Consider the following 44007-nt stretch of genomic DNA (forward strand, 5'->3'; position numbering starts at 1 on the left):
ATGGCTGCTTCTTATCTGTCAGATCAAAGTGGACGTAATAAGCGCGTTAACATTGATTTCGTAAACGATAAACGTTATTTATCGTATAAGAACTTGTTTTTAAAAGGTGAGTTATTTGGCATGGATTTCATATTTGATGAAATTCCCAACAATATTGATCCATTAGATATAAGAAGAATCATCGATGGTCCTGAAGAATTCGTTATTGTAACGACGGATTGTCAGACAGGTGAACCTGTATATTTTAACAAAGACGATTATGATGTGGATACTCTAGGGAGTTGTTTAAGAGCCTCCAGTTCAATTCCATTTTTCGCACAGCCAGTAGATGTCGGGGGTAAAATGATGTTCGACGGCGGAATTTCAGATCCAATTCCACTCGTTAAATCAGAGAGTGATGGTAATGAGAAGAATATTGTTGTTTTGACGAAACCTAGAGGTTACTATAAAAAACCGAGTCGAGCAGCGAGTGTAATATCATATAAAAAGTACCCAAAGATTGATGAGCGTATTAGAGTACGATATAAACATTATAATGAACGTTTAGCATATATTTTTGATGAAGAGAAAAAAGGCAATGTTTTAGTCATTGCACCGAGCGTAGATACAGGTGTCGGTCGTACGACGCGTAATAAAGCAAAACTTGAACAGCTCTATAAGCTCGGTTATAAGGATGCTAAAGCAAAATTGAATGATATAAAATCATTTTTGGTGTAAGTCTCAGTAATACTGGGACTTATTTTTTTGTGTGTTAAAATATAAGAATAAAAATTTGAAATTGAGGGGAAGAAATTAATGGAAATAAGAGCATTTCAACCGACTGATGAACAAGGATGGGTCAGATGTAGAGTATTATCTTTTTTAGATACCCCTTACTTTGACGATGTTCACCCATCTAAAGAACAATATGAAAATAAGGCGATTGAATTGGTCGCAATTAAGGATAACCAAGTTGTGGGTTTAATTGATATAGAATGTGATTCTGAAGATGAAAAAATATGTTCACTCGATGAGGGCATAGGTGGAATGATTTGGCATCTTGCAGTACATCCTGATTATCAAAACCAGGGCATTGGTCTAGCTTTAATGGAACAAGCAGACGTAGAAGCTGCAAAAATTGGCTTAAACTACTTAGAGGCATGGACGAGAGAAGAAGGCAATTCACATCTATGGTTTGAAAGAAATGATTATATTAAAGAAAGTGAATATTATCACTTGTACTTAAGCTATGATGATATGGCACATAATGTGAAACCAGAAGATGATACATTAATACCAATGTATATGTTCGCGCATTATACAGGAGAAAATATTGAGCAGTTTTCCGAGATTGAACGACAATATAAGTGTGTATGTTATGTGAAACAACTTTAAAATTGTTTACTTAAACACCAAGAATGGTAATGATAAATAATAATAATACTCTGGAGGTGTAGATATGTTCACTATAGCAGAAGCTCTCATTCTTTTAGGTACAGATGATGAAAAAGGTACAGCAAATATATCATCTTCCATAGATTACGGCTTAAGTGGGGCGGTACTTGCAGAACTCGCTTTAGAAGAAAAAATAGAATTAGTCGATGATAAGGTAACAGTAATAGATGATTCTCTCACAGATGTATCTTATTTTGATACAGTTATTAAAGAGATCAACGATTCTAAAAGAAAGAAAAAGATGGATCATTGGATTAGTCATTTTGCGAATAATAAAGATGCGCTAAAAACGCCTATTTACTTATCTCTAGTTGACAAGGGAATTCTTAAAGAAGAAGAGAAAACTTCATTATTTATATTTACCTCTAATGTCTATCCAACAATCAATGAAAAGCCAGAGAATCAAATTAGAAATCATGTCAATGATGTAGTATTTAAGGATATGAGTCCAGACCCTAAAATAGCAATGTTATTGTCTCTAATTAAAGCATGTGATCTAGTCAATGAAGTCTTCGGTAAGGAAAATAAAAAAGAAGCAAATAAACGTTTAGATGATATTGTTGAGAATAATGAATATGGGAAACTCGTTTCCAAGTCTATCGAAGATATTGAAGCGGCAATTCTAATTGCAGCAACAACGGCAGTCACAACGACAACGATAATTAATAATTAGATGTACTTTTAAAAAGTTAAGAACCCATCAAAGATGTTACTATCTTCTTTGATGGGTTTCTAATTTTTCCATATTAAGACAACTTTACATAATGTTAAAATGCCATAAATGTTATTTCGTTACACTTGTATTGAAGACAAATACAGGAGGGTATCATTTATGAACATTGTTTTTTACGAGATAGGCAATTTAGCTTAAAATTGGCTATTTTATTAGCAACAGTTATGCTCATTTTTTCAGCGTTATTCGCACCGAGTACACAAGCTGCCGGAGGCGGACAACCAAGTGAATCAACAGAAGAATCTGCTGAGTTTACACCTGAATTAACGGAAGGAAAACCTGAAGTTGCAGAAGTACCTGTAAATAATACACCAAACCGTATTATTACAACTTTCAATGGGGATACATCTTCAGAGATGGCATTCAACTGGTATACAACTGATCAATTTGAAGATGCTAAAGTTTGGGTTTCAAAATCAGGGAATTTTGATGACACTTTAGAATTTGAAGCGACACCAAGTGAAGTAACTTCTCACTATGGTGAACGAGATGCAAATGGAAATTACATATTTGCTCAAGTAAAAGAAGATGAAGAAGTAGAACCTGTTGAAGACGAGAACGGTGAACCTATCATCGAAGGATATTATACTGATGCACAAGCTCACGGTGATGAGTGGATGAACGGAGATTATGGTCACATGGAACTGACAGATGTGACTGAATACTCATACAAAGCGACTGCAACAGGTCTTGAGCCAAATACAGACTACTATTACTATGTCGGTAGTGAGTCTGGTGAAATTAGTGAAACTGGAACGTTTAAAACATCTGGACAAGCTGGAGACCCATTCAAGTTTGTTCACTATACAGATACACAAAATGCATTCTGGAATGAAAATGTAAGAAATGAAGCGGCGTTTGGGGCAAATACTTTAATGAATGCACTACAAACTGCTGGTGATGCAGACTTCGTACTTCACACTGGTGATGTTGTAGAAGTCGCTGAAGTAGAAGATGAATGGATAGACCTATTTGAACAATCTCGTCCTTATTTTATGCAAGCTGCGATGTCGGTTGCAGCAGGTAACCATGATGAGTATGCCTTAAATTATGGTGACGATCCACTTACTGAGAAATTTAATGAACATATTAATGTTCCTGTAACGAACGATAAAGTCGACGGCGGTTCATATTATTCAATGGACTATAACGGCGTGCACTTTGTAACTTTAAATACAAATGACAACAAAGAATCAGAAGATAATCCAGAAGGTAAAGCAATCGGTGAAGAACAGATGGCTTGGTTACGTGAAGATGTAGAACAAGCACGTGCCAATGGAGCGGAGTGGATTGTGCTTAATTATCATAAGCCACTTTACTCTAAGTCTTATCACTCACTACAAGATGAAGATGTTCAGAAAGTCAGAGAAGAATTAACAGCTCTAATTGATGAACTGGATATTGATTTAGGACTACAAGGACACGACCATGTTATCTCTAGAACACATTCATTAACACATGTACCAAGTGATGAAAACTTCTCTAATGCTGAAGTTGAGGATGTTAACACTTTTGTAGGGGATAACGGAGTAGAATATATGGAAAATCCTGATGGTACGGTATATGTTCTACCTAACACAGGTGGTACTAAAGAATATGACGATGTTTATTCTAAAGGTGTAGATCACTTACACGAAGTTAGACCAGATCTTGATTGGATGACAGAAGAAGATGTAGACTATTACAATAGCTTATTCGGATTTGGTGGCCAACCTCAAGAAACTGATGCCTTTGAAGATTCACATTCAAACAATCGTGATTCATCAAGTCAGAACTTCGCAATATATGAAGTTGAAGGCAACGAGATGATTGTAAGTATGTATCAGTTAAGTGGAGATTTCTTATTAGGTGAGGAAAGAACTGTAGAACTCGTAGATCAATTCGGAATACAAAATGGTGGAGAATAAAATAACATAATGAATTATTTTGGCTAGCGTGAAAATCTTGAAATTCAGATTTTCACGCTATTTTTGTATTATTTTAGAAGAATACAGGTAGATGAATGATGACACTGTCACGATTAGTGAAAATTTAAAATTAATGTTTTCATTACTAGCACACTAAGGTATGATTAGAAATTATAATATAAATATAGAAGGTGTATATAAGTGGAATATGGGCTATTATCGTTGTTACCACCTTTATTAGCGATTATTATTGCGATTTTAACGAAGCAAACAGTGGTCGCTTTATTTTTAGGTGTATGGTTTGGTGCAACAGTAATTAACAATTGGAATCCTGTTTTAGGTTTTACATATACGATTAATGATGTCATGGTCCCGTCTATTGCGGATTCATGGAATGCTGCGTTAATTCTACTCGTAGTCTTTACAGGAGGTTTCATTAATATTTTGAGGAAAACTGGGGCAGGACAAGCCTTTGCGGAATTTACAACTAAAAAGGTGAATACACGTAAAAAAGGACAGAACTTCGTATTTGGGAGCGCCTTTCTATTTTCCTACACAGAGCCGGTACTAATTTTAGGTACAATTACGCGCCCAGTAACAGATAAGTTAAACATTTCTAGAGTGAAACTAGCTTACATAATTGACTCAATGGGTAGTCCCTTAGCAGCTATGTCACCGATTAGTGTTTACGGTCCATTTATTACTGGAATTATCGGAACGCAGTTAACGGCTTTAGCTTTAACAGATAATCCATGGACCTTATTTGTACAGATGATTCCATTTAATCTATATGGAATATTTGCGATTATCGGAGTCTTGTTCGTTATTAACATGAACTTAGATATCGGTCCAATGTATAAGGCTGAAAAACGTGCCATTGATACAGGGAAATTATATGGTGACAATGACAAACTTATGATTAACGCAGATGAAGACCAAGACGATCAACAACCAGCAGATATCTTCTCATTCGTTATTCCTTTACTCTTACTTTTCACAGGAATATTTGGTGTAATCTTTTGGACAGGTGATATCGCTACGAATGGTTTTGTAGATGCTTTCTTGAATGCAAACATCATATTTGCAATAACGACTGGCTTTTTCTTAGGTAGTGTCGGAGCAATGGTTTATGCAATACTTCGCTATAAAATGTCTTTACAAACATTGTTAAACGACTGGGTAGATGGCTTTATGCAAGTGATGATTGTACCTGTAATTTTAGTGATGGCTTGGTCCATAGGTGGGATTGCGACAACTATGGGCTTAGGTGAAGTCCTTGCACACTATGTTGGAAGTTTCTTACCTGGATTTATTGTACCAGTGGTTATCTTTATTTTAGGTGCCTTAATTTCCTTTGCAACTGGTAGCTCATGGGGTGTATTCTCCATCATGATCCCAATTGCAATTCCAATGGCAAACGAACTTGATATGAGTTTAGCACTCGCTATAGGTGCATCAATATCTGGCGGACTCTTTGGAGATCACTGTTCACCGATTTCTGATACAAGTATCATGTCATCAACAGGTGCAGCAGCTGACCACATGGAGCACATTAGAACGCAGTTACCGTATGCATTAATTATTGCATTATCAGCAGCAAGTGGGTTCCTAATGACAGGTTTCACAGAAAACTCTATTTTAGGTATCATCACGACTGCTGCAGTGCTCGTCGGAATATTATTCACCTTGAATAGACGAGCAAAATCTAAAGATAAAACAGTTGAAATATAAGATAAAAGCCTTGAAATCAATAGATTTCAAGGCATTTTTTATGAAATATACCATGAGGGTATATAAGTATTAAAATTATCGTACCAAGTTAGTATCTGTTTAGCCTGAACTTTCATGACTTCAATTTGCTTATCTCCAAATGGAACTGCCCATGGTAATGAGGATAAAGTATTATTTGAAATATAAAGGATGAGTAAGTCCCAAAATATACTTGGAATATTATTATTAAAATAACCATCTACTCGACCACTGGCAAAATAAGAGCTGACCCCAGCACACCATACGATTCTATTAAATTCTTCATAAGGGTCACCAGTATCGTGACGGTCAAAATCAATAATATATATTTGACCTTTGTCATTTATTAACAGATTACCAACATGAAAGTCTCCGTGATGTTGGACGATAGGTGAATCCTTTAAAAGATAACGACGACTCTCAACAGCTTCTATAAATAAATCGCCATTTTCAAATTTAATATCACATTCTTCATAGGCCTTAATCTTTTTATCAATCTTTTTATTAAACCTATTTTCCCACCTATCTTCACTAAATAAATTCATCTCAAAATCATGAATGTGTCTTAAAATCTCACCAGCTTGAAGACCAATTTCGTATTGTTTTTCTTTTGATAAGGTCGGCAATACTACTTCTAAATCACGACCCTCAATCCAAGTCGTTAACAGATAATATTGTGTTTCTGAAAATTCTCCATGATCAATAACTTGATGTGTACGGATATTATTTGCCTTTGCTTGTTTTAAAAGAGAAATCATTTGAAGCATTCGTGCTTTATTTTTAATTGAAGTCAGTCTTAAAAGAAATTTGTCCCTACTCGTTTTTACTACATATTTACTATCGTCGGAAAAGCCCTTATCCAAAATTTCTACTTCTTGAATTTCTTCTATACTTAACAATACTTGAAGTTGTTTTATATTCAACATGAAAACTGCTCCAATCTGATTAGTGCTATAATTTTACCATAGATTAATCAGACGAAAGAGTAATATTATGAAGTACATCGGTGTGGATCTTGCTTGGACTTATAACAATGAAACAGGTATATGTGTCATCGACCATATAGGAAGAGTAGAATTTCTGGAATCTAAAATTTTTACTGATGAAGAAATAGTAGAAATGATTCAATTAGAGAGTAAATATGAATTAATGATTGGAATAGATGCGCCCTTAATTGTGAACAATGAAGGTGGTTCAAGGGATGCTGAGCGGTCACTATTAAAATCTAGAATCAATGGCTATAGAGTATATGCATTCAATTCTAACCGAACATTTTTAGAAAAGACTTTTAAAAGTATTAGAGGAGAGACGGTGAGTCATTTACTAGTGGATCAAATCCCAAATACATCTATAGGTCAAAAAAATTTTCACACGATTCAGGAGACTTTTCCAACCGGTATCTGTGCAGGCTTATTCCCAAATATCTACCCTGTGAATTATAAAAGAAAGAAAGGTATGACTTTTTCAGAGTCCCTTGACCGTATGGAAACCTTAATCAATGAAATAAAAAAATTTGAGGTACGTAGTATGATAAGTGGCTTCTCTGAAGTTTACCAGTATGATCGAAAAGATATGTCCGTTAAACATTATAAACATCTGGAAGATAAGATGGATGCCTTTTTATGCGCCTTAGCGATGTACTTAATTGATAACAACTATGCTTATGAACATAATTTTGGCAGTCTAGGAGAAGGATGTATTATCATTCCGGAACTAAAAATACAATTATAGTATTATATATTGATATAGTTGAAGTAAGAAGTCGTTTTGACAACTTATATAAGAAAAGGGGCTTAACAAATGGAGCATTTAAGAATAAATAAGGAAAGATTGTTAGATAGAATTAAGACATTGAGTAAAGTTGGAAGAAACGATGAGGGCCAATTAGTCAGGCTTGCTTTAACGGATGAGGACAAAGCGGGTAGAGATTTACTAAAATCTTGGTTTGAGTCATTAGGGTTAATTGTCCAATTGGATCAATTTGGTAATATGTTTGCAACTTGGCAGACTGATGAAAACAAAGATCAAAAACCATTGATGATAGGATCTCATATAGATTCAGTGATTGATGCGGGTATTTATGACGGTGTGCTTGGAGTGCTTTCGGGTCTTGAAGTCGTAGAGACTTTAAAAGAAAATCATTTTAAATCTCCTAGACCCATTACCATTGTTGCATTTACAAATGAAGAAGGTGTTAGATTTCCACCAAGTATGCTCGGTTCTTTAGTTTACTCTGGTGATCTAAACATTGATAAAGCACTCGATACAATCGGCATGGATGGAATGCGTATGGGTGATGAACTAGAGCGCATCGGCTATAAAGGGGACAATGAACCCGGCTTTATTAAACCCGAGTGGTATCTTGAACTTCACATAGAGCAAGGGCCGATTTTAGAGAAAGAGAATGTACAGATTGGTGCAGTATATAATTTACAAGGGAATTCTAGAAGGGAAATCATTTTTACTGGTGAAGCAAACCACGCAGGGTCAACACCGAATTATTTAAGAAAAGATCCAATGCAGGCTTTTGCATATTTTTCATCGAGATTATATAACTACATAAATGATAATAAATTGGCAACAGTTGCAACGATCGGCTCAATTCAATTAGAACCCAATGCTGCAACGATCATTCCATCTAAAGTGACCTTTACTTTAGATATGAGAAGCCCTGAAGATGAAGGGTTTAATGAAGCACAAGAATTTGTTAGAGGGTTATTAAAAGAAATTGAGGCACAGGGTGAAATTGGTGTAAAGGCAACAGAATTTGCCATTTTTGAGCCAGTTGTGTTTGACGAAATGCTAGGGGATACAATTACGGAGTCAGCTAGGGATTTGAATTTAACTGTTAAAAGAATGATTTCAGGTGCTGGTCATGATGCTCAAATGATTAACAGAATTGCACCATCAGCCATGATTTTTGTGCCTAGTAAAGATGGTGTGAGTCATAATCCATTGGAATATACTTCCGATGAGGAAATTGATGATGGTGCGAATGTGCTTTTAAAAACGTCTATGAATCTTTTATCGAAAAAATAATTTAACTGTAATTACATGATATTCACGACACCTTTACAATGTTCAACTTGGCAACAAGTTAAGATATAAGAAAGCGAACTTGTGGAGGGTCAAGATGAATATTTCAGATAAGCAATTGGGTCATGAAGTTACAGTACATGATCACGCTAAGATTACTAACAGTGAGTTTGGAATTTACACTGAAGTTGGTATGTATAATTTTCTAGAGAATAGTACTTTTGGAGATTTTTCTTATACAGGACAATTTTGCTTCGTGCAAAACACAGAGATCGGGAAGTATTCTAACATTGCAGCAATGGTGAGAATCGGGCCGACGGATCACCCCTATGAGAGACCAACCTTACATCACTTTACTTATAGAAGAAAAATGTACGGCTTTAGTGACACGGATGATGAGCAGTTTTTTGAGCATAGAGAAAGTCGTAAAACAGTTATTGGTCATGACACGTGGATTGGGCATGGTGCAATCATTTCCCCAGAAGTGACCATCGGTCACGGTGCTGTGATTGGCGCAGGTGCAGTGGTGACAAAAGATGTAGAACCCTATGCAATTGTTGTCGGTGTTCCGGGTAAACAAATTAAGAAGCGGTTTAGCGATGATATCATTGAAAAATTACTGAAAATAGAATGGTGGCACTGGTCATATGACAAAGTAAAAGAAAATCTTGATGACTTTTACTTACCAATCGAAGAATTTGTGAATAAACACTATGAAGACTAGAAAAAGTGGATGAAGCTTCTTATTATAAGAAGCTTCATTTACTTTCATATTGAGCATATATTTTTTTGATGTTGCTCCTTTAAGAGTATAGGGGTCTAACGTCATTTTGACGTTGAGCTTCAAAGTGCCTTGGAGTCTAACACTATTTTGGCGTTGATTCCCTGACTCCCACAACCAACTAAATCAAACAAACATATTACCCACAATTAAACCAAAAGCAATACCAGCGAGTGTGAAGAAGATGCTGGCTAGGGAGTATTTAAAGAATAGAACGGTTTTCTTTTCTCTCAACAAGTCGAATTGGTCTAAGGCGAACTGGGAATAGGTTGTGAATCCGCCTAAAAATCCTGTTGTGATGACGAAGTAGTACTGTGAATTTGCGAGTAAGATCATAGCGGATAAGCCCATCAAAAATGAGCCTATAACATTGACTGCGAGTGTACTGAATGGTATTTCTTTTTCTTTGAACACGCTTAAATTCGAAATGTATACGCGCAAGCAAGCACCAAGTGCTGCAGCGACGAGCATGGTAATTAAATTAATCATTGACCTTTTTCCCTCCTAGAGTGAATCCTAAAAAGACTGCGATTAGCCCTAGGAAAAGATTAATTGCTAAATAAACCATGAAAACCAAATAATCCCCATAAGACAACAGGAGATATTGTTCATAAGACAACAGTGAAAAAGTCGTAAAGCTACCTAAGAATCCTTTAATCCAAAATGCAGTTTTACCAGCACTCATGTCTTTTGCGATTAGAAAACCAATCAACAAGGCACCAGCGATATTTACGATTAAAGTCCCTGTGAAAAAGGGGAGGGCGAGGTTTAGAGTTCCGATTGACAATAAAAAGCGTAGGAGTGCACCGAGCATTGCACCTACGCCTATTTTTATATAATTATTCATAAAAATCCTATCTTTATTTATTTTTTAAGTAATTTCACGAGACCAGAAACCACAATTAGGGCAGCGACACCGATGGCACCTGCTCTAAAGCGTTTGCTCTTCGTCACTGACTTCACGACTAGGTTTAAGTTTTGAGGTCTCTCAGCTAAACGTCTCATGAAGTATGCATACCAATCCGTACCAAATGGTACATACACACACATGTTATAGCCGCGTTTTACTAACTCTTCTTGATATTCCTTACGGAAACCATATAGCATTTGGAATTCAAATTTATCTTTTGGGATATTCTGAGTTTCAATAAAACGAATCGATTTTTCTATAATGTTATGATCATGTGTTGCAATTGATGTAAAACCTTCACCTTCAACTAAATGTGTTTTAATAATTTCAAAGAACGATTGATCAATGTCATTTTTTGACTGATACGCCAAAGTTGTCGGCTCTTTATAGGCACCTTTAACTAAGCGAATGCGCTGATCTTTATATTTTCTTACATCTTTCTTCGCATCATAAAAATATGCTTGAATGACTGTACCTACATTATCAAATTCTTTAAGTAACTTATCGAGAATTCTCATAGATGGTTCTTTGGATACATAATTCTCCATATCCAAGTTAACGAACATATCCGTTTTCTTAGCAGCTTCAATAATCTCTCTTATATTTTGGTAGCAAAATTCTTCATCTATATGCAATCCAATTTGAGAAAGTTTTACCGAAGGGTAGGCACTTGCACCTTTATCTTGTACTGCTTTAATCATTTTTATTATGTTATTTTTCTCTGTAGTTGCCTCTGACTTATCAGAAATAAACTCACCAAGGTTATCAAATGTAACACTCATACCTTGGTTGTTGATGTCATTTATACATTTAAGTGTATCTTCAACACCAGTTCCGCCAACGACTTTTTGTGCGCCAAAGCGTAACCCCATCTGCTTTGATGCGTCGTTTAAAACCTTATTTTCTGATAAACCAATAAATATGTCTCTTACTACTCCCATACTAATCCTCCTACAAGTAAAGCGTTTTCTTTTTATTGTTTAAAGCTATTATATATCCTTTTATAATATATTTGGTGTAAAAACTTTAAATTTTTAATTTTTATAATTTGGAATGTGACCAACGTATGTCTCGTTGATTCTCTTCATCTCTTCTAGGTCTTCTTCTGTGAGTTCTCGCACAACTTTTGCAGGACGTCCAAAAGCCATGGTATTTGGAGGAATGACTGTACCACCTGTGACTAAGGAGCCAGCACCTATAAAGGCATTTTCTCCAATAACAGCTTCATCAAGTATTGTTGAATCCATACCGACTAGTGCGCCTTTTTTAACTGTACAGCTGTGAAGGGTCACCTTATGACCAATCGTGACATTGTCTTCTAATGTCAGAGGTAGTCCTGGTGTTTGATGTAAGATAGAAAGGTCTTGAACATTAGTGTAATTTCCGATACGAACTGGTGCGATATCACCACGGATAACAGAACCGAAAAATACTGAAGAAAATTCTCCAATTTCAACATCACCGATAACGGTTGCATTTGGCGCAATAAAAGCATTGTCACTAATCTTTGGGCTGTGATTTTTGTAATCATGTATCATTTTAAATTTCCTTTCTTTTATGGAATGTTATAATGATTTCATCATATCAAATTTTAATTTTTTTGTAAGGAGACAGCATATGTGGAAGTGGGAAACTGAAAATGAAGCTAAGGGTGCTGTTGTTATCGTTCATGACTTATTAGAACATCATGAATATTACGATGCACTTACAGTCAAGCTTCGCCGAGATGGTTATCATGTCATCATTGGGGATTTACCAGGACATGGTCAAACGACGCGTGTAAATAAAGGGCATATTAATAATTTTGATCAATATACAGAACGTATCGCTGAATGGCATAACCTTGCCTTAGATTATGAGTTACCAACTTTTGTCATTGGCCAGGGCTTAGGTGGCTTGATTGCGATTGAAGCCACTCGGCAAGGAAGAATTCAGTCAGACGGATTAATCCTTTTAAATCCTCTCTTATCATTTAAACAATCATTCATGAATAGAAAAAATACTATTTTAACGAGTGTGCGTATGACGAGTGATGAAACAAGGTTTAATCCAGGGATTAAATTATCTTATTTTACTGAGGATAAAAACTTCCTAAACCGCTATAAAAAAGATGAACTTATCGTCGATAAGGTGAGTTATCAGTGGTATAAGACTGTCATCAATCAGATGAAGGAAACATCAGAGACTATGGAAGAAGTCGGTGATGTACCAATCCTATGCATCATGACAGATGACAATCAAATTATAAACCCATACTTATCAGCTAAGTATATGAAGCGTAACTTATCAGCTGATTTTAGATTTATAATGATGGAATCCAATGAACATAGTATTTTCCAACGTGAAGATATTGAATATCCATATTATCTCTTAGACCAGTTTATAAATACACAGCTCTTTAGTATCGGTTTAATTCCTAAAAACTAGGCTGATTTTTCTATCAGTAATAAGAACGGTGCATGATTTTTTTGGTTGATATATTTATATTCTAAAACTTGGCATGTATCTTGAGGCCACTTACTCAGTTCATTAATGAGTTGATCACGTTCTATTTTGCCGCTCTCATGTCCATGGTAGACCACAATGGCAATTCTGCCACCAACACTTAACAGGGTGAATAATTTATTAAGAGCGGTAACGGTGGTCTCAGGGATGGTTGTAATTGATTTATTTCCACCTGGGAGATAGCCGAGATTAAAGATTGCAGCTTTGATATTTTCTTGGATATATTGATCGACATTTTCATGACCATCTTGAATGAAGTGTATATTTGGTGCTGGATATTTTTCTTTAGCTTTTAAAATGGCATCTTTTTGTATGTCAAAGCTATAGACGGTGCCCTTAGGTACAAGAGACGATAAGAAATGACTATCATGGCCATTGCCACATGTCGCATCGACGACAAGGTCTGTCGGCTCAATAATTTCTTCTATATATTCTTTAGCAGTTGGTAGAATTTTTTTAAGCATAGTTTCATCCTTTCTCCTATTAATTTTATCACAAGAAATGAGGCACTTAGTATGATCGAAGTCTCTCAGCTTTCAAAAAAATATGGTGACAAGATAGCGGTCAATGATATTGACTTCAACGTCAAAAGTGGGGAGTTGTTTGCCTACCTTGGACCCAATGGATCAGGGAAGTCTACAACAATTAAAATGTTGACCGGCTTAGTTGAACCCACAAGCGGTATGATCGAAATATTTGGTAGTAAGATGGATTTAAATCAAGTAGATATAAAAAGACGGATGAGTTTTGTCCCAGATACACCGGATATTATGGGGAAATTGACAGGTTCTGAATACTTGAACTTTATTGCTAGTGTATATCAGATGGATGAAGTGGTTTATGAGAATAAACGAGACGAACTAACAAAAATGTTTGAAATTGATCAGGCACTTGGTACCTTAGTTGAGGAATATTCTCACGGTATGCGTCAAAAACTTGTCTTAACTGCTGCTCTCATGCATTCTCCTGAACTTTTATTCTTAGATGAACCGACAGTTGGACTCGACCCAAAGAGTAACCGTCTTTTAAAGGATTATTTAAAGGCCTATGTAAAAGCGGGTAACACGGTATTTCTAACCACACATACTTTAAGTTTAGCTGAAGAAATTGCAGATAGAATATGTATTATATATAATGGTGAGATTAAAATTACAGGGACACTAGAAGAGTTAAAAGATGGTAGTCAGGGTAGTCTAGAAGACATCTTCTTAAGTTTAACAGGTGGTGAAAAAGAAGATGCTAAAGCAGATACTGAAGCTTGAAACTAAATCTAAAATTAATTATCTCAAAGCCCTAGATACATCTAAAATACTCGTTTATGTTATTTTAGCTTTCATTATAATGATGGTGCTCTTGCCAATGATGTGGATGCTCATGAGTACATTCTTTATTAATGCAGAAGAAAGCTTGATTCCAAAAGCACTCATACTGCTCAGTTTAGCTGTACTCATCATACATGCTCTGTTCTTAGTCAACGGCATTATTAAAGAGATGTTTATGGACAAAAATATAGAATCCTATTTACTATTACCGATAAAACCAACTCATCTTTTTACGGCGAAGATGATTATACAATACGGCTTTAAAGTTTTCCCAATAAATTTAATTTTAGCAGTCATCGTTGGTGCTGCACTTACGATACGCTATAGTCATCCAGTGATACTCCTCAATAGTTTGATGTACTTTGTTGCACTTGGTGTACTAACCATAGCAGTATCTTATGGTTTGGTCTTTCTAGTGACTAAGATATCTTCTGCAAAAAGAGTAGGTGAGATCTTAACCCTTGTAGGCGGTTTTGCATCAGTACTACCATTTTTTATAATGACAATAGGTGGTCAGTACTTGATTCAAACTATAGAAATGATGCCAGAAATCAATTTTTTATATGCGGGATATCTTTATAAACCGTCACTAATAATGACGATAGTCGTAAACATCGCTCTCGTTTTACTGATTACAGCTTTAGTTCGTTTGACTGTTTCCAGTGTGACCCAAGCCTTCATTAAAGGGAATGTTAATGATAATGTGAATAGATACCATGGCAGTGTGAAAACGACTGTGGATCATCCAATAAAATCTCTAATTAAAAAAGATTTAAAACTGACCTTTCGTGACTTTAAGGAATGGTCTGTCGTCTTACCACAGTATTTATTTCCATTCATATTTCTATATTTAGTCGCCGCTAATCCTGTCATGTTTGGTGGGGTATTGAACCCAGATCAGGTTATAATTGCTATAGGTTTTGCAGGCGCTGTGATGATTTCACTTTTTGTGTCCGCGATGAACACCGCAAGAGACGCGAGTCATTATCAGTTTTTAAAGCTCTTACCAGTAAATGGATTGACTTTAATGCGTGCAAAGTATTTATATAATGTCATCACTATTCTACCGGTTTATGTAGTGCTCAGTGTTGTAATTTACTTCATTATTACACCGACATTGGCAGCCTTAATGTATACGATAATACTCTCAATTTTAACTGTCCTAACGGTTATACCCATAGGCATGGTAATCGGTTTAATGAGTCCGGTAGTCTCTAAAAAGAGCCCTGCCAACCGATTAGATACTGCGAGTAATGTGATTATTACAACAACCATTTTTGTCCTGGTTTTAGCCGTTGGTCGTATTTCGAGTTTAGTGTTTGAAGTTGTTGATGGTAATAATGTCATCAATCATCAAGCGATGTTTACTCTATTGATTTCCCTAACAGTACTATGTCTTGTTCTCGCTTATTTCTGTATTAGGAAAACTGCTAAGAAGCATAATGAGGGTTACAAAATAACTTATAAGGACTGATAATATGCCAGTGTACACTTATTATGAAAGATTCCCGGTTGGTTACTTACAAATCAAAGCGAATGATCAGGCAATCACTCACATTAATTACTGTGACGAAGCATCCGACAGTGATGTAAAAAATGCAGTACTTGATCAATGTGTCAATGAATTAAATGAATACTTTGAAGGTAAAAGAAAGCACTTTGATGTTCCAGTAGATTTTACTGGGTCGGGAACAGACTTTCAAAGAAGCGTATGGAAAGAATTAGCCCAAATACCATTTGGCCAAACAATTAGTTATAAAATGCTCGCCAATAGAATTTCAGGAAGTAATTATTCAAGGGCTGTTGCAAATGCAAATGGAAAAAATCCAATATCTATTATTATCCCATGTCACCGTGTTATTGCGAGTGATGGAGGATATGGGGGCTACACTGGTGGCTTAGATAAGAAGAAACTATTATTAAATATTGAGCAAGCTTGATAATTATGGAAGATTCGGATATATTAATACTATCAGAAGTAGTAACTGAAATTTTTATTTAAGCGAGCTGGTGGTTGGTGTAAACCAGTATGAAAATCAAGTGAACTTGTCTGTGTTAAATGAATAGTAATCAAAGTTGCACATAATTGTGAATGCGGGTGGTACCGCGGTCTTATAGATCGTCCCATATCTTTTTTAGATATGGGATTTTTTAATTTCAGGAGGAGAAAGAAATGACGTTTAAGCATAGAGATATTGAACAAAAGTGGCAAAAGTTTTGGGAAGAGAACAAGACTTTTAAAACGAAAGAAAATAAAGGTAACAAGAAATTTTATGCTCTAGATATGTTCCCATATCCATCTGGAGCGGGGCTTCATGTTGGTCACCCTGAAGGGTATACAGCAACGGATATAGTTAGCCGTATGAAACGTATGCAAGGTTATGATGTTCTACATCCAATGGGTTGGGACGCATTTGGTTTGCCTGCAGAACAATATGCGATTGATACAGGTAATGATATTCATGCCTTTAATGAAAAAAATATCGATAATTTCCGTCGTCAAATTAAAGCACTTGGTTTTTCTTATGACTGGGACCGTGAAATCAATACGACAGACCCAAGCTACTATAAGTGGACACAGTGGATTTTTATCCAGTTATATAACAAAGGTCTCGCTTATGTTGATGAAGTGCCTGTTAACTGGTGTGAAGCATTGGGGACAGTACTTGCTAATGAAGAGGTTATTGATGGTAAGAGTGAACGTGGTGGTCATCCGGTCGTACGTAAGCCGATGAGACAGTGGGTGCTACGCATCACTGAATATGCAGAGCGTTTACTGGCAGATCTAGATGAACTTGATTGGCCTGAGTCATTAAAAGATATGCAGCGTAATTGGATCGGTAAATCTGAGGGTGCGAATATTACATTTGAAATCGATGGCACGGATACATCCTTTAGCGCTTTTACAACACGTCCGGACACAATTTACGGGGCAACATACGCCGTTTTATCTCCAGAACATAAATTAATCGATGAAATTACGACTGATGAACAAAGAGAGGCTATAGAAGCCTATCAAACTGCTGCAGCCCATAAGAGTGAGCTAGAACGTACTGATCTTGCCAAAGAAAAAACTGGTGTTTTCACTGGTGCTTATGCAGTGAATCCATTAAGTGGTGAGAAATTACCGATATGGATAGCAGATTATGTCTTGGCATCATATGGAACAGGTGCGATAATGGCTGTTCCTGCTCATGATGAACGTGACTATGAATTTGCGAAAACTTTTGGTCTGGATATTATTCCTGTTCTGGACGGTGGTAATGTTGAAGAAGAAGCATTCACTGGTGAAGGACCACATATTAATTCAGGTCCTTTAAATGGTCTTGGCTTAAATGATGGTATAAAGAAAGCCATTGAACTCCTTGAAGAAAATGGTAGTGGTGAGGCTAAGATAACTTATCGCTTAAGAGATTGGCTCTTTAGTCGTCAACGTTACTGGGGTGAGCCAATTCCAGTTATACACTGGGAAGATGGTACGATGTCAACTGTACCAGAGGATGAGCTACCACTAGAACTACCTGTTATGACTGAAATTAAGCCATCAGGGACAGGTGAGTCGCCACTTGCTAATAATACGGATTGGGTTAATGTAGTGAGAGAAGATGGCGTTAAAGGGCGTCGTGAAACGAATACCATGCCACAGTGGGCAGGTTCAAGTTGGTATTTCCTACGCTTTATTGATCCGCACAATGATGAAATGATTGCCGATCCAGAGAAATTAAAACACTGGCTACCAGTGGATCTATATATTGGTGGTACAGAACACGCTGTACTTCATTTACTATATGCGAGATTCTGGCATAAAGTACTTTACGATATTGGCGCAGTACCTACTAAAGAACCGTTCCAAAAACTGTATAACCAGGGTATGATCCTTGGTGAAGGCAATGAGAAAATGAGTAAATCTAAGGGTAACGTCGTTAACCCGGATGATATTATATACTCACACGGTGCAGATACACTAAGACTTTACGAGATGTTCATGGGGCCTTTAGACGCGTCCATTGCATGGAGTGAAAATGGATTAGATGGTGCGAGAAGATTCCTAGACCGTGTTTGGCGTTTGATTATTGATGAATCATCAGGAGAAGTCTCTTCAAAAGTAGTTACTAAAGATACGCCAGAGCTCGATAAAGTATACAATGAAACTGTGAAGAAAGTATCGAGTGACTTTGACAACTTGTTATTTAACACAGGTATTTCACAATTGATGGTATTTGTAAATGAAGGTTATAAGGCTGAGGGAATAAATAAATCTTATATAGAAGGTTTTGTTAAACTACTTTCTCCAGTTGCACCGCACTTAGCCGAAGAGTTATGGCAGCGCCTTGGTAATGAAGATACTGTTGCTTACAGCGAATGGCCAACGTTTGACGAAACTAAACTCGTTGAAGATACAGTGGAAGTTGTTGTTCAAATCAACGGTAAAGTTAAAACGAAGTTAAATGTTGCGGTTGATATTTCTAAAGATGAATTAGAAAGTATCGCATTAGATGACGAGACAGTTAAATCACAAGTTGAAGGAAAAACGATTAGAAAAGTGATTGTCGTCCCTGGTAAACTTGTTAACATTGTTGCGAATTAAGAAATAGATAATATATAAGACATTGAAAACTTTAATTAAAGTTTTCAATGTCTTTTTTGTATAGGAGTTAGAACTTTCGTCTTAGATTCGGATTTTTTGGGGTATTTGGATAGGGACGAGGAGTTCACATCACTATTCTAATCGGATTGGATAGGGATGAGGAAATCACATCACTATTCTAAGTATGTTGGATAGGGATGAAGAAATCACATCACTATTCTGAGTATGTTGGATAGGGACGAGGAACTCACATCACCATTCTAGAAATTTTGGCAGGGGATGTGATAGGCTCGTTACATTTCTAACAATGTAGGCTAACACCAATTCACCGTTGACCTTCTATACAAATCTACCCATTATTCCCTGTGTGAACAGTGGTAGCCAGCAGTATAACCGGTGACAAGTGCACTCGTAATATTATAGCCACCAGTATAACCATGGATATCTAAAACTTCGCCGGCAAAGTGAAGACCTTCAACAAGCTTGGATGACATGGTAGAAGGTTGAAGTTCTTTTAGGTTTAACCCACCACCTGTTACAAAGGCTTTTTCAATAGACTGTGTACCATTTACGGTAAATCTAAAACGTTTAAAGAATTCCACAATTTTTTGTCGTTCTTGATTAGAAACATGGTGCCCGCTATTATCCATTTCAATATCCAAGTATTCCAGCATAAAGGTGATTAATCGTTCCTGATGCATATTCTTTAAGATGTTCTTTAGGCTTTTATCGATATTATCTTTAATGAGTTTGTTTATATCCTCAGTTAACTTACCTTCAGAGATATCTGGAAAGAAATCGATTTGCATTGTAATATCCTGACGTTTTTGAGCTTGTTGTTCACGGTAGACAAACTGACTGCAACGAAGGGCCGCTGGACCACTGACTCCAAAATGAGTGAAAATCATATCCATTTGATGGGTAATTCTTGGCTTTCCGTTTTTCTTTAATACAGAAAGGGCAACATCATCTAAGGAGATTCCTTTAAGTGTGCCATCTTTAAAGAATTTTTCATTTGAAGTAATTGGAACTTCAGTTGGAAATAACTCAGTTATAGTATGCCCAAGTGTTTTTGCAAATTTATGGCCATCACCTGTAGATCCAGTTTGAGGTACACTTTTCCCTCCAGTTGTGACTATGACATTTTTTGAGTGAATGGTTTGATTATCCGACGTTTTCACTCCAGTGATTTTACCATCTTCAGATAAAACCGCCTGGACTTCAGTTGAATACTGCACAGTCACCTTATTTTCTTCTAGCTTCTCTAAGAAGACGTTCAATACATCCCGTGCCTTATTTGACACTGGGAACATACGGCCATGGTCTTCTTCCTTTAATTTCACGCCGTTAGATTCTACGAAGCTAATGATAGATTCGTTGTCAAAAACTGAAAAAGGGCCATAGAGAAATTTCCCATTACCTGGAATGTGTTTAATAATTTCCTCATATGGTAGACGGTTTGTTACATTACAACGTCCACCACCTGAAATTAATAATTTTTTCCCAAGTTTTTTGTTCTTTTCAATCAGTAGGACTTGATTATTATTCAAACTTGCAGCATAAGCAGCCATAATACCGCTCACGCCACCACCAATGACTATCGTATCGTACATTTTCTTGCTCCTTTTAGTTTTAAAGTTTAATCTTATACATTATAATAATTTGTATGTTTAATATAGATAAGAAGGGTTAATTATGTCGGATCAGAAGAAGATGTTCCGCGGCACGTTCTTACTCACGGCCGCAACATTCACAACACAAATATTAGGTATGCTCTATCTCATCCCATTTTACAGCATTATGGGCGGAGAGGAAAATTTAGCTTTATATGGCTATGCATACACGCCCTATACAATTATGTTATCAGTCGCAGCAGCAGGTGTACCGGGTGCTGTGTCTAAATTCGTTGCCAAATATAATGCACTTGGTGCCTATGAAACGAGTAGGAAATTATATAAATCAAGTTTAATTGTGATGATGGCCTCAGGGTGTATTGCCTTTTTAGCACTGTTTTTCCTAGCGCCATATATCGCTGAAGCACAGAGTGCTGCGGGTGGTAGTGGAGACCATAGATGGAGTGCTGAAGACATTACAAGTGTCATCAGAGTGGTCAGTTTCGCAGTCATTGTCGTCCCATTTATGGCAACATGGCGTGGAATATTCCAAGGGCATGAATCATTTGGTCCAACAAGTGCATCATCAGTTGTTGAACAAATCTTAAGAATTGCTGTCCTACTAACAGGTGCTTTTGTAGTTATAAACGTCTTAGATGGATCTATAAAAACCGCTAACCAAATTGCTGTTTTCGCAGCTTTTGTAGGTGCAATTGGTGCAACGCTCACACTTGCTGTTTTTTGGAGAAAGCGTAAGCCAATAATGCAACAACAAATCGGCACTGATACGAGTGGTATCAGCCTATCCTATGGGGATATGTATAAGGAAATTATTCGTTACGGCTTACCGTTTATTATTGTGAGTGTCAGTATCCCAGTTTTATTATTTATCGATCAGATGACACATAATAATGCGTTGTCCCTAGCAGGTGTACCTGGAGCCTTGCAGGACTCATGGTTTGGTATGTTGAACTTAACAACACATAAACTCGTTATGATTCCAACTTCCTTTGCATCAGCCTTTGCAATTACTATTTTACCTTTTATAACGAAAAATTATCAGCAGAAGTTATTTGATAATGTACATGGCCAAGTGAAATCGATGATTTTAATGTTGCTATTTTTCGTCATTCCAGCAGGACTTGGTATGATGATACTTGCTGCGCCAATTTATACAGCTTTTTATAGTTACAACGAGGTTGGTATTATGATACTGACAGTCTATGCACCAGTCAGTATCATTATTTCACTGTTTTCTGTTACATGTTCAATTGTTCAAGGTATCGATAAACAAAGCCATACCTTTTATGTTGTCATCATAATGTTAATCGTAAAAGCTGTAATTAATATTCCTTTGGTGATGTATTTCTACACAGTGGGTGCAGTCATGGGTACAGCCATTGCGCTTGGTGTCGGTGTAATTATGAACTTAATCATTATTAAAAAATATGGCAAGATTCGTTTCAGTGCCTTCGTAATGCCAATCTTTAAAATTATAGTGCTAGCATTAGCAATGACATTAGTTGTTGAAGTTGTGTACTACTTATTACTGATGAATATGAACCAACCACTGACGACAGTTACAGCAGTGATTGCTCTAGTGATCACAGTACCTATAGGAGTATTAGTTTATATGCTTATTGCCTTTAAAACAGGTATTGCAGATGAAGTGCTTGGTGAACGCGCTATGAAAATTCGTCGGAAAGTGAAGTTTTTATAAATGAGACTGGATAAATATCTTGCGAACGCAAACATTGGTAGCCGTAAAGAGGTTGGGAAGTGGATTCGTAAGGGCATGGTAAAAGTGAATGGCCAGATTGAAAAGCAAGTGAAAGTTGAAGTCACTTATGAAGATGAAATCACTTTCCAAGATGAACGCGTGAATTTAGAAGAATATATCTATCTTATGATGAATAAGCCAACTGGTGTTATCTCGTCTACTGAAGAGGGACCAACAAAAACAGTCATCGATTTAATTGACCATCCTCAAGGAAATGAGCTATTTCCAGTTGGTCGTTTAGACAAGGACACAACAGGGCTCCTATTAATATCCAATGACGGAAAACTTGCCCACCGCCTTTTATCGCCTAAAAATGAACACTTTAAAACTTATCATGTCACTTTAAAAAATCGGGTTGATAACAAGGATGTTGAACACTTGGAAAACGGCATACAATTGAAAGATTTTAAGACGAAGCCAGCACGTGTAGAGCAAATCGATGCGCACCACCTTCACCTATCAATTAGTGAAGGAAAGTTTCACCAAGTTAAAAGAATGTTTCAAGCCTTGGATAATGAAGTCATCGCCTTGAAACGTGTTAAATTTGTGTCACTTGACTTAGATGAATCATTAATAGAAGGGCAATGGAGACACTTAACAACGGATGAAATAAAAAAATTGTAAATTTAAGTTTACCTTTGTTAATGCAGGGTATATTTCATATTAAGCAAAAGAATTATAATCAAGAATATGAGGTGTATCAAAATGGGAAAATTATTTAATTTGGTATTTAGAGTTGGGGCAGTACTTGGTATTGCATATGCTGCAAAAAAATTAGCTGATAATAAAGATGCTGTAAAAGCTGAATATAACAAAGCTAAGGAAGATCCTAAATCTTATGCTCAAAACGTCCAAGAAAAAGCAACGGTTAAAGCACAAGAAGTACAGGAAAGAGCAAAGGAAGAATACGGTAAAGTAAAAGAAGACCCTAAAGCTTATGCTCAAAATGTACAGGAAAAAGCAACTGCTAAAGCTCAAGATGTACAGAATAAAGCAAGCGAACAAGTAGAAGTTGCTAAAAATAAAGCACAAGATGTACAAAACAAGGCTAAAGATGAATATCAAAAAGCCAAAGAAGACCCAGAAGCTTATAAGGAAAACTTAAAAGCAAAGGGGAAAGAACAAGTAGACCAAGCAAAAAAAGAAGTGAAGAAAGCTAAGGATAATTCTAATGAAGCAGTAGATGCTAAGCCAGATTCTGAAAACACAGATGATTTAGCTGAAAGAGAATCTACACTTGCAGATGAAGGCGGGTTATCAAGCGATGAAGTAGAAAAAGAAGTAGTACAAGCTGAAAAAGAAAGCAATGTTGATGTAGTTGTAGATGAAGGTGACTATAACGAAAACCATAACGTTCATGTCGTTACTGACAAAAAGAAAAATGAAAAATAAGAATTAGAACTTTATATTTGAAATGAAAGGGAAATCTCAGGTAGCCGAGATTTCCCTTCTTTCTTTTAATGATACACTGACTCAGTATATAATATAAGTAATGATACTTTGGGGGTTACATATTATGGATGCTAAAATGTTAGCGAATAAGTATAAAGATGAATTAATTGAAGATTTGATGGGTCTGTTGGAAATTGACAGTGTAAAAGGGGAAAGTGAAGTAGATGCTCCAGTTGGCAATGGGCCAAAAAAAGCTTTGGAGTATATGCTTGAACTTGGTAAGAGAGACGGTCAAGAAACAAAAATGGTTGGTAATTTAGCGGGGCATATCGAATTCGGTCAAGGTGATGACCTATTCGGTATTTTAGGACATGTAGACGTTGTACCACCTGGCTCTGGTTGGACAACGCCACCATTTGAGCCAGTGATCAGGGACAATCAAATATACGCACGTGGCGTTCAAGATGATAAGGGGCCGACAATGGCAGCCTATTATGCCTTAAAAATTCTACAGGCAGAGGGTTATGAATTCAACCAACGTGTTCGGGTCATCATCGGTACTGATGAGGAATCGGATTGGGAATGCACAACGAGATATTTTGATACTGAAGAAATGCCGAGTGCTGGTTTTTCTCCTGATGCAGAGTTTCCAGTTATTCACGGTGAAAAAGGTATCACTTCATTCAATATAGTACAAACTGAACTTGAAGATGAGTTCGTCGATGGTGATATTGAGCTTAAAGCATTTATATCTGGAGAACGCTATAATATGGTCCCAGAATCTGCTATGGCTAAATTAAAAGTGCTTGTTAACATGAGTGCGGTAATTCAATCATTTGAAGGTTATTTAAGGAAAACTCAGTTGTCCGGAGATTACGAAATCGATAGTGGCTTTTTAAAACTGGAATTACAGGGACAAAGTGCGCATGGTTCGACTCCAGAAGAAGGGATTAATGCTGGAATAGAGCTATTACGATTCTTATATACTCTAGAACTCGATTCCAACGGGCGTCAATTTGTAAGCTTTGCAAATGACTATATTTTTGATAATTTTAAAGGGCAAGCTTTTAACATGGCACATCAGCACGAAGAATTAGGTGAGGTTAGTGTCAATACTGGAATGATTAACTATACGGAAGTTGACGGTGGCGATTTTGGTATCAACTTAAGATATCCACAAGGTTTAGATTTTGAAAAAAGAATCAAAGCTTTTAGGGACTTAATTAGTGAAAAAGGATTTAATATAGAAGATATTCATGACCAAGTACCACACTATGTTGATAAGAATGATGACTTAGTTGTGACGCTTTTAGAGAGTTATCGTAGCCATGTGAATGATACGAGAGAAGCATTTACCATTGGTGGGGGTACATACGCACGTACCTTAGAACGCGGTGTAGCCTTTGGTGCAATGTTTAAAAACACAGTAGATACGATGCATCAAAAGGATGAGCATATGGATATAGACGAGTTGATTTTAGCTACTGCGATCTATATAGAAGCGATGTATCGTTTGACAGTAAAACATTAATCAATTCAATAAAGTATTTAATTTACTTATGAAAACTGGTATACTTGCATATGCTATTTATTAATTTAAGAGAATTAAATGTTCGGTGAAAAGTTAACGTTTAACAACATTTAGTTTTTCTATTTAATAAAATCTTAGGTAAAATCACATTTATTCAGTACTAACATTGAGTTGGCAAAAGTATTCATTCTTTTGCTCTTGAAATAAAGCTATAAACGATATAAGATTTTAAACACGAACTAAATTTGCGCTATCCAAGTACTTGCTAGCGCATTTTTTTATTTGAACGAGGAAACGAGGTGTGAGAATTGGATCATTTCTATCAGCTCGGCTGGCAGTTAGATCCTTTAGGGGGCCCATCTGGGGAAGCTTACAAAGCAGAACAAGATGGTAGAAAGCTCTTCCTAAAGCGCAATGCCAGTCCTTTCCTTGCTGCCTTATCCGCCGAAGGTATCGTCCCTAAACTCGTTTGGACGAAACGAATCGAGACAGGAGAAGTCGTGACAGCGCAGCATTGGAAAAACGGCCGGGAGTTGACAAAAAGAGACATGGGTGGTGCAAGAGTCGCTGCTTTAATGAATAAAATTCATACGTCTCGTCAGTTGCTCACCATGTTAAAACGATTGGGCATGAAACCAATGCTTCCGGAAATATTACTAAACAAAATACAGTCATCATTGTCACCGAAAGTGAATGCTCACCATGTTGTTAGAGACGCGATCCAATATCTTGAGAACAGAGTGCCTACAATCGATGTTAAAGATTGTCGAGTATGTCACGGTGATGTTAATCATCACAATTGGTTATTGTCCGATACCGATGAGTTATTCTTAGTGGACTGGGAAGGTGCAATGATTGCTGACCCTGCCATTGATTTAGGGATGATTTTATACCCTTACGTTGATCATTCAGAATGGCAAACTTGGCTTGATAATTACGGCGTTGAGTTAACGAACGACTTAAGAGCACGTATGAAGTGGTACACGTTTGTTCAAGCGATTACGATGATTCAATGGTATGAAGACCGTAAACGATTTACAGAAATGAACGATTGGATTTTATTCCTATCAAAAGTGATGGAGAAAGACAGTCTTATTTAAAGTGAAAGAGTGAATACTTTGAGAATGCGCAATAAACCATGGGCGTTTGACTACTTAGAGTCAAACGCTCATCTTGTGGATATTAATAATGAATATGCTAAAAAGATTAAGGACTTCTTTCCTGTCGACCGTGAACTTCATATTGAAGTGGGGACAGGTATGGGGACTTTTATTACTACGCTCGCGAGCCGTAACCCTGATATAAACTATGTAGGTATTGAGCTCGATAAGAATGTTATGATTCGTGTCGTTGAAAAAGTAAAAGAACACGACTTAGATAATTTAAGGCTTGTCCTTTTAGATGCCAATACGATTACAGATTACTTCAACAGCGATGAAGTGGACAAAATCTACTTAAACTTCTCAGATCCTTGGCCTAAAAATCGACATGCTAAGAGAAGGTTAACGCATAGTGGGTTTTTATCGTCTTATAAAGAAATCTTAAAGGACGACTCTATAATCGAGTTTAAAACTGATAATAGAGGGCTATTTGAATATAGTTTACAGTCGATGAATGCGTTTGGCATGAGATTTCAAGCACTTAATCTGGATGTACATGATAATGAACCAGAAGATAATATCAGAACTGAGTACGAGGAGAAATTCTCGAGCCGTGGTCATAAAATATACTGGATTCAAGCATCTTTCTAAGGAAAGGTGCTTTTTTATATTCGTGTATTATCCTATAAAGAATGTTAAAATAATAGGATAAGAAGAATAGAGTGGAGGAATATGATGACACAGTTCAATTTTGATAAACACACCACGCGTGAAGGTACATATAGTGTGCAATACGACGGCACAGAAGCTTTATTTGGACAGACAGGCCTAGCACCATTTTGGATTGCCGATATGGATATCCAAACACCAGAAGTAATTCGCGACGCGATTAAAGCGCGTCTAGATAATGGGATATTTGGCTACACAATGTGGCAGAATGAGCGTTTTTATGGGCCGATTAAACATTGGTGGAAGACTCGTTTTAATGTCGAGCTTGATAATGATAATATCCACTATGCAGCTTCAGTTTTATACACTGTAGGTGAAGTAATCAGACAAGTGACGGAGGAAGGTGATGGCGTCATTCTAACGACACCTTCATACAATTCATTCCCTAATTTAATTAAAGGAAATGATAGAAAGATTGTGGAATCCCCTTTAATTTACGATGCTGAAGTTAAAGAATACTTCTTAGACGTAGAAGGCTTCACTAAACTTTGTGAAGACGATTCAGTCACGCTTTATATTCACTGTAATCCTCATAATCCAACAGGCAAAGTTTGGTCTAAAACAGAATTAGAAACCATTAAAGGTATTTGCCAGGACAATAATGTGTATTTGATTAGCGATGAAATCCATATGGACTTTGTAAGACCTAAGGAAGATTTTGTATCAATGGTTTCCTTAATCAATGAAAATGATCCTGTATTAATTACAACTGGCCTTGGTAAATCGTTTAACCTGGCAAGCTTACCTCATTCGTATTTCCTAACTAAAGATAGAAACATTACACAGGATATTAATAAAGCTATGGGGGGACGCTATAACGTAAATACAGCTTCCAGTCTCGCCTTAGCAGCAATCGAAGCCGCTTATAATGAATGCGGTGAATGGATGGACGAATTGAACGTTTATATTGAGGGCAATTTTAAATATATTAGCGACTATATCGATGAACATCTCGCTGATGATTTATCATTTGATATTCCAAAAGCGACATACTTAGGGTGGATTAGTTTTGAAAAATCAGGATTGGATGCTGACCTTGTTCACAAAGCACTTGTTGAAATTGGGGGTATTGCTGTCTCACCAGGTAAGTTGTATTTAGATCATGAAAATAAGCACTTCAGATTTAATGCAGCATCACCTAGATACAGAATTGAAGATGGTTTAGAGAGAATTAGAAAAACTTTCGAACAGATAAAATAAAAAAATCATGGAGATTACTGAATAGTAATCTCCATGATTTCAGCTGTATAAGGGTCAGCTAGGAAGTTATACTTCACAGCATTGTCATCGTTACCGACATGTAAAACCCCACTGATTGTATTTGTGTTGAGTCCGAAACGGTTTCTTCCGTCTGCTTGATAGTCTAATGAGATAAATGAAATATCCTCAAATTGTAGATGAAGATTATCAACAATTTTCTTAGTGTCGACTCTACGATGTAGACTCAACCACACAATTAATGGCACTACAGTCACAGCTAATAATGTAAATATAATTAAATTACGCTTCATATGTACATCCTCCTTAAAGCTCAGTTTACCATAGAATATAAGGGAAATAACAAGAAAAAGGGGTAATTTTATGGAACTATCACAAAAGACTTTAGAAAGAATGAAAACTTTAACGGAACTTCACGGTGCACCAGGGTTTGAAGATCAAGTTAGAGATTATATGAGAAGAGAGTTAAAAGACAATGCAGATGAACTAATCCAAGATGGTCTTGGAGGTATCTTTGCAGTTAAAAGAAGTAAGAAAGAGAATGCACCAAAAGTCATGGTAGCTGCACACATGGACGAGGTTGGCTTCATGGTCACTGAGTTAACAGATAATGGATTCATCAAATTTACACCACTAGGTGGATGGTCAACAGATGTTTTGTTAAGTCAACGTTTTAGTGTTCGAACTTCAGACAATGAGGAAATTACTGGTGTAATTGGTAGTGTCCCAGTTCATTTTAGAAGAGGAAACAATAAGGAAACTAAAATTGAGGACATGCTGCTTGATGTCGGTGCAGATTCTAAAGAAGAACTTCTAGAGATGGGAATTAATTTAGGCGACTCAATCGTACCTAAAGTTGATTTCCAAGTACTTAAAAATGAGAAGAAAATACTCGCTAAGGCCTGGGACAATCGTTATGGCTGCTTAATTGCCATTGAAGTCTTAGAGGCACTTAAAGATGTAGAATTAGACTGTGACTTATACATTGGAGCAAATGTTCAAGAAGAAGTCGGTCTTCGTGGTGCGAAAGCAAGTGCGAATTTAGTACAGCCAGATATTGCTTATGTTGTTGATTGTTCACCAGCAAACGACATGTTAGGTAAGAAAGATGACATGGGTAAAATTGGACAAGGCACATTATTGAGACTGATGGACAGAACAATGATTTTAGCGCCTAAGATGAGACAGTTCTTAATAGACACAGCTGAAGAAAATGATATTAAGTACCAATACTATACTTCACCAGGTGGAACAGATGCAGGGAGTATCCATGTATCTAATGATGGTGTCGTGAGTGCTGTAGTCGGAATTTGTTCCCGCTATATTCATACTGCAAACTTGATAATTAATTACGAAGATTATCTTCATGCAAATAAATTGTTAACTGAACTAATTAAAAAATCAAATAGAGAAACAATTGAAGAACTAAGAGGATAAACGATGAAGAAAATATTACATCGATGGTTTATCGAAGCGATGAGCTTTATGGCGTTAGGCTTGTTTGGATCCTTAATCATCGGTTTGATTATAAATACTATCGCTAAATACATCCCTATCTTAAGTGGGTTTTCAGCCATCGGAGACGCGGCTCAGAGTGTTACAGGTGCCGCCATTGGTGCAGCAATCGCTTATGGTTTAAAATCCCCACCACTCGTTATATTTTCAACACTTGCAGTCAGTCAATATTCTTATGACCTAGGTGGTGCAGCAGCATCTTATATTGTGGCACTGATTGTGATAGAGCTCGCAAGATTATATCAGAGTAAAACAAAGCTTGATATCATCATCACCCCTTTATTAACCTTAACAATTGGGCTCTTTAGTGCCTCCTTTATTGGTGAGGCTGTAGGTGGCGTGATGACAGGTCTTGGTGACATTATCATGTTTTCAACAGACCAACAACCTTTTGTTATGGGTGTCTTGGTCAGTGTCGTGTTCGGAGTGACGCTCACTGCACCATTATCTAGTGCTGCCTTGGCTTTAATGTTAGATTTAAATGGATTAGCAGCTGCTTCAGCAGTCATTGGATGTTGTTGTCACATGGTCGGTTTAGCTGCGATGAGCTATAAAGATAATGGTATTTCTGGTGTGATCTCTATAGGGGTAGGTACATCGATGTTACAAGTACCAAATATTCTAAGAAATCCATTTATCATCATACCACCAGTATTATCGAGTGCGATCATTGCACCGATTATGACTGTGTTTTTCCCCATGGCTAACAATGCTGCTGGTGCAGGAATGGGAACGAGCGGTTTTGTTGGTCAAATAATGGCGATTGAAACGATGGGCTTATCAGTATCAACAATCGTTTTGATATCAGTATTTCATATTATTTTACCTCTGATTATTACTTTGATATTCTATAAGCTGTTTAGTCACTTCGGCTTTATAAAAGCGGGAGATCAAGTGATACGTTTAGGGAAATAAATGTAGGAGGTCACCATGAATATATATAAATTTAAAAACTTAATTATTGAAAAATTGAATGAAAAAAATCTTGAGTTTAAAGAAAAGTTTGATAGGGAAGAAGAAACACTCAGAGTTGAGAGAACAGATAATGGAAAGGGCATTACAGTAGCCTTGTCTAAAGCTTTAACAAAGGCGAAGAATGACGGTTCTCTCATTGATGAAATTGTCTATTATATTGATGAGTCACTCAGAAGAATGGGTGAAGAATCGATTGATCCAAAAGACGCGATGGTTTACCCAGTCATCCGTGCGACTAGTTTCCCAACTGAAACTAAGGATGGTAAACACTTTATTGTTGAAGCACATACGAATGAAACTAATATCTATTATGCGATTGATTTCGAAAAGAGCTATCGACTCATTGATGAAAGTCTACTAGAAGAAATGAGCATGTCAAAAGAAGACATGAAGGTGCTTGCAAATAACAACTTAAAGAATTTAAAAATCGACTTGAAGAAGGAAACGATTCAAGAAAATGACTTTTATTTCGTCAATCACAACGACGGTTATGATGCTTCTAGAATATTAAATGTTGATTTTTTAAATGATATGTTGAGTCAAACAGAAGGTGAAATGTTAGTTGGACTGCCTCACCAAGATGTGTTGATTATTGCAGATTGTAAAAATAATGTTGGTTATGACATCATGGCTCAAATGATGATGCAGTATTTTGCAGAAGGTCTAACACCAATTACGTCGCTGTCGTTCTCTTATGACGGAGATAAGCTTCAACCAGTGTTTATTCTAGGGAAACAAAGGAACTATAATAAAAAGAAAAATGATGAAGAATAGAGGGAATACTTTTGAGAATCACATACAATAAAGATCATATCGGTGATGTTTTACTTGTCACGATGAAAAAAGCAGATACAGTTTCATATGATACCAGAGGCGATATTACGTTAATCAAAGATGGCAATGAAGTTATTGGTTTAAATATCTTCAACGCTTCAAGTCATTTTGACAATTTAGATACATCTTACAAAGACTATGAAAAAATGGTGCCTTTGATCAACGAACTTTTATCAAAAAATGATATTGAGTCTCTCGAATTTGATCTAAAGCCTAAATTTATAGTAGGTAAAGTAATAGAGAAGACACCACACCCAGATGCTGATAAACTAAATGTAACAAAAGTTGATGTAGGGACTGAACTATTACAGATCGTCTGTGGGGCCCCGAATGTTGATGTAGAACAAAAAGTTGTCGTGGCATGTAATGGTGCGATTATGCCAAATGGTCTTTATATTAAGCCGTCTGTCTTACGTGGTGTAAATTCAAACGGTATGATTTGTTCTAAAAAGGAATTGAACTTAGAAGATGACGGGGTAAAAGGTATCTACGTCCTCGATGATAGTTATAATGTCGGAGAAATTTTTTCAGTCTAGTAAAGGTGTGATGAAATGACTAGAAGAAGGCGTGAGTTTAACAGAGAACGCTCAAATAAAGAAGACAAGAAAGAATCTTTTAAATTTCCTATGGATTTAGATGGTTCAAATCTAGTAAATGATGATCGTAGTGTCGAAGCGCCGTCTAATTCGACACCTGACTATGTTAAGCGACCTAAAAGAGAGTCAAGACATCTAGACACAAAACCATCTGTTAAAAGACCAACACGTTATACAATCTTAAAAGCAAGAGAAGTGCCATCTGCAATCCACGGCCTAAACAAAAAATCAAATCCTGTAGATGAGCGCGAAAGATATTTAGAGAAATTTAAGAACTATAATTCTGTCATTGTTGACAACATTGTTAAAGAAAGACAGAAAAAAGAAAAACGTAAGAATGTGCTTAAGCGTAAAGAGCAGCAACGTCGTTTAGATTTAGCGCTTGAAGAGAAGAAGCGTAAGGTACAAAAAGCGAATGGTGAAGTGAAAGGAACTGGGGCAACTGTAACGAAAAAGGACAATGAGGCTCTAAGTGTATTAGGCTCTAAACAAGATAGCTTAAAACAAAAGCAACAAGCGGTGACAGCTAAACGGGTTGGACCAAACGTGAGCCAACCTGGAGTGAGTATATTAGGTCAGGCACAAAATAGTCGCTATAAAGAAATGGATAAGTCATTAAGTGAACGCATCAATCAAGCTTTTGATACACTAGATGTTGAGGGAAGAGTGATTGATTACACTTCTAATGGTATTATAGGACGCTATGAAGTAAAACTTAATCGTTCATTCAGAGTGTCTAATATTCCGCGTTTAAATAAGGCACTAAAAGAAGCACTCGGTTTAGAACATTTACGCATAATGTCTTCCTTAATCGGTGCATCAAACATCGGCCTAGAAGTACCTTTACAAAATGTAAGCCCAATTCATTTTAGAACACTATTTGAATCCAGTAGCTTAAAACTCAGAAAGAATGATTTAAAGTTTGCTGTCGGAAAAACAGTGGATGATAAAATCTTCTCATACGAGCTATCAAAGGCAGGTCATATTTTAATATATGGTAATCAAGTGAATTACGATGTGCATCCAATAGATAATATTTTGTTGTCATTGTTAATGAATCATAACCCTCATGACTTAAATACATCTGTTGTCGCAGAATCAGATGACTATGATGATTACCTAGATGTACCTCATGCTTTTGGTTCTAAAATTAGTCCATCACATCCCGATGCATTGCTAGAAATTTTAACTGAACTAAATGAACGTAATGTTCAGTTTAGACGAGCACATGTCAGAAATATTCAAAGCTATAACAATCGTGTTAAATATGAAAGCCAAAAATCAACGATGGTAGTTATTATTGATGACTTAGAAACATTAATTAATAACGAAAACGCTGATGTCCCAAGGGCGCTTGTGCAAATTTTACGTCAAGGTAAGCCCTTAGGTATACATGTTTTGGCAAACTTTAAAAATAAAGATAATGGCATTAGATATGAACTTTTACAATTAATGCAGACAAAAATTTCCTTCTTCGACAAAGATAATGGTGCTGTAAATACCGCACATGAGTTGACAGAAGGTAACGATACGTTAGTTGTCATTCCGACTTCTAATAAGCCTAACCGTGTGTCGATTGGAACAATTGATAACAGTGTAAGGCAAAGTGTGTTTGATCACATAAAACATAATAATCGATGAAAGATTGGTGTAATCGTGAAGAAATATCATTTTATCGGAATAAAAGGTGCGGGTATGAGTGCCTTAGCTCAGGTACTACATGACATTGGGCATACCATTCAAGGCTCTGATATTACAAATGAAGTGTTTACTGAAGGACCACTCCGTAAAAAGGGTATAAAAGTACTTCCATTCTCTGAAGATAATATTGTTGAAGGGATGACATATATAGCAGGTAATGCTTTTAAAGATGATCATCCTGAAATTAAAAAAGCGAGAGACTTAGGCTATGAAGTGGTACGTTATCATGTATTCCTTGCTGAGTTTATGAGCAATTATATATCAGTTGCAGTCACTGGGGCGCATGGTAAGACTTCTACAACAGGCCTCTTGAGTCATGTGATGAATGGTTCGGTAGATACAACTTATCTAATCGGTGACGGTACTGGTTTTGGACTACCAAAAAGTGAATACTTTACATTTGAGTCATGTGAATATAAACGCCATTTTCTGAGCTATTATCCGGACTATGCCATCATTACTAATATAGACTTTGACCATCCTGATTACTTCAAAGATATTTCAGATGTCGTTGATGCTTTTAAAGAGATGGCATCACAGGTGAAAAAAGCAATTGTTGCTTACGGTGGTGACGCTCACATACAAGAGATAAAAGATTTAGGGAAAAAAGTCGTGACTTACGGTATTGATAGCGATGATGATATTGTTGCAGAGAATGTTGTCGTTAGTGAGAAAGGTACAACCTTTGATGTAAAAATTGATGGCGCCTACTTTGAAACTTTTAAAACACCAATGTTTGGTGACCATTTAATTTTAAACTCACTTGCTGTCATCGGAATTGCTTACTTAGAAAAATTAGATATTGAAGCGATTAAAGCTTCATTCTTAAGCTATGGTGGCGTCAAACGTCGATTTTCAGAAACTAAACTTCACAACATGGTGATCGTCGATGATTATGCACATCACCCAAAAGAAATTGAAGCAACTTTAGAAACCGCACGTAAAAAGTACCCAAATAGAGAGATTATTTCAGTCTTTCAACCGCACACTTTCTCACGAACAGAGAAATTCTTAAAGGAATTTGCAACAGCCTTATCTGCTTCAGATAAAGCCTATATTGTTGATATATTTGGGTCGGCTCGGGAAGCAAGCGGTAATTTAACGTCAAGAGATTTAGTTTATTTAATAGACGGTGCAGAATCTCTGTCGGAAGCAAACTTAGAAAGTTTAGATCAACACTCAGATGGAGTGATTATCTTTATGGGTGCTGGAGACATTCAAAAATATGAAAAACGCTTCACAGAATTATTATCTTAATTAATAAAATAATTGAAATTTATGTTTATTGATATGAAATTTAGGCTATGATAATTAAGAAAACAGTTAAGAAATATTGGAGGCGTTAAAATGGATTGGCAAATAGTTTTATACATTGCCGCAGGCATAGCTGCGATTGCATTTTTAGTATTATGTATCGCGATTGCAGTTGTATTATTCTCAGTTAAGAAAAACTTAGACCACGTAGCTGATACACTCGATGGTTTAGATGGTCAAATTCAAGGTATTACACGTGAATCTACTGACTTACTTCACAAATCAAACAGACTTGTTGAAGATATTCAAGGTAAATCAGAAAAACTTAATGCCGTTGTAGATGCTGTTCAAGGTGTTGGTTACTCTGTGACTAACTTGAATGATTCAGTTGATCGTGTGACAAATTCAATTACTCACAACATTTCACAAAATGAAGAGAAAATCTCACAAGTTGTTCAATGGTCAAATGTTGCAATGGAAATTGCAGACAAGTGGCAGCTAAGAAAACAACAAAGAAATAATGCTTACGGTAAGGTTAACGTACAAAATGACGAAAACTTGTAAGTGTAATGATTAATCCTATTTGGAGGTAAAATCATGGAAACGTACAATAGAGACAGACACATTCAAGGCATCGACACATATGATGCCACTGTCGAACGATCTACTGGCAGAGACTTCACTTTCGGACTTGCACTTGGTCTTTTAGCAGGTGTAGTCGGGGGATTGTTTATCGCACCGAAATCGGGAGATGCATTACGCGATGACATTAAACGACTACAGGATTCAGTTAAGAATGAGGACGGACACGATGGTCCCTCATTTACTGAAGTGTTAGATGAGAAGTTTGGAGATGTTAAAGAGAAAGTGCTTCACAAGAAAGCAGAAATAGATGAGAAATCTAGAGTGAAGAAACTTGATTCTGAGGATGTCCAAGCTCAAAAGAGAGCAATAAGAGATGAAGTCGCAGATGATAATTTAGACAAAGCGAATGTTGTTGATATGTCAAAATACGTCGATAAGTAAGCTTTTCAAATAAAAGAATATGAGTATTTTATTCAGTCACTACATGTGACTGAATTTTTTGTTATAATGTTTGTATATTTGTGCTATGAGAGTGCTAACATTTTTGATATATTAATATATATAAAACGCTTACATTTCACTATTAGACTCGGAGGGATATTATGACAGTAACGATATACGATGTGGCTAGAGAAGCAAAAGTCTCCATGGCAACAGTTTCTAGAGTCTTAAATGGTAATCCAAATGTCAAACCAGAAACAAGGAAAAAAGTAAAAGATGTTATAGACAGGTTAAACTATAGACCAAATGCTGTAGCGAGAGGTCTGGCAAGTAAAAAAACAACGACGGTCGGCGTTATTATTCCTGATATATCAGACCTTTATTATTCTGCACTGGCAAGAGGCTTAGAAGATATTGCAGAAATGTATAATTATCAAATTATTATTACAAATACAGATCAGGATCCAAGAAAAGAGGAAGATGCCTTCTTAAACTTAGTGAGTAAACAAGTTGATGGTATTGTATTTCTCGGAGGTAAGTTAAACGATAAGGTAAGAGAAGATATTTCTTCATCAAATGTGCCTGTTGTAATCTGTGGTAGTGGGGAAGTTGAAAGTGATATACCGAGTGTCAACATTAACTATTTTGAGGCTGCTAAAGAAGCCGCAACAAAATTTATTAAAGATGACACGAAAAACATCGGTTTCATTACTGCTGGCTATTCACGTTTCCAAGAAAACCGTATGGTTGAAGGTATGAAAGCCGCTTATAAAGAAGCTGGATTAAATGGTGATGACTATTTAATGGTTGAAGATGCTGCTGATTATGATAGTGGTAAAGAAATTTTCGGTGATCTGATGAACAAAGAAAGAGATGCAGTAATTGTCATTAGTGATGAAGCTGCAATCGGTATTTTACACGGTGGTCATGACCACGGCGTTGCGATGCCACAAAGGTTACAGATCATCAGCTGTTCAAATACAAGGCTTGTTACAATGGTTAGACCGAAAATTTCAAGCATAGCAGTGCCACTTTATGATTTAGGTGCTGTGGGCATGCGTTTATTAACAAAATTAATGAACGAAGAGACTGTGGATACGACAATGGTTGAATTACCACACCGTATCGATTATAGAACGACAACTAGATAATATACACAATAACGCTTACTTAAGATGGACATTATAGTCTGTCTTAAGTAGGTGTTTTATTTTATGATAAAGTAAAAAAGCGTATGCTTCGATTTTGGGCATACGCTTTACACTTATTGTTCAAAATACATTAAAATTCGATTTAAAGTATTATGATTTTTCTCTGTTATTTCCTTTCGTCGAGGAATTTCCATATAATCTTCTAGTGTATCCTCCCAATTGAGCGGAAAAACGACCTTGCATTCATCTTTATATCTTTCTATAAAGCAAGTAGGCAAGGGACCTCTCGGTGCTTCTTCTTCATTCATAGCCAACCAAATTTGACTCCACATTCTTGGAACGACCTGCCATATGTTATAGCCACCACCACCGATAGCAATCCATTTACCGTTCGTATATTGATCGGCCATTTTTTTAACAAACCTAGGTATTTCTTCAAATGATTTTGACGTCAATGATAAGTGAGTCATTGGATCTCTAAAATGTGCATCGACACCATTTTGACTGAGTATGATATCAGGTTTGAATTTTTGAATCGCCCCTTCTAAAGATTTTTTGAACACTTCTAGAAAGGAATCATCTTCAGTGAATGCATCGATTGGTAAGTTGACCGCATATCCAAATCCTTCTTCAGTCCCTCTCTCTGTAACACTACCTGTCCCTGGAAAGAGGTAACGGCCTGTTTCATGTATAGATAAGGTCGCAACATCATTACGTCCGTAAAAAGTCCATTGAACACCGTCGCCGTGATGAGCATCTGTATCTACATAGAGTACAGTCTTATTATAATTTTGGACGATGTATTCACAGGCAACTGCAGCATCGTTATAGATACAAAAGCCACTCGCCTTACCACTAAATCCGTGATGAAGTCCTCCAGATAAATTAACGGCTTGATTCGTTTTCCCGGTCATAACAAGGTCCACTGCCGTTAAGGTAGCTCCGACAAGTAGGGCAGACTTTTCATGCATATCTTTGAAACTCGGGGTATCCTCTGTTTCTAAACCATATTTAATCAACTCTTCAGTAGATAACAAATTATGACCTGCATCTTGAACAGCTTGAATATATGCCTTTGAGTGAACCAGGGAAAGTTCCTTAATGGTGGCAGTTCTTGGTTTAACAATATGTTCTGTAGTTAAATAACCACTGTCTTTTAACAAGTCAGTGGTCAACTTTAGCCGCATCTGATTAAAAGGATGACTGTCACTAAAGCGATATTTTAATAATTCATCATCATAAATATATAGTGGTTTCATCAGTGCATCCCACCCGGACTAATCACATTAAAGCCTGAGGCTTCTAATTTTTCTATTGCGATGAGTGGATTCATAGCCTCAATTCTTAAGACAATGATTTTGTTGCCTTTGACTTCAGTATTTGGGTAAATTGAAATACTGGCGATTTTAATGTTTAAATCTTTAAATATTTTACCTAAATCATATATAATTCCCATCCGGTCCTTGATATCAATTTCGATAATTGAACCTGGTTCTCTAATACCTGTTAATTCTAAAAATGTATTTAACATATCCTTTTGAGTGACAATGCCCACTAACGCCTTACCGCTCATCACAGGGATTGCACCAATACTATAATGGTAAAAGTCCTTGGCGATTTCTTCGACGAAATCTAATGGATGACAAGTCGTTACTTGTTGTCTCATAATTTTTTTAAGTTCCAGGTCCAAAGAAATTTCAGTATCACCACCTGCAATGGAGGGAAGGGCAAGGTTGAGGTCTTTATCGGAAATAATACCTACAAGCTCGCCGGCATCGTTAACAATCGGTACGTGTCGAATTGATAAGCTGCTCATCATGTTCATTGCATCGTGGATTGTATCATTCTCATGTAGAGTTTTAACTGGGCGGGTCATAATCTTTTCTACTAACATTCAATACGCACCTTTCGTCAGATTAAAAATCTGTTTTTAAAACGAATTTCATCAAATTGTTGCATTTGCTCATCATTTATATTGCGGCCGATTCTCGCCATTAAAGTATTGGCTGGATGGCCAGTGATTTCTGGGTCATTCGTTTGAAACACTTCATAGCCTGCACGTTTCATCAATTTAATCATTAAATTTTTATATTCATAGACATCGAGACCACTGTTTTTCAAGTCCCAGTGCCAGTAATATTCTGTCGTAATTATGATGTAATTTTCGACAAAATGATCCTTGATTGATAACTCTAACATGTGGCTAGCTAGGTTATAACCTCTAAATGGTAAAGTGACTTCTACTGCACCGAGTTCCATTATGAAGGGGAGGTTTCCATCTGACCATCTCTCAAGTGGGTCGGGATGTAAAAAAGTGACGTAACCAATAATATGGTTATCAATTCTGCATATAATAATGCGACCTTCATTTAAATCTGCAATTTCTAAAAGTGCTTGGAATTGATCTTTTGGCTGCCGAAAGGCATCTAAACCATCATCAAAAGTAAATTGATTAAGCTCATTTGAAGTGAGTGGACCTTCTATAATAACAGTGTAATCGTCAGCGCTAGTTTCAGTTTTATAGTACGTTTTTTGATGCTTCAACGAAACACCCCTTAGTGAAATTTATATACGTTACTACTCATTTATATTATATATTAGAGTGAATATATACTAAAGTGAAAACGGTTTATTTTTTTGTGGGAAAATTCAAGGAATTTAGTCTTTTTCATAGAATTTTAAATCAACTTTCAATATAATGGCTATATAAACGGAATAAATATTACAAACAAGGGGCGTCATTAAGATGAAAGTAGAAACATATAAAGCAACAGATCAACAAGCAAACATGCCGAATTACGAAGCGGCGAAAGAAAACTTATCTTGGGAAGAAGTTAGCAAACAATTTTCATGGTATGAAACCGGTAAAGTAAACATGGCATATGAACTGATTGATCGTCATGTCGATGACGGATATGGGGATAAGATTGCGCTTCATTACAAATTAGATGATGAGGTTCAATCATTTACCTTTAAAGAAATTCAAGAAAAATCAAACCAAGCTGCTAATGTATTAAAAGATATAGGGGTAAAAAAAGGAGATCGTGTCTTTATCTTCATGGCACGCTCACCTGAATTATATTTCTCACTTTTAGGTGCTTTAAAGATCGGTGCAATTGTAGGTCCATTATTTGAAGCTTTCATGGAAAAAGCAGTCAAGGATAGACTAGAAAACAGTGATGCGTCAACAGTGATTACGAGTACTGAACTCGTCGGGAGAATTCCAGTTGATGAATTACCTGAATTAAAAAACGTTGTTGTTGTAGGTGATGATGTCGATGATCAATTTATTGACTATCGAAGCCTAGTAAAAGACGCATCAGTTGATTTTGAAATAGAATGGTTAGACCGAGAAGATGGCTTGATTCTGCATTACACTAGTGGTTCGACTGGTCAACCAAAAGGTGTATTGCACGTTCAAGAAGCTATGATTCAGCAATATATTTCAGGTAAATATGTTTTAGATTTAAAAGAAGATGATGTGTATTGGTGTACAGCTGACCCAGGCTGGGTAACAGGTACATCTTACGGCATTTTTGCACCTTGGTTGAACCGTTCAACAAATGTCATCGTAGGTGGAAGATTTTCACCTGAATCATGGTATGATGCTTTAGAAAAGCTAAAAGTAACGGTTTGGTATAGTGCACCTACGGCCTTTAGAATGCTGATGGGTGCAAGTGATGATATTGTTGAAAAATATGACTTATCATCACTAAGACATATCTTATCAGTTGGTGAACCTCTAAATCCAGAAGTTGTAAAATGGGGAATGGACGTGTACGGTCTAAGAATCCATGATACATGGTGGATGACAGAAACGGGTGCACATATGATTGTCAACTTCCCATCTATTGACATTAAGGCAGGTTCAATGGGTAAACCACTACCAGGTATAGAAGCAACAATAGTTGATGACCAAGGACAAGAGTTACCGCCTAACCGTATGGGGAACCTTGCACTTAAAGCAGGTTGGCCAGCGATGATGAGAGAGATTTGGAAAAATAAACCTAAATATGATTCTTATTTCATCGGTGACTGGTATATTTCCGGCGACTCAGCTTATATGGATGAAGAAGGTTATTTCTGGTTCCAAGGGCGAGTGGACGATGTCATCATGACAGCTGGTGAAAGAGTTGGACCATTTGAAATCGAATCGAAACTTGTTGAACATGAGGCAGTTCAAGAAGCGGGTGTGATTGGTAAGCCTGATCCAATTCGAGGTGAAATTGTTAAGGCATTCATTGCTTTAAGAGATGGTTATGAACCTACCGATGAATTGAAAGAAGAAATTAGAGTGTTCGTGAAAAATGGTTTAGCTGCACACGCTGCACCAAGAGAAATTGAATTTAAAGATAGTCTTCCTAAAACACGCAGTGGTAAGATTATGAGACGTGTACTAAAAGCTTGGGAATTAGACTTGCCGGCGGGCGATTTATCATCCATGGACGATAACTAAATCATAAATTTATTGAAAAAATTCACAAATAACGGAAAGTCGACCGCTTTTTATGGTCGATTTTCTTTTTTTATGTAATAATGATAGTGGAGTTGTGAAATCGATTTACAACGTACAACATTTATTTAGGAGCTGAGAAGATGGCACATTTGACTGACCAGGAAATTGCTTCCAAAGCAACATTACAACCGATCCAGGATATTGCTAAAAAAGCAGGTATTCCTGAAGATGCGTTAGAAATGTATGGTAAATATAAGGCTAAGGTTGACATCAACAATTTAGAAGGTAACAAAGAAGATTCTAAGATTGTATTAGTATCTGCGATGAACCCTACACCAGCTGGTGAAGGTAAATCAACGGTAACTGTTGGCCTAAGTGATGCATTCAACAAAATTGGTAAGAATGTAATGGTTGCTTTACGCGAACCTTCATTAGGACCTGTAATGGGTGTTAAAGGTGGCGCAACTGGTGGTGGACAAGCACAAGTTCTACCTATGGAAGAAATTAACCTTCACTTTAACGGTGACTTACACGCGATTACTACAGCGAATAACGCGTTAAGTGCTTTTATTGACAACCACATTCACCACGGTAACAAGTTAAACATTGATCCACGCCGTGTGAGCTGGAAACGTGTTATCGACATGAATGACCGTGCTCTACGTGAAGTTGTTGTTGGTCTAGGTGGACCGACTAAAGGTGTTCCTCGTCAAGATGGTTTTGATATTACAGTAGCTAGTGAAATTATGGCTATTCTTTGTTTATCAAATGACATCATGGATCTTAAAGAAAAATTATCTAAAATTGTATTTGGTTACACATATGACAAAAAACCTGTAACAGTTGGGGAGCTTGAAGTAGAAGGTGCATTAGCATTACTTCTTAAAGAAGCAATCAAACCTAACTTAGTACAGACTATGGAAGGTACACCTGCTCTAATTCACGGTGGGCCATTCGCTAACATTGCACATGGTTGTAACTCAATCATTGCAACAAACACTGCTAGACAACTTGCAGACATCGTTGTTACTGAATGTGGATTTGGTTCTGACTTAGGCGGAGAGAAATTCATGGATATTAAAGCACGTATGGGTGGATTCAAACCTGATGCAATCGTTTTAGTTGCTACAATCCGTGCGCTTAAGATGAACGGCGGGGTTGCAAAAGCTGACTTAGGTGAAGCAAACGTTGATGCACTTAAAGAAGGTGTTGCTAACCTAGGTAAGCACATCGAGAACGCTCGTAAATTTGGTGTAGAACCAGTTATTGCTTTAAATGACTTCGTAACAGATACTGACGAAGAAAGAAACTTCGTTCTTGACTGGTGTAAAGAGCAAGGCGTACGCGTTGCACTTACACAAGTTTGGGAAAAAGGTGGAGAAGGCGGCGTTGCACTTGCAGAGCAAGTACTTGAAGCTGTTGAAGCAGGAAATGACTTCCACCACTTATATGAAGATGAATTACCAATCGCTGACAAGATTGAAAAAATTGTTACTGAAGTATACGGCGGTGACGGCGTAGTACTTACAGACAAAGCTAAAAAACAAATTGCTGATATCGAAGCGAACGGCTGGGGCAACTTCCCGGTATGTATGGCTAAGACTCAGTACTCATTATCAGATGATCCTAAGAAACTTGGACGTCCATCAGGCTTCACTGTAACTGTTCGTGAAGTTATCGCTAAAGCAGGTGCAGGATTCGTTGTTGCACTGACTGGTGATATCATGACAATGCCTGGACTTCCTAAAGTTCCTTCTGCAAATAACATGGATGTTAATGCAGACGGATCTTCAACAGGATTATTCTAAAGATAAGTTAAAACACTCGATGCTATGACCTGATGTCACTTAAGTTTACAGTTGAATAAAATAAATTTTTCTCTGGGATATGAACATGTTCATATCTCAGTTTTTTTTTATGCAGCCACACGACGAAGTTCGATTGGTGTCAAACCAAACAGCACATCTTGTGGTCGTTCATGGTTATAAAAATGGATATAATGATTGAGATCTTCCACCAGGTGTTGGTAGGTGGCATAGCCACCTGACTTTCTAACTAAGTGATAACGCTCTGATTTTAACTTACCAAAAAATGACTCCATCGGCCCATTATCAATACATTTCCCCACTCTAGACATGCTCTGAGTCATCTGATTCACATTTAACAGTTGT

43 protein-coding genes (1 of these 43 cut by a window edge) are annotated in these 44007 nt (G+C 36.7%); 31 read left to right on the plus strand and 12 right to left on the minus strand.

What is annotated here, in order from left to right:
• The 5 genes from H624_RS0105390 to H624_RS0105410 all read left to right on the plus strand — a co-directional run.
• Positions 1 to 717, plus strand: partial view of a patatin-like phospholipase family protein gene (locus tag H624_RS0105390; protein WP_026866666.1) — the 3' portion only. The gene continues 129 nt to the left of window position 1, outside the view; only the last 717 of its 846 coding nucleotides appear in the window; the start codon falls outside the window, past its left edge; its stop codon occupies positions 715 to 717.
• A gap of 78 nt (positions 718 to 795) precedes the next feature.
• Positions 796 to 1374: a GNAT family N-acetyltransferase gene (locus tag H624_RS0105395; RefSeq protein WP_026866667.1), complete on the plus strand. Its 579-nt coding sequence runs from the start codon at positions 796 to 798 to the stop codon at positions 1372 to 1374.
• A gap of 64 nt (positions 1375 to 1438) precedes the next feature.
• On the plus strand, positions 1439 to 2107 hold the full coding sequence (locus H624_RS0105400; protein ID WP_026866668.1) for a GOLPH3/VPS74 family protein: 669 nt from the start codon (positions 1439 to 1441) through the stop codon (positions 2105 to 2107).
• 224 nt (positions 2108 to 2331) lie between these two features.
• Positions 2332 to 4074, plus strand: coding sequence for a purple acid phosphatase family protein (locus H624_RS0105405; protein ID WP_051220493.1), 1743 nt, complete (start codon positions 2332 to 2334; stop codon positions 4072 to 4074).
• A 201-nt stretch (positions 4075 to 4275) separates the two neighbouring features.
• The gene (locus tag H624_RS0105410; RefSeq protein WP_026866670.1) at positions 4276 to 5805 is read left to right on the plus strand and encodes a Na+/H+ antiporter NhaC family protein; all 1530 of its coding nucleotides are present in this window, start codon (positions 4276 to 4278) and stop codon (positions 5803 to 5805) included.
• A gap of 38 nt (positions 5806 to 5843) precedes the next feature.
• On the opposite strand, the gene H624_RS0105415 is transcribed toward H624_RS0105410, so the two are convergent.
• Positions 5844 to 6749, minus strand: coding sequence for an aminoglycoside phosphotransferase family protein (locus tag H624_RS0105415; protein WP_051220490.1), 906 nt, complete (start codon positions 6747 to 6749; stop codon positions 5844 to 5846).
• A 67-nt stretch (positions 6750 to 6816) separates the two neighbouring features.
• Here H624_RS0105415 and H624_RS0105420 point away from each other — a divergent pair, with 67 nt between their 5' ends.
• The 3 genes from H624_RS0105420 (at position 6817) to H624_RS0105430 (ending at position 9583) form a co-directional block, all read left to right on the plus strand.
• Entirely contained in the window at positions 6817 to 7554 is a 738-nt protein-coding gene (locus H624_RS0105420; protein ID WP_026866672.1) for a DUF429 domain-containing protein, read from the plus strand.
• A 69-nt stretch (positions 7555 to 7623) separates the two neighbouring features.
• The gene (locus tag H624_RS0105425; RefSeq protein WP_026866673.1) at positions 7624 to 8862 is read left to right on the plus strand and encodes a M20 family metallo-hydrolase; all 1239 of its coding nucleotides are present in this window, start codon (positions 7624 to 7626) and stop codon (positions 8860 to 8862) included.
• A gap of 94 nt (positions 8863 to 8956) precedes the next feature.
• Complete coding sequence (locus H624_RS0105430) at positions 8957 to 9583, plus strand: LbetaH domain-containing protein (RefSeq protein WP_026866674.1); 627 nt, start codon at positions 8957 to 8959, stop codon at positions 9581 to 9583.
• Between the two features lie 183 nt (positions 9584 to 9766).
• Here the strand turns inward: H624_RS0105430 and H624_RS0105435 are convergent, their stop codons facing one another.
• The 4 genes from H624_RS0105435 to H624_RS0105450 form a co-directional block, all read right to left on the minus strand.
• A complete protein-coding gene (locus H624_RS0105435) occupies positions 9767 to 10129 on the minus strand; it encodes a fluoride efflux transporter FluC (RefSeq protein WP_026866675.1) in 363 nt (120 codons plus the stop codon).
• Positions 10122 to 10487 carry a fluoride efflux transporter FluC gene (locus H624_RS0105440; RefSeq protein WP_026866676.1) on the minus strand — a complete coding sequence of 122 codons (366 nt, stop codon included), beginning with the start codon at positions 10485 to 10487 and terminating at the stop codon, positions 10122 to 10124. Before H624_RS0105440 ends, H624_RS0105435 begins: the two co-directional genes overlap by 8 nt.
• A 17-nt stretch (positions 10488 to 10504) precedes the next feature.
• Positions 10505 to 11491, minus strand: a complete 987-nt coding sequence (locus tag H624_RS0105445; protein WP_026866677.1) for a proline dehydrogenase family protein — start codon at positions 11489 to 11491, stop codon at positions 10505 to 10507.
• Positions 11492 to 11584: 93 nt separating this feature from the next.
• The gene (locus H624_RS0105450; RefSeq protein WP_026866678.1) at positions 11585 to 12088 is read right to left on the minus strand and encodes a gamma carbonic anhydrase; all 504 of its coding nucleotides are present in this window, start codon (positions 12086 to 12088) and stop codon (positions 11585 to 11587) included.
• 79 nt (positions 12089 to 12167) lie between these two features.
• Here H624_RS0105450 and H624_RS0105455 point away from each other — a divergent pair, with 79 nt between their 5' ends.
• Positions 12168 to 12977 (plus strand): alpha/beta hydrolase, encoded by an 810-nt coding sequence (locus H624_RS0105455; RefSeq protein ID WP_026866679.1) that lies wholly within the window; start codon positions 12168 to 12170, stop codon positions 12975 to 12977.
• Here the strand turns inward: H624_RS0105455 and mnmM are convergent.
• Positions 12974 to 13519, minus strand: a complete 546-nt coding sequence (mnmM, locus tag H624_RS0105460; RefSeq protein WP_026866680.1) for a tRNA 5-(aminomethyl)-2-thiouridylate-methyltransferase MnmM — start codon at positions 13517 to 13519, stop codon at positions 12974 to 12976. The two genes, H624_RS0105455 and mnmM, sit on opposite strands and share 4 nt — an antisense overlap.
• A 51-nt stretch (positions 13520 to 13570) precedes the next feature.
• Between mnmM and H624_RS11665 the strand changes: the two genes are divergently transcribed.
• From H624_RS11665 to leuS, 4 genes are all read left to right on the plus strand, one after another.
• Positions 13571 to 14317: an ABC transporter ATP-binding protein gene (locus H624_RS11665; protein ID WP_035856151.1), complete on the plus strand. Its 747-nt coding sequence runs from the start codon at positions 13571 to 13573 to the stop codon at positions 14315 to 14317.
• Positions 14292 to 15851 (plus strand): ABC-2 transporter permease, encoded by a 1560-nt coding sequence (locus H624_RS0105470; protein WP_026866681.1) that lies wholly within the window; start codon positions 14292 to 14294, stop codon positions 15849 to 15851. The genes H624_RS11665 and H624_RS0105470 overlap by 26 nt, the downstream gene beginning before the upstream one ends.
• Before the next feature lie 4 nt (positions 15852 to 15855).
• On the plus strand, positions 15856 to 16317 hold the full coding sequence (locus H624_RS0105475; RefSeq protein WP_051220491.1) for a methylated-DNA--[protein]-cysteine S-methyltransferase: 462 nt from the start codon (positions 15856 to 15858) through the stop codon (positions 16315 to 16317).
• Positions 16318 to 16550: 233 nt separating this feature from the next.
• Complete coding sequence (gene leuS, locus H624_RS0105480; protein ID WP_026866683.1) at positions 16551 to 18965, plus strand: leucine--tRNA ligase; 2415 nt, start codon at positions 16551 to 16553, stop codon at positions 18963 to 18965.
• Between the two features lie 356 nt (positions 18966 to 19321).
• Here the strand turns inward: leuS and H624_RS0105485 are convergent, their stop codons facing one another.
• The gene (locus tag H624_RS0105485) at positions 19322 to 20578 is read right to left on the minus strand and encodes a BaiN/RdsA family NAD(P)/FAD-dependent oxidoreductase (protein WP_026866684.1); all 1257 of its coding nucleotides are present in this window, start codon (positions 20576 to 20578) and stop codon (positions 19322 to 19324) included.
• Between the two features lie 82 nt (positions 20579 to 20660).
• Here H624_RS0105485 and H624_RS0105490 point away from each other — a divergent pair, with 82 nt between their 5' ends.
• From H624_RS0105490 to H624_RS0105520, 7 genes are all read left to right on the plus strand, one after another.
• Positions 20661 to 22298 carry a putative polysaccharide biosynthesis protein gene (locus H624_RS0105490; RefSeq protein ID WP_026866685.1) on the plus strand — a complete coding sequence of 546 codons (1638 nt, stop codon included), beginning with the start codon at positions 20661 to 20663 and terminating at the stop codon, positions 22296 to 22298.
• Complete coding sequence (locus H624_RS0105495; RefSeq protein WP_026866686.1) at positions 22299 to 22982, plus strand: pseudouridine synthase; 684 nt, start codon at positions 22299 to 22301, stop codon at positions 22980 to 22982. It begins immediately after the preceding gene.
• A gap of 81 nt (positions 22983 to 23063) precedes the next feature.
• On the plus strand, positions 23064 to 23750 hold the full coding sequence (locus H624_RS12215) for a hypothetical protein (protein ID WP_051220492.1): 687 nt from the start codon (positions 23064 to 23066) through the stop codon (positions 23748 to 23750).
• A gap of 124 nt (positions 23751 to 23874) precedes the next feature.
• Positions 23875 to 25281 (plus strand): dipeptidase PepV, encoded by a 1407-nt coding sequence (gene pepV, locus H624_RS0105505; protein WP_156889147.1) that lies wholly within the window; start codon positions 23875 to 23877, stop codon positions 25279 to 25281.
• 308 nt (positions 25282 to 25589) lie between these two features.
• On the plus strand, positions 25590 to 26381 hold the full coding sequence (locus H624_RS0105510; protein WP_026866688.1) for a phosphotransferase family protein: 792 nt from the start codon (positions 25590 to 25592) through the stop codon (positions 26379 to 26381).
• Positions 26382 to 26399: 18 nt separating this feature from the next.
• Positions 26400 to 27032, plus strand: coding sequence for a tRNA (guanosine(46)-N7)-methyltransferase TrmB (trmB, locus tag H624_RS0105515; RefSeq protein ID WP_026866689.1), 633 nt, complete (start codon positions 26400 to 26402; stop codon positions 27030 to 27032).
• Positions 27033 to 27116: 84 nt separating this feature from the next.
• Entirely contained in the window at positions 27117 to 28310 is a 1194-nt protein-coding gene (locus H624_RS0105520; RefSeq protein WP_026866690.1) for a MalY/PatB family protein, read from the plus strand.
• A gap of 14 nt (positions 28311 to 28324) precedes the next feature.
• Here the strand turns inward: H624_RS0105520 and H624_RS0105525 are convergent, their stop codons facing one another.
• Positions 28325 to 28621, minus strand: a complete 297-nt coding sequence (locus H624_RS0105525) for a hypothetical protein (RefSeq protein WP_026866691.1) — start codon at positions 28619 to 28621, stop codon at positions 28325 to 28327.
• A 70-nt stretch (positions 28622 to 28691) separates the two neighbouring features.
• Here H624_RS0105525 and H624_RS0105530 point away from each other — a divergent pair, with 70 nt between their 5' ends.
• The 9 genes from H624_RS0105530 to ccpA all read left to right on the plus strand — a co-directional run bounded on the left by H624_RS0105530 (position 28692) and on the right by ccpA (position 37380).
• Positions 28692 to 29765, plus strand: a complete 1074-nt coding sequence (locus tag H624_RS0105530; RefSeq protein WP_026866692.1) for a M42 family metallopeptidase — start codon at positions 28692 to 28694, stop codon at positions 29763 to 29765.
• Between the two features lie 3 nt (positions 29766 to 29768).
• Positions 29769 to 30758 (plus strand): PTS sugar transporter subunit IIC, encoded by a 990-nt coding sequence (locus H624_RS0105535; protein WP_026866693.1) that lies wholly within the window; start codon positions 29769 to 29771, stop codon positions 30756 to 30758.
• 15 nt (positions 30759 to 30773) lie between these two features.
• The gene (locus H624_RS11675) at positions 30774 to 31592 is read left to right on the plus strand and encodes a DUF1444 family protein (RefSeq protein ID WP_035856157.1); all 819 of its coding nucleotides are present in this window, start codon (positions 30774 to 30776) and stop codon (positions 31590 to 31592) included.
• Positions 31593 to 31603: 11 nt separating this feature from the next.
• The gene (ytpR, locus tag H624_RS0105545) at positions 31604 to 32188 is read left to right on the plus strand and encodes a YtpR family tRNA-binding protein (RefSeq protein ID WP_026866694.1); all 585 of its coding nucleotides are present in this window, start codon (positions 31604 to 31606) and stop codon (positions 32186 to 32188) included.
• A 15-nt stretch (positions 32189 to 32203) separates the two neighbouring features.
• Positions 32204 to 33889, plus strand: coding sequence for a DNA translocase FtsK (locus H624_RS0105550; protein ID WP_026866695.1), 1686 nt, complete (start codon positions 32204 to 32206; stop codon positions 33887 to 33889).
• Positions 33890 to 33904: 15 nt separating this feature from the next.
• A complete protein-coding gene (gene murC, locus H624_RS0105555; RefSeq protein ID WP_026866696.1) occupies positions 33905 to 35206 on the plus strand; it encodes a UDP-N-acetylmuramate--L-alanine ligase in 1302 nt (433 codons plus the stop codon).
• Between the two features lie 90 nt (positions 35207 to 35296).
• Positions 35297 to 35767, plus strand: a complete 471-nt coding sequence (locus H624_RS0105560) for a DUF948 domain-containing protein (RefSeq protein WP_026866697.1) — start codon at positions 35297 to 35299, stop codon at positions 35765 to 35767.
• A gap of 33 nt (positions 35768 to 35800) precedes the next feature.
• Positions 35801 to 36229 (plus strand): YtxH domain-containing protein, encoded by a 429-nt coding sequence (locus tag H624_RS0105565; protein WP_026866698.1) that lies wholly within the window; start codon positions 35801 to 35803, stop codon positions 36227 to 36229.
• A 161-nt stretch (positions 36230 to 36390) separates the two neighbouring features.
• Positions 36391 to 37380: a catabolite control protein A gene (gene ccpA / locus H624_RS0105570; RefSeq protein ID WP_026866699.1), complete on the plus strand. Its 990-nt coding sequence runs from the start codon at positions 36391 to 36393 to the stop codon at positions 37378 to 37380.
• 113 nt (positions 37381 to 37493) lie between these two features.
• On the opposite strand, the gene H624_RS0105575 is transcribed toward ccpA, so the two are convergent.
• The 3 genes from H624_RS0105575 to H624_RS0105585 are packed head-to-tail and all read right to left on the minus strand — an operon-like array spanning position 37494 to position 39924.
• Positions 37494 to 38639: an acetoin utilization protein AcuC gene (locus H624_RS0105575; RefSeq protein WP_035856160.1), complete on the minus strand. Its 1146-nt coding sequence runs from the start codon at positions 38637 to 38639 to the stop codon at positions 37494 to 37496.
• Positions 38639 to 39274 carry a CBS and ACT domain-containing protein gene (locus H624_RS0105580; protein ID WP_026866701.1) on the minus strand — a complete coding sequence of 212 codons (636 nt, stop codon included), beginning with the start codon at positions 39272 to 39274 and terminating at the stop codon, positions 38639 to 38641. Before H624_RS0105580 ends, H624_RS0105575 begins: the two co-directional genes overlap by 1 nt.
• Before the next feature lie 17 nt (positions 39275 to 39291).
• Positions 39292 to 39924, minus strand: a complete 633-nt coding sequence (locus H624_RS0105585) for a hypothetical protein (protein WP_026866702.1) — start codon at positions 39922 to 39924, stop codon at positions 39292 to 39294.
• A gap of 244 nt (positions 39925 to 40168) precedes the next feature.
• On the opposite strand from H624_RS0105585, the gene acsA reads away from it, so the two are divergent.
• Entirely contained in the window at positions 40169 to 41836 is a 1668-nt protein-coding gene (gene acsA / locus H624_RS0105590) for an acetate--CoA ligase (RefSeq protein ID WP_370545411.1), read from the plus strand.
• Positions 41837 to 41976: 140 nt separating this feature from the next.
• A complete protein-coding gene (locus H624_RS0105595; protein ID WP_026866704.1) occupies positions 41977 to 43644 on the plus strand; it encodes a formate--tetrahydrofolate ligase in 1668 nt (555 codons plus the stop codon).
• Positions 43645 to 43751: 107 nt separating this feature from the next.
• Here H624_RS0105595 and H624_RS0105600 read toward each other — a convergent pair.
• A partial coding sequence (locus H624_RS0105600) for an integrase core domain-containing protein (protein WP_026866705.1) occupies positions 43752 to 44007 on the minus strand: 256 nt, incomplete at its 5' end.

It is taken from the genome of Jeotgalicoccus marinus DSM 19772 (assembly GCF_000425825.1).
GTDB lineage: Bacteria > Bacillota > Bacilli > Staphylococcales > Salinicoccaceae > Jeotgalicoccus > Jeotgalicoccus marinus.

What these genes read in the sequence shown, in the direction of transcription:
- H624_RS0105395 (WP_026866667.1), top strand. Translation starts at nt 796, where the DNA reads ATGGAAATAAGAGCATTTCAACCGACTGATGAACAAGGATGGGTCAGA.
- H624_RS0105400 (WP_026866668.1), top strand. Translation starts at nt 1,439, where the DNA reads ATGTTCACTATAGCAGAAGCTCTCATTCTTTTAGGTACAGATGATGAA.
- H624_RS0105405 (WP_051220493.1), top strand. Translation starts at nt 2,332, where the DNA reads ATGCTCATTTTTTCAGCGTTATTCGCACCGAGTACACAAGCTGCCGGA.
- H624_RS0105415 (WP_051220490.1), bottom strand. Translation starts at nt 6,749, where the DNA reads ATGTTGAATATAAAACAACTTCAAGTATTGTTAAGTATAGAAGAAATT.
- H624_RS0105420 (WP_026866672.1), top strand. Translation starts at nt 6,817, where the DNA reads ATGAAGTACATCGGTGTGGATCTTGCTTGGACTTATAACAATGAAACA.
- H624_RS0105425 (WP_026866673.1), top strand. Translation starts at nt 7,624, where the DNA reads ATGGAGCATTTAAGAATAAATAAGGAAAGATTGTTAGATAGAATTAAG.
- H624_RS0105430 (WP_026866674.1), top strand. Translation starts at nt 8,957, where the DNA reads ATGAATATTTCAGATAAGCAATTGGGTCATGAAGTTACAGTACATGAT.
- H624_RS0105435 (WP_026866675.1), bottom strand. Translation starts at nt 10,129, where the DNA reads ATGATTAATTTAATTACCATGCTCGTCGCTGCAGCACTTGGTGCTTGC.
- H624_RS0105440 (WP_026866676.1), bottom strand. Translation starts at nt 10,487, where the DNA reads ATGAATAATTATATAAAAATAGGCGTAGGTGCAATGCTCGGTGCACTC.
- H624_RS0105445 (WP_026866677.1), bottom strand. Translation starts at nt 11,491, where the DNA reads ATGGGAGTAGTAAGAGACATATTTATTGGTTTATCAGAAAATAAGGTT.
- H624_RS0105450 (WP_026866678.1), bottom strand. Translation starts at nt 12,088, where the DNA reads ATGATACATGATTACAAAAATCACAGCCCAAAGATTAGTGACAATGCT.
- H624_RS0105455 (WP_026866679.1), top strand. Translation starts at nt 12,168, where the DNA reads ATGTGGAAGTGGGAAACTGAAAATGAAGCTAAGGGTGCTGTTGTTATC.
- mnmM (WP_026866680.1), bottom strand. Translation starts at nt 13,519, where the DNA reads ATGCTTAAAAAAATTCTACCAACTGCTAAAGAATATATAGAAGAAATT.
- H624_RS11665 (WP_035856151.1), top strand. Translation starts at nt 13,571, where the DNA reads ATGATCGAAGTCTCTCAGCTTTCAAAAAAATATGGTGACAAGATAGCG.
- H624_RS0105470 (WP_026866681.1), top strand. Translation starts at nt 14,292, where the DNA reads ATGCTAAAGCAGATACTGAAGCTTGAAACTAAATCTAAAATTAATTAT.
- H624_RS0105475 (WP_051220491.1), top strand. Translation starts at nt 15,856, where the DNA reads ATGCCAGTGTACACTTATTATGAAAGATTCCCGGTTGGTTACTTACAA.
- leuS (WP_026866683.1), top strand. Translation starts at nt 16,551, where the DNA reads ATGACGTTTAAGCATAGAGATATTGAACAAAAGTGGCAAAAGTTTTGG.
- H624_RS0105485 (WP_026866684.1), bottom strand. Translation starts at nt 20,578, where the DNA reads ATGTACGATACGATAGTCATTGGTGGTGGCGTGAGCGGTATTATGGCT.
- H624_RS0105490 (WP_026866685.1), top strand. Translation starts at nt 20,661, where the DNA reads ATGTCGGATCAGAAGAAGATGTTCCGCGGCACGTTCTTACTCACGGCC.
- H624_RS0105495 (WP_026866686.1), top strand. Translation starts at nt 22,299, where the DNA reads ATGAGACTGGATAAATATCTTGCGAACGCAAACATTGGTAGCCGTAAA.
- H624_RS12215 (WP_051220492.1), top strand. Translation starts at nt 23,064, where the DNA reads ATGGGAAAATTATTTAATTTGGTATTTAGAGTTGGGGCAGTACTTGGT.
- pepV (WP_156889147.1), top strand. Translation starts at nt 23,875, where the DNA reads ATGGATGCTAAAATGTTAGCGAATAAGTATAAAGATGAATTAATTGAA.
- H624_RS0105520 (WP_026866690.1), top strand. Translation starts at nt 27,117, where the DNA reads ATGACACAGTTCAATTTTGATAAACACACCACGCGTGAAGGTACATAT.
- H624_RS0105525 (WP_026866691.1), bottom strand. Translation starts at nt 28,621, where the DNA reads ATGAAGCGTAATTTAATTATATTTACATTATTAGCTGTGACTGTAGTG.
- H624_RS0105530 (WP_026866692.1), top strand. Translation starts at nt 28,692, where the DNA reads ATGGAACTATCACAAAAGACTTTAGAAAGAATGAAAACTTTAACGGAA.
- H624_RS0105535 (WP_026866693.1), top strand. Translation starts at nt 29,769, where the DNA reads ATGAAGAAAATATTACATCGATGGTTTATCGAAGCGATGAGCTTTATG.
- H624_RS11675 (WP_035856157.1), top strand. Translation starts at nt 30,774, where the DNA reads ATGAATATATATAAATTTAAAAACTTAATTATTGAAAAATTGAATGAA.
- H624_RS0105550 (WP_026866695.1), top strand. Translation starts at nt 32,204, where the DNA reads ATGACTAGAAGAAGGCGTGAGTTTAACAGAGAACGCTCAAATAAAGAA.
- H624_RS0105560 (WP_026866697.1), top strand. Translation starts at nt 35,297, where the DNA reads ATGGATTGGCAAATAGTTTTATACATTGCCGCAGGCATAGCTGCGATT.
- H624_RS0105565 (WP_026866698.1), top strand. Translation starts at nt 35,801, where the DNA reads ATGGAAACGTACAATAGAGACAGACACATTCAAGGCATCGACACATAT.
- ccpA (WP_026866699.1), top strand. Translation starts at nt 36,391, where the DNA reads ATGACAGTAACGATATACGATGTGGCTAGAGAAGCAAAAGTCTCCATG.
- H624_RS0105575 (WP_035856160.1), bottom strand. Translation starts at nt 38,639, where the DNA reads ATGAAACCACTATATATTTATGATGATGAATTATTAAAATATCGCTTT.
- H624_RS0105580 (WP_026866701.1), bottom strand. Translation starts at nt 39,274, where the DNA reads ATGTTAGTAGAAAAGATTATGACCCGCCCAGTTAAAACTCTACATGAG.
- acsA (WP_370545411.1), top strand. Translation starts at nt 40,169, where the DNA reads ATGCCGAATTACGAAGCGGCGAAAGAAAACTTATCTTGGGAAGAAGTT.
- H624_RS0105595 (WP_026866704.1), top strand. Translation starts at nt 41,977, where the DNA reads ATGGCACATTTGACTGACCAGGAAATTGCTTCCAAAGCAACATTACAA.